A 57,671-nucleotide genomic window follows, 5' to 3' on the forward strand; every position below is an offset into this window, starting at 1 on the left:
CAAGTTCCACTTTTTCCAAAAAAACATCCTCTTTAAGAATCAGGTGATCTGCCGGCAATACGATCATAGTTGCATCCGGATTGATCTCGGCAATTTTGTTCGCCATATACAGATTACAGGCTGCTGTATTCTTCATAAGCGGCTCACCCACAATATTCTCTTCAGGAATTTCCGGAAGCTGCTGATGGGAAAGAGGAACGTACTCTTTATTGGTAATCACGAATATCTTTTCTTTAGGAATTACCTTACTGATTCTGTCGTACGTCTGCTGAATCATTGTACGGCCTGTTCCTAAAATATCCTGAAACTGTTTTGGAAATTTCTGCGTGCTTATAGGCCAGAATCGACTCCCAATTCCTCCCGCCATTATAACGCAGTATCTATCTGATTTTAGCATTCTTAGACACATTTTTCTACCCTCGCCAATGGTTTGAAAGAATACTTCCTGCCAGTAGCCAGATTCTTACAAAGATAGTTTTTTTTAACCAGACCTTCCAATAAATACTTTTCGTTGCGGTATATAAAGAATTCGCCTTTCTTAAGTTCTTCAATAAAACAAAGACTATCATCCTGCTTTTCAGTATGAAAATATCTTACTAAATCCGGACTGGCCATAAAATTTGCTTTTGGTGATTTCGAAAATTTTATGATGATAGGTTTTAGTTCATCATCATAAATTTCGAGGCTTTCAAGGAGCATATTTCTGAACGTTTCTTTCCATTCGTTACCGTGAGGAGAGATTCTGCGTCCGTATTTTTCGAATGCAATCAGATGTGCCAGTTCATGGGTCAGCACAAAGAAAAAAAGCTGTGGGGTAAGGGTAGAGTTTACCGTGATTTCATGAGAATGATCCGGAAGTTTTCTGTAATCTCCCAGTTTTGAATTTCTGTTTCTTGTAACTTTTATATGTATATAGTAATCTGAAAACCAGATTCTTAAATATTTAAGTGTATTTTGAGGTAAATATTTTTCTAGAGATTGGATAGACATTTTACAAACTTAATGGAATTCCCGCATAGAAATTCAATAGTTTAAGACTAAAAAGATAATTATATTTTGCCTGCGCTACTGATCCCTGTGCATTTGCATAATTGTTTCTGGCCACATTGACATCATAGATAGTTGTTCTTCCTGCAGCATAACTTTTGTCAGCAAAATCAAGAGCCAGCTTGGAGCTTTTCTCTGCTTCTACAGCGGCCAGATAATTTTCATAATTGGCATCTGCATCAAACTGAGCTTTCTGAACATTCTGCCTTACCGACTGTTTCTGCTGTTCTAATGTATTTTTGGCTAGACTTTCGTTTATTTTAGATTGTTCTACCTGAAGCTTTGTGATTCCTTTATTGAAAATAGGAATATTTACAGAGATACCGGCCTGCTGACCAAAGTTATCTTTATACTGTTGAAAAAAACCTTTTTCTTTCACATATACAAACTCATTCCCTATATTATCCGTATTCAAAAGGTTGTTATAGAAGGTTCCGATTCCTGCACTTGCCGTTACAGTAGGCCAAAAAGCGGTCTTGGAAACCTCTGTCTGAGCTTCTGCTGAATTGATTCTGCTTACTGCTGCTTTTATCTGAGGTTGACCTTCATAAGCGATCGATAAAACCTCATCTACCGATCTGAGCTCAGGAGCCAGCTGATCCGGAACAGTAACATCTTCAACATCAAAATCCTTATAATCAGGCAACTGTAAAAGTTGCACTAATGCAAAAAGGCTTCGCCCTACATTGACTTCTGCTGTTTTCAGATTCTGTTTTTCTCTGGCTAAAGCGGCTTCTGCTTCTGCTAAAACAGTTTGTGCTGTTGTTCCAACACTTGTTGTTATTTTTGCCCTGTCAAATTGTTTTTGAGCATTGCTGACAGCACTTTCAGAAATTTTTACGATTTCTTTATTCAACAATGTCGTTAAATACTGTTGAGCTATTTGTAACGAGATATCATTTTTAATGGTTTCAATATCATACAGGCTTGCCTCAACATCAAACTGGCTTTTTCTAACCGTTTTTTCAAGTCTGCCATTGTTGTACACCAAAATATCCGCTCCAAGACTGGCATTATTACTAAATCTGTCGTTTCTCAAACTTCCCGTACCAAAAGATGTCTGTCCAAAACTTACTGTATTTCCAAAACTTCCGGAAACAGATGGCAGATATCCTTTTTTTGCAATTTTAAGATTGGCGTCCTGTGACTGTTTGTTATACTGATTTTGGATAACCTGAAGATTATGCTCCACTGCATAGCTTACACATTCTTTTAAGGACCATTTTTTCTGAGCGCTCAACCCCAGATAACCTAATCCAAAAACGATGATCCAAATTTTTTTCATATTGTATATGTTTATTTGTTTTTTAATGGTCATATGCAATCGTGTCAGCTTCATTGGTATTCTAACTTATAAACCACAACGATTTCATATTAAGATTTTTCAATATTAGACGAATTAAATATAAAAAAGTTACAGATTGAAAAATTATATTTTATTTTAAAAAAACTTTTGAGAATTTTGCATCATGACAAACGAACAATACCAGGAAGCTATCGACTGGCTTTTTGTACAGATGCCCAACTATCAAATTGATGGACAGAAGGCTTATAAACCCGGATTAGACAATATTACAAAGCTCTGTGCTTTCTTTGGAAATCCTCAGGATAAGATCAGATGTATCCATATTGGGGGCACCAACGGAAAAGGATCTTCCAGCAATATGCTGGCTTCCGTTCTTCAGGAAGCAGGTTATAAAACAGGACTATACAACTCTCCGCACCTTATAGACTTTACTGAGCGTATTAAGGTGAACGGGAAAAACTGTGATAAGAAATTTGTCTTTGATTTTATTCAAAAACTAAAAACAATTCCGGAAGATATCCGGCCTTCTTTTTTTGAATTCACCACCATTATGGCTTTTGAATACTTTTATCAGCAGAAGGTAGATTTTGCCATTATTGAAGTAGGATTAGGAGGAAGACTGGATTCAACCAATATTATTAAACCATTGATTTCTGCTATTACTAACGTCCAGCTGGATCATCAGAATATACTTGGTGATACCATCGAAGAAATCGCGATAGAGAAAGCAGGGATTATTAAAAGCAATATCCCTGTTATTTCCGGTGACGAAAATGAATCAGTTAAAAAAATCATCAGAGATAAAGCAATCAAAGAAAACGCTCCATTTACAGATGCTACTCTGATCAATACAAGTCTGGAATCTGATTTGAAAGGAAATTATCAGAAAAAGAATATCCGGGTCGTAGTGGTGGCAGTGGAAGAATTAAGAAAAGTGGGTATTTCTATTTCTGACCAGGCTCTTGAAAAAGGACTTCTCCATGTTCATCAGAATACAGGATTCATTGGCCGCTGGTTTGAGTTTTCTAAAGATCCGCTTACCATTTGCGATACGGGACACAATCAGGCAGGTTTGGAGTATGTTTTTTCACAGTTAAATTCAATTGACCGTCACAAGCATGTCATTTTGGGGTTTGTGAATGACAAAAAAATAGATGATGTGATGAAATTACTTCCTGAAAATTCTGAGTTCTATTTCGCAAAACCATCGGTCAACAGAGGAAGGCATCCGGAAGATTATGAAAATCTGCTTCAGGAGGCGAAAATTTTTTATAAAATTTTTGATTCTGTACAGGAAGCGTATCTATCTGCAAAAGAACGATGTACAAACGAAGAAATGATTTTTATTGGCGGAAGCAACTTTGTAGTGGGAGATTTTTTAGAAAAAAATTTGGAGATTAAGGAATAAGTCGTATATTTGCACCACTCTAAACAAGAGAACAAGTCTAGAGGGTTCTTAGCTCAGTTGGTTCAGAGCATCTGGTTTACACCCAGAGGGTCGGGGGTTCGAATCCCTCAGGACCCACAGAAAAGGAAACGAAACCTTTCAAAAAAATTCGGGTTCTTAGCTCAGTTGGTTCAGAGCATCTGGTTTACACCCAGAGGGTCGGGGGTTCGAATCCCTCAGGACCCACAAAAAATCTCTCAGATTTCTGGGAGATTTTTTATTTATCCCTAAGCAATTTGGAAGTCCCCTCTCTACTTTCCTTATATTTATTTACCTTTGTCTGCATCGAATTGGCCAGACGTGCAGGAACTTCATATTATATCATTCAATTATCCCTACCCTCCTTCTTATGGCGGAATCATTGATGTATATTATAAGATCAAGGCATTATCTGACTTGAGAATCAGAATCCATCTTCACTGTTTTATTGATCAGATTCCCGAAACAGTTGATCCGGAAGTTAAAGAGATTACGGAAACTATATTTTTTTACAAAAAGAAAAGGAATCCTCTTCTCTATTTTTCAGGAATCCCATTCGCGGCAGCCATAAGAGATTCTGACCTTCTTCTTAAAAATCTGGAAAAAATCAAAGCTCCTATATTATTTGAAGGATTGCAGACCACTTATATTGCAAAATTCCTGAAGGATAAAGAGTATCAGCTCTATCTTCGCTACCATAACAACGAATCTGAGTATTATAAAGGTCTTTCATTGTCTGAAAAAAACATCTTTAAAAAGATCATTTATAAAATTGAGTCGTTAAAGTATTCCGGATATCAGAAAAAACTTTTAAAGAAATTTGAAGCCGTATTCTGCCTGTCTGAAAAAGAATATCATGAAGTTGAATCCTATTCGGCAAATGCCCATCTGATTCACATCTTTCATGGTAATGAGTCGGTAAAGATATTGGATACAAAAGGAAAGTATTTTCTTTTTCATGGAGACCTTACCACCGCTGATAATAAAAGAGCATTGAATGAAACTATTGATTTATTTAAAACACTTCCGCAATATCACCTGGTTGTCGCCTCAGATCGCGCCAGTGAAGACATTAAAAGAAAGATTTCGACAGTTGAAAACATCAGCCTTGCTCCCATTCAAACCAACGAAAACCTACACCGCCTTCTGAAAGATGCGCAGGCTAATATTCTGATCTCTTACCAGAACTCAGGAACTAAGGTAAAGCTTTTTAATACGCTTTATAACAGCCGTTTTGTGATTATCAATGGAAATATTACAGATGATTCTGTTTTGATGAATCTGTGCCTGTATGGAGCTGACATGAACGAAATCCGCCAGCAGATTATCACCTCAGCTGAAAAAGAGTATCATGATACCGAAAAGAGAAAGGAAATCTTAGATAAAACCCACTCCGATAAAGCGAAAGCCAAAGAAATGGTAAAGATTATTTTTAAAAATTAACCCGATCCACCACCTTCTGGATATTAAACTCTTCAAGACAGGCCCAATCTCCTCTGTAACATTCTTTATCCCCAAAAACAGAACAAGGTCTGCAGGTAAGATCTTCGACCTGAACAACATCATCTTCACTTTGCCCGAATCCTAAAAATCCCGCATAAGGATGAGTGGCTCCCCATATAGAAACGCATCTTGTTCCTACAAGACTTGCAAGGTGCATGTTCGCTGAATCCATGGAAATCATGAGCTCCAACTGAGAGATCTGATTGAGTTCTTCGGTAAGATTCAATTTTCCGGAAAGATTTTTTGTATTGGGAATTTCGCTTTCCCATTTTTCAAGCGTTTCTGTTTCTTTTTTACCTCCCCCAAAGAAATACACCTTATGTTTTCTGGCCAGAATTCTTGCCAGCTCGTATGATTTTTCCAAAGGAAGCATCTTTCCTGTATGCTGGGCAAAAGGAGCAAGACCAATTCCTGATTTATGATCTGAGACCGGCCTCAGTTGATGTGAAAGTTCTACTTTAAACCCCATATTACGAAAAACATCCGCATAGCGTTCCACTGTTTTTTTCAGCTGTACTTTTTCCAGGTTCCAGACATCGGTAAGACGCTCTTTCTCTTCTTTGCCTTTATCAATTTTGAAAACCTTAAATCCTTTCCTTCTGTATATTCTATCTAAAATTTTGGTGCGGATTACATCATGGAGATTGGCAATACAGTCCGGGTGAAACTCACGGATCAGTTCATTGCTCAGTTTTCTCAGTCCAAACAAACCTTTATAATCATCCAGATCAATCCCTTTAAAGGTTACATTGGGAATTCCTGCAAACAGTGCCTCAAAATTTTTTCTGGAAACCATAATTATTTCCACGCCGGGATTCTGCTCCAGAAACTCTCTGAAAACAGGTACAGTCATCGCAACATCTCCAAATGCGGAAAAACGATATGCTAAAATTCTGGTCACCGTTATGATTTCAGTTGGTAAGCAACTGCATAAAACTTAATCTGCTTCGTCATCGCCATCAATCCGTTGGCTCTGGAAGGAGAAAGAAATTCCTGTAGTCCTATTTCTGAAATAAACTCAAAATCAGAATCCAGGATTTCCTGAGTGGAATGGCCACTGTAAATACTTACTAAAAGAGAAACGATACCTTTTGGTAAAATACCATCAGAATCTGCATTAAAGAACAGCTTCCCATCTTTGAATTCAGCATCAATCCAAACTTTACTCTGACAGCCTTTAATCAGATTTTCTTCCGTTTTTCTGTCTTCCGGCAAGCCTTTCAGTTCTTTTCCAAGATCAATGATGTACTCATACTTTTGCTCCCAGTCTTCAAGAAAAGCGAATTCGTCGATTATTTCCTGCTGTTTTTCTTTAATGGTCATTTTAAATCAATTTCTTTTGCAAAGATAACCAATTTTGTAAAATTTATTGACGGGATGCTTTTTCAAAAAGCTGCAGGATTTTCGTTTCTTCATTTTCCCAGCAAAATACATCTGCAGCCTTATTCAATTCGTCCTGATAATACAGTCTCCCTTTTTCGAGCACCCTATTGATTGCCTTCTCGATTGTTTCCGGCTGATGATCAGAGACAATTTCTCCTACATCAAACTGATTCTTTATCCTTTGCATCTCCGGGAAATTAATCATGACAAGAGGTACTCTTGACTGGATATAATCACAAACCTTATTAGGAAGTGAGTAATAGTAACTCACGCCGTTATTTTCCTCAAGGCTAAATCCCACATCAGCGGTTTTGGTTATCTCCCTGAGATTTTCCGGTTTCAGTTTACCCAGAAAAAATACTTTATCCTGCAACCCCTCCTGAGCGACAAGCGTTTCATATTCTTTCTTTTTAGGACCATCACCGGCAATTTTCAATACAGCATCTTTAATGTGATGCATCGCCACAATCATTTTTTCTATTCCTCTGGATTGATTAATCGCTCCCTGATATAAAATAATTTTAGGATGATTTTCCTGAATTTCGGGTGCCGAAAGGATTTTTCTCGGAATATTTCTTACCACTACAGGGTTGACACCATATTGTTTATGAAACCATTCGGCATAGCTTTCACTTTCTGTCATCATCAGTTCCATATGAGGAACCAGTCTTCTTTCAAGGACTCTCCAGAATTTCTGTGAAAACCTGTTCTGGACCGATGGCATTTCCGTGAAAATTTCATGACTGTCGAAGACCAAAGGAATGTTCAGTTTTCTGGAAATGAGATAATTTGGCAGAAGAGCATCAATGTCATTGGCATGAAGAATAGTATCTTTGTCCGCTTTTTTCTGCAGCTCTTTATATAATTTCCAGTTGAATTCAAAATAAGCAGTCTTCAGGCTTTTAGATTTCAATGATATTCTCGAAAAAGGGTAAGGACGCTCCATTTTTTCATTCCCCTGCCAGTCATTCCCGATCAGATTGATGGAATATCCGTTATCAAAAAGGGTTTTGCAAACCTTTTCGATCCTCTGGTCAGTATACAGATTACTAAAAGCTGAAGTAATTATTTTTTTCCTCATTAACTCTTTTTACCTAGTATTAAATGATAGATCTGAATGAAGCAGATTAACCCATTTGGAATGATAACCGGCCAAAGCGGACCGCTGAAGAAGCCATAAATGACAAAACAAAAGCAGCCAATCATATTGACAATTCTGATTTTTCTTACATCTTTCAGTATGAAACTCAATACAATAAAAAGAGAAGCAGAATAGCCGATGTAGGTGGTTATTTCAGGATTCATGGGAAAAAATTAAGGATAACAAACTTAATCATTTTCAATAAGATAATAAAATTTTTTCTGCCATAAAGTCATTAATTGATTTTTGGTAAAATATTTGTAATTTAGATAATGAATAAAAGGTAATGTTGCCTTTGTTCTAATGAGATATATTATGGATTATAAGTTTTCACAAGGTTTGAGCCAGGTGTTCAAACAAAGCAAAAGCGAAGCTAAAAGGCTGAAAAGTGAATTTCTTAATACAGAACATCTACTTTTAGGTATTATAAAAACGGAAAACTCTGCAAAAGAAATCCTTCAAAACCTTAATGCGGATTTAACACAAATCAGAAGAAAAATTGAAACTTTAAATACAGCAAGTCTTAATCCTATTTCTGAAGAGGTTACCAATATTTCTTTCACCAAGATGGCAGATCATGCCATTAAGCGTGCAGAGTTAGAATGCCGACAATATAAAAGCAATGAAATTAATACCGTTCACCTGCTTTTAGGTATTCTTTATAAATATGAGGATCCTACTTCAAATATTCTGGGAGCTTATGACATCGATTATGAGGGAGTTTCAAGAGAGTATCAGACTATGCTTAAAAATTCAGGACAGACACCGCAGATGAGTGCTTATGATGATGATGATGAGAGAGAAGAATTTGAGCAAATGAGAAAGCCTACAGGAAATTTAGGCTCTGCAAAAAGTAAAACGCCTACACTGGATAACTTTGGTAGAGACCTTACTTCTTTGGCAAGAGACGGAAAGCTGGACCCAGTGATCGGGCGTGAAAAAGAAATTGAGCGAGTTTCTCAGATCTTATCACGAAGAAAGAAAAACAACCCTCTTCTTATCGGAGAGCCGGGAGTTGGTAAATCTGCCATCGCTGAAGGTTTAGCGTTAAGAATTCAACAGAAAAAAGTGTCAAGAGTTCTTTACGGAAAACGGGTGATCACCCTGGATCTGGCCAGTTTGGTTGCCGGAACTAAGTACCGTGGCCAGTTTGAGGAAAGAATGAAGGCCATCATGACGGAACTGGAAAAAAACAGAGATGTCATCTTATTTATTGACGAGCTTCATACGATTGTAGGAGCGGGAAGTTCTACCGGAAGTTTAGATGCTTCCAATATGTTCAAGCCGGCTTTGGCAAGAGGTGAAATCCAATGCATCGGAGCAACCACTCTTGATGAATACCGTCAGTATATTGAAAAAGACGGGGCTTTAGAAAGAAGATTCCAGAAAGTAATGGTGGAACCTACTTCTATTGATGAAACGATTCAGATTCTGAACCAGATCAAAGATAAGTATGAAGAACACCACAATGTAATTTATACTCCTGAAGCTATTGCGGCATGTGTCAATCTGACATCAAGATATATTACAGACCGTTTCTTACCGGACAAAGCTATCGATGCAATGGACGAGGCAGGTTCACGGGTGTATATCAAAAATATGAAAGTTCCTACTGAAATCATTGATTTTGAAAAGAAAATCGAAGATATCAAAGAATTGAAACAGAAAGCAGTAAAAGCTCAGGATTATCTTGAAGCAAGAAAGCTTAAAGATGAAGAGGAACGCCTTCAGATGGAACTGAATGCAGCCCAGGAAAAATGGGATAAGGATGTAAAAGAGAAAAAAGAAACCGTAACGGAAGAGAATGTAGCAGAAGTGGTTTCGATGATGAGTGGAGTTCCTGTAACGAAAGTGGGCAAGAACGAGCTTGATAAACTTGCCGGAATGGATGGAAATCTAAATGGAAAGGTAATCGGCCAGGAAGATGCTGTGAAAAAGGTTGTTAAGGCAATTCAAAGAAACAGAGCCGGTCTTAAAGACCCGAACCGTCCAATCGGTACATTCATTTTCTTAGGAACAACAGGGGTTGGGAAAACCGAGTTGGCAAAAGTAATGGCAAGAGAGCTTTTCGAATCTGATGAATCTTTGATCAGAATCGATATGAGTGAATACATGGAAAAATTCGCAGTTTCAAGATTAGTTGGTGCGCCTCCGGGATACGTTGGATACGAAGAAGGAGGTCAATTAACAGAAGCCGTAAGAAGAAAACCTTATGCTGTGGTTCTTTTGGATGAGATTGAAAAAGCGCATCCTGATGTATTCAATATCTTGCTACAGATTTTGGATGAAGGCCATGTTACGGACAGTTTGGGAAGAAAAATAGACTTTAGAAATACCATTATTATCCTTACGTCAAACATTGGTACAAGAGATCTTAAAGATTTCGGAGACGGTGTAGGATTCGGAACTTCTGCGAAGAAAACATCTTCGGATTCAAGAGCAAGAAGTACCATTGAAAATGCACTTAAAAAAGCATTCTCTCCTGAATTCCTGAATAGAATTGATGATATTGTGATCTTCAACTCTCTTGAAAAAGATGACATCAAGAAAATCATTGATCTTGAACTGAACAAACTGTACAGCAGACTTGAAAAATTAGGATATAAAGTTGAATTGACTGAAGAAGCAAAAGACTTTATCTCTGAGAAAGGCTGGGATAAGGATTTTGGAGCAAGACCATTAAAACGAGCTATTCAGAAATATATTGAAGATTTATTGGCAGAAATGCTGGTAAACAAACAGTTATCTGAAGGCGAGACCGTAGTTCTTGATCTGAATGAAGCAAAAGACGGATTGATCGGAAAAACGCAGAAAGCGAAAAAATCGACAGAAAAGTCTTCTCAGTCTTAATTAAGTAAATAATTTAATTTTCAAATAGAAAAGCACCGGCAAAAATCCCGGTGCTTTTGTTTTTTCAGATTGATTGATGGCGTTATTCAATCATTTCAGAGAGTTTTTTATCTTTCATTTTTAAAAGGCGGCTTAAAGAAATAAAATGAGTAAACCCTGAAAGAGGAACGCCAAATAAGGGTATCAAAATCAGAGGCAACTGAATAATCGGAGCCATTTCATTATTTCCTGTGATGGTAAGAAAAACGCCTGTTCCTACAGCAATAATAAAATCAAGCAAACCAATGATATTAAAAATATAATAATTTAGCTTGGTACGCCCGAAAACAAAGACCGATGCGGCAAGACTTCCTGAAATAATATCACCATAAGCAGCATTATGGATAAATGTTTCAGATAATTTTCCGGTATAAGAAATAAAAATCCAGCCTGCAAAAATCCTCCAAACATGGAAAAGGGTAATCCCTTTTAAAGGAATTGAATCGGAAAAAGCCTTAAAAGACGGTTTTGTCTGATAAATAAAAATCAATCCCAAAAGAATCAGGGCGATCAAAACTCCAAAAAGTGGACGCGGAATAAGACTAAAAATATTAAAAAAACCTAATAAAAAACTCCCCGCTCCCCAAAAGATCATTATAATCCCAATACGCTTTTCCAAGCCAATCTGTTGAATATTTTCTGTTTGCATAATGTATAAATTTATTATGCAAAATTCAGCTTCATAAATTGTAAAAACTTTGCCAATTGGCAATTTTTCAGGTTGTTTTTCTCAATCTGCTTAAAGAAGTATTTGTAATTCCAAGATAAGATGCAATAAATTTTAGCGGAACATGCCTGAAGATATCCGGAGATTCTGAAAGTAAGTCTTCATATCTTTTTTCTGACTTTTCTTTAATCATAGAAATTGTCCGTTTTTTCAACTCTGTAAATCCTCTTACCAAAATAGCCCTACCAAACTCTCTGAACTCCGGCAATGTATGAAAGAGTCGTTGGCACTTTTCGTATTTTCCGATCCAGACCACACAGCTTGTAATGGCTTCTATATTTTCCTTTGATGGTTTCCGTTGAAAATATGATTCCACTTCAAAAACCATTTCATCAGGCTTGAAAATATTTGTAGTTACCTCATTGCCATCAATATCCAGCACATAAGAACGCATATATCCCTTTTCGAGAAAAATATAATCAGAATTAATACTCCCTTCTCTTAAAGTAAGCTGATACTTTGATAAAATTACAGGTTCGAAATTGTCAGCGATAAAATTTGCGGTAAAATCAGATACAGGATACGTTTTTTTGATGAAGCTTACTAAACCATTATTTGAAAGATTTTTGACATCCATATTGCTCATAGTATTTTAGCAAATTTACTCCATGATACGATCAAAACATCTCAATAAAATTACAATCCCACCACGAAACCAATATTCGGCACCAAACCACTGGAAAAAATACTCGAATTTTCTTTCCAAAGCACATTATACATAACCCCTATCTGCATAAAGGAATGATTTCCGATCCGCTGCATATATCCTCCTCCAAGATACAATGCATTTTCCTCCGTATTGTATTTATAATCGTAGTATTTATCCCTGTAATCGATAAAATAATGTTGATAATTGGCTCCTAAATAAAATGACCGGGCAAAATAATAATTGACAAAAGGTCCTACTCCGAACATTGTGGATTTATAAGAATTGGAGGTCTGCCAGGATACAGTTCCTACTACCCCACCTTCAAGATCATCAGTAAGCCTGTAACCCACTCTGGGCGAAGCGGACAGATTGAAAGAGCTGTTACTCCCGAATCCTAATCCGATACCTCCTCCGAAAGTCCACCTGTTGTTTTCCTGTGCCTGGGTACTCACCGAAACCTGGGAAAAAGCTGATCCTGAGCAGATCAGCATCATAGAAATAATAAACTTTTTCATATCTAGAGCTATTTTGTTTTGATGATATTTATCCATTCCTCCACTTGTTTATCCATGCAGGAAAATGGTGACAACGATTACCATCGTTTTTATCAATGTTTAAAATTATGGTTTTTTTGCGAATTTTTTAGTTGTATTTTTGCCGCATCAAACTAAGAACTCCCGTTAAGAGTTTCGTAAAATTGAAATACAATGAAAATAGTAGTAGGCCTCTCCGGAGGTGTAGATTCTAGTGTTACAGCATATCTGCTGCAGCAGCAAGGCCATGAGGTCGTGGCTTTATTCATGAGAAACTGGAACGATGCTTCCGTAACATTAGAAGATGAATGTCCCTGGATTGAGGACAGTAATGATGCCCTTATGGTGGCACAAAAGCTTGGAATTCCTTTCCAGGTGATAGACATGAGTGAACTTTACAAAGAACGTATCGTTGATTACATGTTTGCCGAATACGAAAAAGGCAGAACTCCCAACCCTGATGTACTGTGTAACAGAGAAGTAAAATTCGATGTATTTATGAAGACCGCAATGTCTTTAGGCGCAGATAAGGTCGCTACCGGACATTATGCAAGGGTAACCTCCACTTTTGATGAAAACGGTAAAGAAATTTTCCATCTTCTGGCTGGAAAAGACAACAATAAGGATCAGTCTTATTTCCTTTGTCAGCTAAGTCAGGATCAGCTTTCTAAAGCATTATTCCCTATCGGAGAACTTACAAAACCTCAGGTAAGAGAAATTGCAAAAGAAATCGGGCTGGTAACAGCTGATAAGAAAGATTCCCAGGGGCTGTGTTTTATCGGAAAAGTGAGCCTGCCCCAGTTTTTACAGCAGCAATTAAAACCTAATGAGGGGGAAATCGTGGAAATTTTCAAAGATTCACCTCTGTTTTTGGAAGAAAAACCTGAGTTTTCGTCTAAAGAAGAAGAGCTTGAGTATCTATCCAGAAAAATCCATTATAAAAAATCTGACGGAAAAGCAATCGGGAAACATCAGGGAGCCCAGTTTTTCACGATCGGACAAAGCAAAGGCCTTGGAATAGGCGGACACAAAGAAAGCTGTTTTATCATCTCCAGAGACATGGAAAACAACATCCTTTTTGTAGGAGAAGGAAGTCATTTCCCGGGACTTCACAAAAAGGCCCTGAAAATTGATAATTCTGAACTGCACTGGGTACGTGAGGATATGAGACTTCAGAATGGAGGATCTATGGAAGTAATGGCCAGATTCAGATACAGACAGCCTTTGCAGAAAGCAACACTGTACCAGTTTGAAAATGCATTTTATATTGAATTTGATGAACTGCAGTCTGCTATTGCTGAAGGTCAGTTTGCTTCATGGTATATTGATGAAGAGCTTATCGGCAGTGGCGTGATTTCATAGGAATTTTTGAGTTTCGGGATCCGGGGAGTCAGATTGAGATCGTTTTTTAAGAAATAAATTTTACAATTTTTCTGTAACGTTTTTTAAGTTGTCTTACTTACTGAGTAAACAATAAAAATACGACTATGAAAACATTTTCAAAAAACCAGTATGCGTATGCAAACAATATTCTGATTACCATTGTATCTGCTATTTTTGGCTATAATCTTTATCAGTTCATTGTACATCCGGAAAATTCGAATATCGCGATCAGCCTCATATTAGTGGTACTGACTTCGGTTATGGTTAGAAGGTATGGCTACAAACCTGCGAATGAAAAGAATAAAGATATTTGAGATCAACAGCTTATTATAAAGCCCGGAACATTTTTGTTTCGGGTTTATTTTTTAATAATCTCTCTATTTCATGTTTTTGTTGACCTGAGCAGGCATAAGAGCCACTGCAACAATACATTCTGCAATTAAAATCATAACCAGAAATCCAATGGGTTTCCCCAATGTAATTCCCCGGACCAGCTTTATCATTCCCAGCAGAAAAATAAATCCAGCGAAATAAAATGTTTCTTTCGAAATTTTTTCTCTCAAGGAATTGATTATAAAAACCGAAGCATAGAAACCAAGAACCAGAATAATATAGAACGTAAGAAAATCAGGTCCTTTAAGTGTAACGGGGTTCAATGTATGACAGGTTACCCAAAGCCACACAAGGCTTATTATAACTGAAGCTGAATGAATGACGATCTTTTTCATTATAATTAGTTTTTTATCCGCCGCACCCCCCACATCCACCGCAACCGCCTCCACATCCGCCTCCTCCGCTGCAGCCTGATCCGCCACAACTGCTTCCGTCATTGCTTTGCTTATCTTTTCTGTTAGGATCAGAGACTTCCTGATCTCGGGTTATGGATACAATCGCTCCCAGAATAAAAATTACCACAAATACCCCACCTGTGATGAATAATCCGGCGAAACCATTTCCTTCCGTACATGAGAACAGCATCAGCAAAAGAAAAATCCAGACAAAAGAAGCCATTTTTCTTATCCACGACTGTCCTTCAGATTTTTTTCCAAGATCTTTCCAGATTTCTTCAGGAGCTTCCTGTTGAAATACAGTCTGATAGCCTGTAAGGGTTTCTTCAAACCAGTTCTGATGTTTTTCTTTTTCTGCGATCCCTCCTTTCGATGGATGATGATGAAGCGGTTTTTTCAGAATATTCGGGCAGAATTCTTCCCAATAGTTCTGGGTATAGATCAGGTGCATGTGCCATACTTTATCCACTATTTTGCTTGGAGAAGCACCGTTGGGAAGGACACAGCAGAGATAAACAAACTTTTTATATTCTTCTATTGCCTTTCTTGCAAAATCAAGGCTCCAGCTTTCTTCTTTTGCCAGTTTTTTTGAGAAAGGAAATTCAGCACCGGGAGCATCCAGAGAAAACTCCTGTATTCTGGTCCAAAGGAATGCATCTTTTAATACCATTTTTGTTTCCATTGTTTTACATTTTATTTTCTATTCAAATATCAATGGATCCTATAATATAAAAGTCTTTAAAAAATCTTTTCAGGTTTGATAAAAGCCTTAAATTAGTCTTATAAAATCAATCCATGAAAAAAGAAGATATTCTGCACCTTGAAAAGCTTATGAATTTCTTAAGCCGCCACTTTTTAAAGAAAAACCACTGGGAGGATGTTACTAAAACCGAATGGTCCTATATAAGTGCCGAGCTGAATGAAATGATTATCAATGACCAGTCAGAGAAAACGATAAGAAAGGAACCGGATCTACTGGGAACGAATTATCTGTATGAGCATCTGATCATCAATAAGCTGAAGAAATACAGGCAGAATGAAAATGCTGTACTGAGCAGGCCTAATCTTGCCAAGCTAAGTCTAATTGTCAGAGTTCTGGGGTATTCGAATTACATAGACTTCATTAATTCCAATACGGAAACCTTCAATTTTAATGACCTGAGGATTGATATGAATAATGTTAATCTGAATACGGCTCTTCTGGACCGTTTGGTGGGCTGCTGGTATTCTTATAACAGAAATCTGCCAGACAATCCTTTAATGGCAAAAGAAGACCGTATATGGCGTTCTGCTATGGAGATTTATAAATCTGAAACAACCGGAGAATATTTTATTGAAAGGAGCGGTGGTGACCACCATAAATATTTTGGAAAAGTAACAGCCTATTCAGATTATGTATTCATCATCATGAACAGCAACACTTTTATCCGGCAGAGACATTTTATTTCAAGGATAAAAGATATTAAAGAAAAACTTAAGAACCCAGACTATAAGCTCCACGAAATCCACTTTATAAGCACCTGTATCAGTTTTAACCAGGAGCCGATTGCCCTGTTTGAAATCTTTAGAAAAGCAGACCGAAAAAATTTCATTTCGGATTCTATCAGTTTTCCGATTGACAGTGATGAAATCCCGGAATCTATTGTGAAACAACTTGAAGACACAGAGTCCAACAGAATTGATTACAGATAGTTAAGATATAAAAAAAGCCGTCAGAAACGTGGACACCAAAGGATGTATTCTATTTCTCTTATGCCTGGAATACATTTAATCATTCAAAACCAATAGATTACAGCAATAATTCTTTAACTTAATAGTTTTAATTATGAACCCATCAATGACCTCGTTATGGAATATTGTGAACTGCATGAAGTTTTGAAGAGTCATTTTGATTCCGGAAAAGACAGGATTGAAATAAAAGAGCTGAATGTAACCATTGAGGCAATTCCTTTTGAGTCCAAAGTTTCTGACCTGCTCTATGGTTCGGAGCACCAGCATTGCAGTAAACATCAGCAAGCTCTGGAAATCAACGAAAAAGGATACCTTTTTTATAATCACCCTACAATAGACCTCAAAGATTTTGATATTGAATGCAATAAAAAGTTTGAATATTATATTCTGAAGAGAGCCGATATTGAAACGGCAGATGGATGCATATTCTTTTTTCACGGGCTGAACGAGAAGAAATGGGACAAATACCTGCCATGGGCTTATGAACTGGCCCAAAGGACCAAAAAAGCCATTATATTGTTCCCGATCGCTTTTCATATGAACCGTGCAGAGCCTATCTGGAGTGACCGTCATCACATGATGGAAGTCGTTAGTTTCAGGAAGAAAAAGTATCCTGAAAACATGAATTATTCCTATGTAAATGCTGCTATTAGCTCCCGGCTGGAAGCCCACCCTCAAAGGATGTTCTGGTCCGGGCTTCAAACCTATTCTGACGTTACTGAAGTTGTGAAAAACATTAAATCCGGTACAATTAAAAGCATTGCCGCAGAGGCAAGCCTGAATCTGTTCGGATATTCTATAGGGTCCTTTCTTTCCATGATCATTAAAATGGCTGATCCCAATGATTATTTTACTCAGGCAAAAGTATTCTGTTTTTGCGGAGGAATGACCATCGACAGGATGTTTCCGATATCAAAATACATTATGGATACTCAGGCAACGGTCAAGATGCAGTCTGTCTTTACAGAACTTCTGAGTTCAGATTTTAAATCAGATTCCCGCTTGAAACACTATCAGACCGATGCATTACATTCACAGGAAAGCTGGTTCAAAAAGATGCTGCGGTATAATTTCTTTCAAAAAGAACGGGAAGAAAGAATTCGGGAGATCCAATCTCAGATCAAAGCTTATGTCTTGGAGAAGGACAGTGTTGCTCCTCCTATGGAAGCTTTAAATACACTGCAGGGAGGCTACAGGAATATCGATGTTGATATTGAAATCAAGGATTTTCCGTACGAATATTCTCATATGGTTCCTTTTCCTCTTACCCATAAGCATAAGAAAGACGTCACGGAAGCCTTTCACCATTTTATAAAATCTGCCAGCGATTTTTATGGCAGTTGATCATTCTCCTTTTTTAGGGATAAAAGATGGAAAGGAATAGTTTGAAAAATAATAATATAAGATCCATGGTTTTTGTTTTTAGCTTTTATTTATCAACTGACTAGCCAGTCTTTGAAATCTTTCACCCGGTCTCTGCTTACCGTAATTTCCTCTTCAGGCTGAAAATCCAGATCCACTTTGTAATACGGTGAAGTATGAATGTTTCTGATATAATCTGAACTGATAATAAACTGCCTGTTGACCCTGAAAAACTTTTTGCCATCGAGAACATCTTCGAGCTCATCAAGCGTAAAATCTGATGGGTAAGTGCGGTCTTCCGTCTGAAGATAGACGATTTTATTTTCACTGAAAAAACAGCTTATTTCATGAGTCTGTATAATTTTAAGGTTATATCCTATTTTAACAAGAACTCTGGAAAGGGTAGATTTTTCTTTTCTGATCAGCTGTTTGATATCCTGAGAAGCATTGGTATCATTTGCCGGAATGAACGATTTGAACTTTTCTATTGCCCCTTCGAGATCTTCATCAAGGATGGGTTTTAAGAGATAATCAATACTGTTCAGTTTGAATGCTTTCAGTGTATATTGGTCAAAAGCTGTTGTATAGATAATGAAACCTTTGGTAGGTACTTTTTCAAAAATATCGAAAGAGAGACCATCACCCAAAACAATATCGGAGAAGATCAACTGAGGATGTTCGTTTTCAGAAAACCAGGCAACCCCCTCTTCTACTGATTCTATTTTAGCAACGACATCTATTTCAGGAAAACGACCCAGCATTCTTTCCAATTTCCTTGAAGCAGGTTTTTCATCTTCTATAATGACAGTTTTGATCATTGAGCTTTAATTTTGGTTTTCAGATTTTAGGAAATAAAGGTAGAGAAAAGCAGACAACTTTTAATAATCTATTGGCTTTTTCTCTTTTCTCATTTCTTTTTCAATCATATGTCTTTCCCACTCAGAATCAAAAAGAAACAGTTTTATCGCTTTTACAAGAAGGATAAGTCCCCATATTCCAAGTATGGCATATCTGTCAAATAATTGGATTCTGATTATCTTTTCATCAAATATATCATCAGGAGCAATAAGCACAGCAACGACTGTAAATATGAAAATACTTCTGTAGAATTTTTTGATGTTTTGAGTTCTTGTGTAAGCAGTTTGGTAATCCATGATTGTATAATTTTTAAGTTATTAGGGTTAAAATGTTTTTATTTTTGGTTTTTCTTCTTTATCCATCAGTTCCTTTATTTTTCTTTCCTCCCATTCTTTACCGATTCCATAGACATTAACAGCATGAAATGCAAGTCCGATCCCCCAGCCCAGTGCAGGCCATAAGAACCATAAATAACCCGGTGCAGTAAGAATATTCAATATGGCTAAAAAAGGAATTACAAGACAGTAAGAAGTAAGATTTCCATAAAACTCTTTCAGTTCTTTTACTCTTCTTGAGGCTTTTCTGTAAGCTATCGTTTCTTTGTTGGGTAAAATTTCCATAATGTTTTGTTTTAAAGGTTAATTTGTTTTTCTTGACTCAAAGATACTTCAAGGAAGAGCTCAAATCAATTTTATATTACCGAAGGGTAGAAAATGATATCCGAATGGTAAAAACTTGTGATTAATGGAATATTCGTGTGAAATCTCTAAATTTCCTTGTTATAAAAAGCCTGGAATCAGTAGATAAAAGGGATCAGTTTCTTTGTACTTTTCCTGTACTCAATGTATTCATCCCCGAACTGTTCTACTAAAGCCTGTTCTTCAATTTTAATTCTATAGCTAAAAGCTAAAAAAGGAGGTATAAAAGCGAAGATTAATGACAGCCAGTTGTTTAAATACAGTCCAAGTCCAAGTGAAGTCAGCAGCGAAAAAGCGTAGGAAGGATGCCTCAGGTATTTATAAAATCCTTCTTTTTTGATTTTATGGTCCTGTCTGATGGTAACATCCACCGTAAAGTATTTTCCCAGAGACCTGATAATAATGTACCTGAAAATAATCCCGGCAAGAATGAAAAACTCACCAAGGTAAAGAATCCAGTGATCTTTATTGATTGAAAAACGGGTATTATAGGATATGATTACTGAACTCATGATGGAAAAAGGAATGGCTAGCCATAAGATATTCAGAGTAGATCTGTCTTTGTCTTTTTTATCTTCTTTGCCGGATTTCAGCATGTTTTTATACAATATCTCTGTAAGAAACCAGACAACCATTGAGATGTAAAACAGAATGGATAAAGTGTTCATTTTCTACGGGTTTAAGGTTATGTTTAGATGAAATGACAGATCACTAACCTGCAGAATATCACAATGCAATTTTGATGTTTTATTTTCTAATGATCTTTCTTCTTGTCTATGATTTCACGGATTTTATCTTCCTCCCATTTTTTTACAGCTCCTATTTTGGGTAAGAAAACCGCCGCCGCATGAGCCAGAAGCCCAATTCCCCAAAAAGTGGCAGTAAAGAAATTTTTAAACTGAAAATAGCTTTCTCCGGGTTCCAGATGTGAAATATTATAAAAAACAATAATAATGTTTACTGCCACATAAACGAATACATGTCCATAAAACCCGGTCAGTTGCTCTACCTGTTTTTTAGCCTGCTGATATTGAATATCATCTTCATCGAATTTTTCCATTGTTTCTGTTTTTTTGTTGATTCATAATTTCCCTTATCTTCTTTTCCTGCCATGATTCCCCGATTCCGAAAATTTTGAAAGCCCTGAAAGCCAAAACCATTCCCCATGCTAATGCCGGATACCAAAACCAATATTCTCCCTTACTGGTAAAAAGATTGACAAAGAATAAAAAGGGAATAATAATACTGAACGTAATCAGGCTGGAATAAAACTTTTTCATTTCCCTAACCCTCTTTTGAGCCCTTTTATAAGCAGCAGCTTCTTCTTCAGGTTCTTCATTGGAAACTTGAGGCTTAACCAAAAGCATCGGAAGCTTTACTTTAAAATGGTCCTCGGACTTTTCTATGAAGACATTCCGTTCTGTAAGCAGAGAATAGCGTTGTACAATATTGGCAAGACCAATCCCGGAACTTTCTTTGATCTGCTCTCTTACCTGCAGATTGTTTTCAATGCAGAGGGTATTTCCATCTGAAAAAATTCTGATAGTAAGTGGTTTTGATGATGTCGCAAAATTATGTTTGATACAGTTTTCCAACAGCAGCTGTAGAGAAAGCGGAACCACATATTTCTGATAATCTTCCCTGGGAACATCAAAACTAAAATCCACACTGTCTTCAAACCTTGTTTTTAGAAGGTCACAATACGTTTTAGCAAATTCTATCTCATCTTCCACCGTCACCATCTCTTTATCTTTCTGTTCAAGTACATACCGGTAAATCTTTGACATTGAAGCGGTAAACTTCTGGGCCTGCCGGGGATTTTCATCAATCAGAGAGCTTAACACATTCAATGAATTAAAAAGGAAATGAGGGTCCAGCTGGTTTTTTAAACTCTCAAACTGAGCATTGGCAGATTTGGCAATAAGCTTCTGTTCCACCACCTCTTTTCTGGAAGTCTTCTTCAGTTCTTCCATAAAGCTTTTCGCATGGAGAAAAGCAGATATGAGCAGGGCAATATTGATCATAAACCAATTGGTAACTCCATATTTTGATGAAAAAAACTCTTCTGCAGTAGCTGTTTTCTGAATAACAACATAGTTCATATAATTGCAGAAATAAACCAGAATGAAATTCCCGATAACAATCGAAATGATGCTTAAAACGGCCCTTGTACGGGTAGCTTCTGACCAGGGAAATTTTTTATTCAGAAATTCATTGATAAACCCGTTCCCAAATCCCAATACAAATGAGTACATCGTAGAAAGAAGCAGTGTGATCATAAAAGTCCGGAAAGTCTTTTCATCATTGAAAAACAAAAAGAAAAACAATGTGGTTCCCAATGATGTCCAAAGTAATGTTGTAAGGTATTTACGCTTCATGATCTGTTTTCTTGACTCAAAATTAGCTTTTATTAAAGGTATCAAAAATTAATTCTTACCGAAGGGCTTATTTTCCTCTCTGAATGGTATAAAAAAACCTTCACGGATGAAGGTTATATGAAAAGGGAAAACTATTTTACTTTTTCTGCCGGAAGACTTAGAAAATAATCAGCTTCTGCTTTTCCCCAGCTTGGATCCAATGCAGTTTTTGGCTTGTAGGCTTTAAATTTTGCCTGAGCATCTTTAAACATTTCCAAGCCTTTGGTTTTACTCCCTCCGTATTGTTCAGGGGTAAAATAAGTGTCTTCTGCTTTGATAAGAGCAATCCTTGGATTTGAAGGATCCAGCTTTTCTGCAGTACTAAGTTCCTCAGAAGCTCTTGCTCCGTCTGTCATGTAACGTTGCGGAGGATTCACCATCATTCTCAAAGAATAAGACATTTTTCTCAACAGGTGAATTTCTGCATTATCTGCTCCTGCCAGGTTCTGAGCCATTGAAAGATGTTTTTCAGCCTGATCTGCGATAACATCCAATTCCTGCATTTTTCCTTCTCTCATCAGGGTTCTCCCTTTCTGAATTAAAGAAAATGCAGCATAGTATGCCGGAAGCCACTTTGTACTTTCTTTACTTCCTATTCTCTGGAAATCGTTGGACAGCGCCTGGAAATCTTCCGGTGTTTTACAGGTTTCTATCTTTGCTATTTTGTCAGACATTATTTTGTCATAATCTGCCTGTGCAAAAGCCGTCAGGCTCATACAAACTAAAGCAAAGCTTAAAAGGTATTTTTTCATGAGATCTAATTTTAAAAGTTAGTGATGTTTGTTGGTCCTAAGTTATGTTTTTATAAATTATTATTGATGGCATCATCTGATTTATCCACACCAAAGCTTATAAATGCACCTATAAATACAAAAGTATTGACTGGTGGAACAGTGGCAGAACTTCTGGATCCGTCTGCAGAGAAATTATATCCATATACATTCTTTGATCCTAAAATATTGGTAATACTCAATACAAATACAGGAAAAGCCTTCGCATCTTTTTTACCGATGTTGGGAAGATAATTGAGACTGAAATTCAAGGCATTATAATCTTTCAATCTGCCTTCTGTTCTGGTATAATTAACCTCTTTGCCATTCTCAAATGCAGAAGCAATATCATAATAAGGGCGTCCCTTTGCATAAGTGTATGACAAGTTTACCCCAAGTTTCCATTCTGGAATAAATCTTTTGGCTACTGCCGAAAGTGTATGTTCTGCCGCAAAGCTTGGCTGCAGGCTCACAGGATAATTAAGGAAGTCTCTTTTTGAATCCAGGTACGAGTAACTGATCCAGTAATCAATATTTTTAAATGTTTTTTTATTGTCTCTCCAGAAGAACTCCAATCCTTTTGCATATCCATATCCATTATTGTTTAAAGCAGTCTGGATCTGCTGGTTCTGTTCTTTATCAGGGGTAACATTAAATGTTTTGATCAGCTGGTCATACTTCTTATAAAATGCCTCGAAACGTAATGTTCTGCCTTCTGAAGCCCTCTGAATCTGAAAAATATAATGCTGCGATTTCTGAAATCCAAGATCTGCAGGAGCATTGATGTATTTACTTTCAGGATTCTGATAAAAGATTCCATAGGCTAGAGAAGTGGTCCAGTCTTTTGCCAGACGATAAGCAATAGCAAAACGAGGAGCAATATTATTCTTTCCTAAAAACGAAGAATGTTCTGCCCTTACCCCTACTTTCGCTGATAAGGCATTACTGAAACCCAGATCTGTTTCTACAAAAGCTGATGAGATCAAATCTTTGTAATGTTTTTCTACAGATTCAAAATTCAGATTTTCATCGGTATTATTCAGTTCAAAGCCTCCTCTTACCGCACTGATTCTATTGATTTTCCTTTCAAGAACAGCTTTGAAATTAAGATAATTTCCATCTGTGAGAAGCTGGCTCCTGTTGGCTTCCATATTATTTGTTTCAGTAGAGAAATGAAGGTCAGATCTGTTATAAGAATAAGAACCTCCAACATTCAACAGGTATTTCCCGAATTTCTGTCTGAAAGAAAGATTATGATAGGTATTTTTCCCATTAAGCTTTACCAGGCTGAAGTCATATCCGGGCTCAAGACTTTCTGACCTTACTCCCATTTTGTTTGAGTTGTACATGCCATAATATTTGAAAAACCCTCCTGATTTTGTTTTAAATCTGAAATTCAGATCTCCGTTCAGTCCTTGGGGAGCCTCAAAAAAATCTGTATTAAAATTGAAGACTTTCTGCATCAGGCTTAAAAGAGAATAGCCGGCAGTAGCCCCGTATGAATAAGTTTTATCATCTGATAATTTCTGAAATCCAGCATTCAGGAAAATAGGTGAAATCCCGAAATTATAGGACGTCTCATCCGGAAGATCTACACTTTCCAACATCAATGCTCCTGAAAGCGCCTGACCGTACAATGCAGAATAACCACCACTTGAAAAAATATTTCCTTTAAAAAGAGAGGTATTGAACTGGTCTCTTCCCGCAATTCCTGGAACAGAATTGGAAAAGTAGTTGTTAATAAGACTTCCATCCATAAAAATTTTCGACTCAGTACCTGTTCCGCCCCTTACAAACAGTCCTTCAGTTCCTCCCACCTTCTGTACTCCCGGAAGATAAGTCAGCGCTGAAGAAATCTGTCCGTCTGCCCCTGCTGTTGTATAAATATCAATCGGGCTGAGCAGTGCGGTCGCTCTTTTTTTGTCACTTGCTTCAATAGAACCCGCGGAAACTACCACAGCATCAATTTCACTGATCTGTTCTTTAAGGTCAACATTCAAAGAAATATCCTGGTTTTCAATAGCAACTGTTTTTTCTACATTTTCATATTTCGGGTGGGTAAAAGTTATGATATGCGTGCCTTTTTCTGATGTTTCAAATGTAAAGTTACCCTGAGCATCGGTGGTAGTTCCGTCATATGTATCTTTCAGAGTCACATTAACCTCGGCCATCCCCTTGTTTTTAAAAGATACTTTCCCCGAGATTTTAATCTGAGAATATCCCATTGCAGAAATGATCAGTAAAATCAGAACCAAAATGTTTTGTCCTTGTGTTTTCATTTTTATTGTTTTCTGGGATCAAAAATAGCGTCAGAAAACCATCCTTGAAAAAAATTGTTACCGAAAGGCATTCTTTTCCTTCCGAATGGTAATTAATAAACCGGAATACAAAAATCCACAATCATTTTTCCTTCCGGATGTTCTTTAAAGTTAGTATAATAAATCTCATAAGGAAAGGTCCTCCTGAACTTGTAATTATGCTCATTCATCCATAAAAACAAAGAGACCCAGCATTTCTCAAAATCGTCGAGGGTAACTTCGCCACTTCCTACAATATATTTTCCGGCTTCTAACGTTTCAGCAAATACCTCACCTTCCTGCGTATTAAGCTGTTTATCCAAAAGCATACAGGCATGTATTCTGACCTTGTCCAGAGGTGTTATCCTGCAGCTGTCATGATATACAGAGATCATTTTCACCTTATCTTTTGGAAAAAGCCCCTTCTTTGTTGCCCAATCTATTAATACATTGAAAGAAGATTCTACGTTGGCAATTCCAAGGCTCATTACGGATGCCAGATTCATTTCCGGCATTTTTTTTACTTCGATTTTTAAATTCATTTTCGTCCAGTTTAACAGGTTTTCGATGCTGCAAATGTATTGGCTGAAAATGGTATTAACTTGTCCGTTCTTGCTCTGTTGCTGCAAAATTCTGTGAAATTTTTCCGGAGCCGATCTGCGGAACTCCGTAGGTGCCAGACCATAATGCTTTTTAAATGTTTTACAGAAAACAGAGTGGCTGGAGAATCCGAGATCCCAATAGATATCTTTGATGTCCATATTTTTATGCAAAGCCAGATGAAGAGCACTCTTTTCTATTTTCTTCCTGATAATATAGTTCTGAAGGGTTTCTCCTGTCACCAGCTTAAATATCCTATGGAAATGAAACGGAGAATAAGCACTTACCTCTGAAACTTTCTCCAGAGATAAATCTGCATCAAAATGACGATCAATATATTGTATTGTTTTTACAATCCTTTTTTTATATTCTTCCAATTCAAGGGTATGAGTTAACAAAGATATTTTCTCTGGACGGAATTTATTTGTTCAATATTGCTATGATCAGAAAGTCTTTTCATTTTTATATCCAATCATCCTTTTCAAAAGATTTAATAAAAGGCACCGCTGATTTAATTTTCTGATCTGAAGAGGCCATATAGCCCTGATAATCCTCGTGAATAAAAATCTTTTTGGTAAAGAATTTTTTATCTTCAATATAACATTCGTCATTGATCACCTCAAAAGAATCCAGTGGAAGCATCATACCTGCACCATGAGCTTTTATGACAGCCTCTTTTCTCGTCCAGTAAGTAAAAAAAGCTTTCATCTTATCTTCAGATCCCCGGATTTCCAATAGCTCCCCTTCTGTCATCTGAAAGGTAAAATCCTGATAATGCACCTTAGGATCATTAAATTCTACATCTATTCCCAAAGGATATTCTGCAATAGCACACGTCACGAGGTCTTTAGAATGCGATATATTAAAATGAAGGGAATTCCCTTTCAGATAAGGTTTTTTATTGGAGAGAATACCTGTTTCTGCATCATGGATATTATAATAGGTCCTTAATCCATACCGCAGCAAAACTTTCCCAAGTAAAGAAAGCTGTGCATCCTGCCATCTCCTGTATTTTAGAATATCCCTTTTGGTGTCATCAGGAAATACGTTGAGATATCTGTCTAAAAGAGGCTGGTGTTTTTCTTCACTGATAAAAGTATATAGGATAATCATTTTTCTAATTTTCTTTTGATGACAGAGCAATTACTTTTCACGTTAAAAATAAGCTTTTTTCCTGCCTTTTTAATTAAGTTATAAACCTTCGGGATATTCTTTATAATATAACAATTAAAACTGCCATAAACGGTGGTTTCTCAAAAAAAGACCGGAATCATAAAGTGCTTTGGAAAATCTTTTTTAATTTTATAGATAAAATCACTTTAAATCATTTAAAAATGAAAGTACAAACATTAGCATTATTGGCAGGGTGTGCGTTTTTAGCAGCTTCATGCGGAACAACAAAAACGTACTCTGTAAATGCCAAAAGCGGAACACAGACAGGAGGAACAGCAAAGTTTACTCAAAACGGAAATGAAGTAACCATGAAACTGGATATTACCAACCTTACCCCCGGGATTCATGCGGTACATATTCATGAAAAAGGAGACTGTTCTGCTGCGGATGGGACATCTACCGGCGGACACTGGAATCCTTCCAAGAATGATCACGGTAAATGGGGTGCTGAGCATTTTCATATGGGAGATATAGGAAATCTGGTTGCTGACCAGAGTGGTACCGCAACATTGACTTTCAAGACAGACAAATGGTGCCTGGGATGTACAGATGAGTCTAAGAACATTATCGGAAAAGGCCTTATTGTACATGCTGCAGCAGATGATTTTCACACTCAGCCTACCGGAAATGCAGGAGGAAGAGTGGGATGTGTAGAAATCAAGTAACCCTATTACTCAATAAAAAAACCGCTGATATTTTGATCAGCGGTTTTTTTGTATTTATGATTTAGTACCCATATCTGCTACAATATTCATTGCTTCCTGCAGGTAAAGATCTTTTTTCAGATTTTTGATCCACATTTCAGATTTTTTCTTGAAAGCTTCGTCTTTTTTCTCTCTTTCGATTTCACTTGGATACATGATAAACTGAAGTCCATTCTCGAATTTAGTTAAAGCTTTAAACTTTTCGATCTGAGATTTTCTGTTTTTCATCAGCTCATTGAACTTCGTTATATTCAGGGTAATTGTTTCTTCTTTATCCAGCTTCTCTCTCCACTGAGCAGACTCCAATAACAATTGGTAGTTGTTGTTTTTAGCCATTCTGTCCGCACTTGCTTTCTCCAGTGCCTGAATATTGAAGTAATTCAGCTTCTGGAATTTTGTAGGAGAAATCTTATCCCATGCCAATGCATAATCATCATATCTCTCTCCTACCTCTGCATACGTAAAGAAGTCCTTCATCTGAATATCAGAAACAATTCCTTTTCTCTGGGTAGATTCTCCGGTGATTCTATAGAATTTCTGGATAGTAAGCTTTAAAGATCCGAAATCATCTTCTGTGTTCAGGAATCTGTTCAGATCTACAAAGGTCTGAACGGTTCCTTTTCCGAAAGACTGCGGAGATCCGATAATCATTGCTCTTCCATAGTCCTGCATCACTCCTGCAAGGATTTCTGAAGCGGAAGCTGAAAGCTCATTCTGCATGATTACCAATGGACCTGTCCAGATAGGCGTTTCATTTTTATTCTTAAGCGTCTGTATTTTTCCGTTTCCGTCTTTTACCTGAACATAAGGTCCGGCTTCCATGAAAAGCCCCATAATATCTCCTACTTCAGTTAAAGATCCTCCTCCGTTATTTCTGAGATCAAGAATAATCCCTTCAACATTCTGAGCTTTAAGCTTAACAATCTCATTTTTAATATCATCAGAAGCATTTCTTCCTTTGGCATTTTCAAAATCTGCATTAAAACTTGGAAGATTGATGAAGCCATATTTCTTACCGTTTGGAGCATTTACAACAATACTTCTTGCAAAAGTATCCTCAATGGCTACTTCCTCACGGATCATTGTTACATCCTTGATCGTCCCGTCTTTCTTCTGAACAGTCAATGTTACTGGAGTTCCTTTTTCCCCTCTGATCAATCTTACCGCTTCGTCAGAAAGCATTCCTACAACATTTACCGCATCTTCTTTCGGTTTGGATTTTACTTTCAGGATCTTGTCCCCTTCTGAAAGCTGCTTAGACTTCCAAGCTGGTGCACCGATGGTAAGGGCTCCAAGATAAAGGTTTCCTTTTTTCTCCTGAATAAGCGCACCGATCCCGATTACTTTTCCGGTAAACTGAGTATCAAAATCCTCTTTATCTTTTGGAGAATAATAATTGGTGTGCGGATCAAATACTTCTGTATAGGCATTCATATAAACCGTAAACCAATCCATCTTTTTTCTCTTTTTGAATCTGGTAAAGGTATCTTTTACAAGATCTTTTACTTCATCAGTTGCTTTTTTGATCTTTTCGTCCTGGGTAAGAACTTTCAGTTTGATCGTATCTTTAAGTTTATACTTCTGAACAGAATCTTTCTTTTCTTTCTGCGCTTCTTCTTTACTGTTCATCGACTCAACTTCCTGAAGAATATTGTATTTGATGAATTTTTTCCACTCATTATACTGCTCCTGTTTGTTGGCAGGTACTTTTTTAAGCTTTGGCTCAAGAGTAAGGGTTTCATCTTCCTGAAGATTGATCGGCTTACTGAAAATATCCTGAGTGATTTTATCAATTTCATCCACTCTCTGGTATAATCTGTCAATCGTAAGTTTATAGAATGTGAGATCACCCTGTCCGATATAATCATCAAGCTTTGTTTCATGCTTGCTGAACTCATCCATATCAGATTGGAGGAAATATCTTTTGGCTGGATCTACCAATTCGAAATAATGCTTATAAACGTCTTTCGAATAGGCATCATTGATCGTCTTCGGGCTATAATGCAGATAAGAAAGTGTGTTTTTTACGCTCACCATAATCGTCTGCATCTTTTCATCGTCATTCTTTGGCGAGTTGAAACAAAACATTAGACTGGTTAATGGAATAAGAAGTAAAAATTTATTCAGTTTGAAATTTTTCCACATAAACTGTCTTTATTTATTAATTTTTTTAAAATAAGTATAATAATTAGTAGCAGTAAGTTTAGTACTGTTACAAATGATCAAATTTAAGACCTTATTTACAAATACCGAACAATTTTACTTATTTTTATTGAAAGTAATGTGCAAATAATAAAGAGATTGTCAGTGAGCTCCTATTATCAGGCAGTTTATCCTTCAACGAAGCGAACATCTTCTTTTTTATTGAATCTTTCTAAGTATATTTTTCATTAAAAGTAAAAAAAACACATACCACAAAAATCAATTTCCAGTCATAAAGGCACAAAATATGATAGTATTCTTATATACAAATTCAAAATATTAAGTTATGAAAAGTTTACTATGGTTAGTGGCAGTTATCTGCATCGTCGTTTGGCTTTTAGGAATGTTAGGAATAGTTCCGGGTATGAGTACTGGCTATTTAATTCATGTCTTACTGGTTATTGCCATTGTTGTTATTCTTTATAACATCATTTCCGGCAGAAAACCGCTTGATTAATTCTTTTTTAAAGCACTCAACAACAAATCCCAGACTTTGCAGGTGTTTTTCCAGCAGAATTATACAGATTCCTCGTGAAAAGACACCTGTAAAGTCATAAAAACACCAATAGATGAACATGGCTATTTAAGAATTCAAATATTCAACCCCATGTTAATTTTGCTTCACTTATATTCCGTATTTCTGAGCTCACCAATCTCCTTTCTCTCGGTTTCCATCTGCTTTTATGGTAAAATATGGCAGTCTTCATTCTGAAAACTTAGCAATTAATAAAAAATCAGCTGTTTTATCGCTTCTTATTTTTACCTACATTTGATGTGTTGAAATCTATTTGTTCTGTTCTCAAATGAGCAAATTCACTCTGTTTAAATAAAAAATTAAATATAATTTATGGAAAGACCGCTTATTCTGGTTACTAATGATGATGGAATTACAGCTCCTGGTATCAGAAATCTAGTAAGTTTTATGAACGAAATCGGAGAAGTTGTTGTTGTCGCACCAAACTCTCCTCAAAGTGGAAAAGGCCACGCCATTACCATTAATTCTACCCTAAGCTACGAAGAAGTTACCCTTGACGGTCCGCAAACAGATTTTTCCTGCAGTGGAACGCCCGTAGACTGTGTCAAAATGGCTCTTGACAAAATTCTTAAAAGAAGACCGGATATTGTAGTCTCAGGAATCAATCACGGCGCCAATTCTTCCATTAATGTGATCTATTCGGGTACTATGTCTGCTGCTGTAGAAGCCGGTGTAGAAGGTATTCCTGCTATTGGTTTCTCATTGCTGGATTTCAGCTGGGAAGCTGATTTTACCCAGGCGAAGGAATTTATTCAGAATATTGTAAGAAAAACTTTGGAAAACCCGATGCCGAAAGGAATCGTTCTGAATGTAAACATTCCTAAACTTCCTGCTGAAGAAATAAAAGGAGTAAAAGTATGTAAACAGGCTCATGCAAAATGGGAAGAAAGCTTTGATGAGAGAATAAATCCACATGGTAAAAAATATTACTGGCTGACAGGGTATTTCAATAATATGGATGATTCTGAAGATGCTGATGAAACGGCATTGGCTAACGGATATATTTCCATTGTTCCTGTGAAATTCGACCTTACAGCATATGAATATATGAAAACGCTGGAAGAAGTAATGACTTTTGAAAATGTAAAAGAGACAAAATAAGAGCCTGTAAAAATAATAAAAGCGTGAAATCAGATTTCACGCTTTATTTTTGATATTGTTTAAAATAACACTTTATCTTCTTTCCTGAGCTCTTCCAGATAAGCCTTTTTTTCATCTCTGTAAAAAAGATTCATTGTTTCAAAAGGTATGAGCTTCAGGTCTTTATTGACAATATGCACACAGGATTTTTTCACTGCCCTTACATCAAAATCATGTGCATCCATAAAGTTCATAATTATTATTCTGAAAAGGTTATCATAGTCAAGATCCGGAGCGCATACTTCCGGAAGACAGCAGAGTAATTGATTAACTTTAGGTTTTACCTTATCTACAGAGATTCCGGTACTGAAAATATCCAGCAGCTGCATGTGAAGTCCTTTATCCTGCTCGTAAACGATGGTATTTCTAGATTCATTATTCAGAAGATCGGCAGGGTTAATGTATCTCGTTAAAGGAATAATTTCTTCCTGAAGTTTTAAAATATATCCCATCGCCAAAGCATCCGGATTACATGGAACAGGAATAATATCATCGGCGTTCAGAAGTGGAAATTGGTTCAGAATCTCCTGTCTTACTTCTGTTAATGTAATTTTTTCATGTGCCGAATCATCTCTGTTTCTTCCGGCAATTTCTACCGGTTGAAAAGTGATTCCTCTTACGCATTTCTGCTTCAGGGCAAATTCAATGATTTTCCCGATCTCATCAATATTTTTCCCTTTCTGAAGGACAATTACCAGCGTCGTAGAAAGGTTAAGCTCATTAAGTTTTTCCAGCGCTTTCATTCTGACCGCGGTAAGATCCTTCCCTCTGAAATCTTCCAGGACTTCCGGTTTAAAAGAATCAAACTGAAGGTATATTTCAAATTCAGGGGCATAAGCCGCCAGTCTTTCAGCAAAACCGGGATCATTGGCTATTCTTATCCCATTGGTATTCAGCATCAGATGCTTTATGGGTTTTGATTTGGCAATATCCATGATCTTAAAGAATTCCGGGTGGATTGTCGGTTCTCCCCCACTGATCTGTACAACATCCGGCTCTCCTTCATTTCTGACAATAGTGTCAAGCATGGCTTCAATTTCTTCAAGACTTCTATGGCTGCCATAATGTGGCGATGACATGGCATAACAGGTAGGACAGGTAAGGTTACACCTGTCGGTAACTTCCACGATTGAAAGACAGCTGTGCTGTTCATGATCTACACATAGTCCGCAATCATAAGGACATCCATATTCCACATCAGTCCCAAAGTGAAGGGGCATTTCCGAAGCTTTGTTATAGTTTCTTATATTTTTATAGTAGAGTACGTCTGAAGCGATTTTGGTTTTAAAAAAACCATGATCAGGACATCTCTTGGTCATAAAAACAGCTTCATCCTCTATGATAATCTTTGCTCCTACCCTTTTCAGGCACTCCGGGCAAAGACTGATGGTATAATCGTAATAAGTATAGTTTCTTACTGGCATAGTTATTATTTAAAATGCTTATCCACAGATATATCCGCTTATTAAGCCACAGACCAATAAACAAATAACAAAAGTCTGTATAAACTGCTTTTTGCTGAATTTCCTGTTGTCACTACTTTCATAAATCAGTTTTACAATAAATGTAACAATAACAGACAAGAATGCAGCGCCTACAATCATTACACCAATGATTATGATGACCAGACCGGTCATATCTCCAACCTCCAAAAGTGTTAATAAATTCATCTTGAATATTTTAAAGTGGTTTGAGTATTTTTAATAGTATAAATGTAGTAAATAATTACACAAATACATACAAGTTGAATCGTTCCCAGATTTCCTGCAATTTCAACCCTTGGTTTAATAAAGTCTAATAAGAATCTGAATGTAAAATAGCTCAGCATAAAGATCTGAAATAGAAAACCTGAGGTATATTTCTTCTGTTTCTGAATATATTTAAGAACACCCCAAAGGCTAATAAGGAAAACTATTTCGTACAGGGCAACAGGATGTCTCAGGTATTCATCCCCCAAATGCATTCCAAAAACAGAATCTGTAGGAATACCGTAAGTTTCCTCATAAACTCCCGTAAGAAAGCAGCCAATCCTCCCAATTATCATCGCCAACATTAAGGGAAAAACCACCAGGTCGCCTGTGCTTTCTTTATGACTGACTATTTTTTTTGCCAATTCAACCCCTAATAATCCAAAGGCCAGGCCTCCTACAATTGTATTGCTGGACCAAAGCTTCTGAAAACTGAAATTATCAAATATTGTATAAGGATTTTCCAGATTTCCTATAAATTTTGAGCCCAGTAATGCCCCTGCGGTTGCTCCAATCAAAACTGCAGCAGAAGTATTGAATGACAATTTCTCAGAAGATTTTCTTTTGAGGTAAAAATAATATCTCATCCCCAGAAACATTCCGGCAGCCTCAAAAAGCGGATGCGCAAGAATTGTTTTACCGAAAATATGAAAAGCTACGGGAAAATCCATAGCATCAAAAATAATCCATTTCAGATAATTTACTACCTTTATTCTGACAAATAATTACAAAATGCGTATAGAATATGACATAAAACTGGGGTTCAAGGATGTAATGTTCCGCCCTAAGCGTTCCACTTTGAAATCCCGTTCAGAAGTTAATCTCCAGAGAGAATTTACCTTTAAGCATACCAAGAAAAAATGGACGGGTATTCCTGTAATCGCTGCCAATATGGATACAGTAGGGACTTTTGAAATGGCAGTAGAGCTGGCCAAAGAAAAAATTATTACAGCAGTTCACAAACATTATACCCCCGAAGAATGGAGCCAGTTTCTCAACAGCCAGCCTGAAAGTATTCACCAGTATATTGCTTTAAGTACGGGAACGGGAAAAGCAGATGAGGAAAAAATAAGACAGATTCTCGAAAAGCATCCTAAAATCGAATTTCTCTGCATAGATGTAGCCAATGGATACTCTGAACATTTTGTTGAATTTGTGAAGAAAGCAAGGGCTAATTTTCCTGATAAAATTATTATAGCCGGAAATGTCGTTACCGGAGAAATGGTGGAAGAACTTCTGCTGGTAGGTGCAGATATTATTAAAGTAGGTATTGGCCCAGGGTCAGTATGTACTACCAGAGTAAAGACAGGCGTGGGATATCCGCAGCTTTCGGCTATTATTGAATGTTCTGATGCTGCTCACGGACTGGGCGGCCATATCATCGCAGATGGCGGATGTAAAGTACCTGGTGATGTAGCAAAAGCCTTCGGTGGTGGTGCAGATTTTGTGATGCTGGGCGGAATGTTTGCCGGGCATGATGAAAGCGGTGGAGAAATGATTGAAGAAAATGGCAAAAAATACCGTCTTTTCTATGGGATGAGTTCTAAAACAGCCATGGATAAACATTCCGGAGGTGTGGCAGAATACCGTGCTTCTGAAGGAAAAACAGTGAAAGTGGCGTATAAAGGCCCAGTTTCAGAAACGGTAAAGGATATTTTAGGGGGTGTCCGATCTACTTGTACCTATGTAGGAGCTTCAAAGCTTAAAGAACTCTCTAAAAGAACCACTTTTATCAGGGTTCAGGAGCAGGAAAATCAGATTTTCAGTGAGCACTGATTCTAAAAAGAATAAAAAAACTGGCTGCACTATTTGTGCAGCCAGTTGTATTTTAAGTTAACATCCCACCGTCAACGTTTAACGTCTGCCCGGTAATGTATGCTGACATTTCGCTTCCTAAGAATACACATGCATTGGCAATATCCACAGGCTGTCCTCCTCTCTTCATAGGAATTTCTTCTCTCCATCCCTGAACTGTTTTTTCATCCAGAACGGCAGTCATTTCTGTTTCAATAAATCCTGGTGCAATCGCATTACATCTGATATTTCTTGATCCTAACTCCAGCGCCACAGATTTTGTAAATCCGATTACTCCTGCTTTAGAGGCTGCATAGTTGGCTTGCCCGGCATTTCCTTTCACTCCAACTACAGAAGTCATATTGATGATAGATCCTGATCTTGCCTTCATCATCGGCTTGATCACCGCTTTGGTAAGGTTAAAAACCGAATCTAAATTTACTTTGATTACTTTATCCCAATCTTCTTTGGACATTCTCAACAGCAGGTTATCTTTTGTAATTCCTGCGTTATTTACCAAAATATCAATCTGCCCGAACTCTGCCATCACTTCCTCCACCAATTGCTGAGCAGCATCATAATCTGATGCATCAGACTGATATCCCTTAATTTGGGTTACAGAACTTAAAGCTGCTTCTAATTCTTTTGCTTTGTCTACAGAACCGGCGTAAGTAAATGCTACCTTTGCTCCCTGCTGGGCAAACATTTCAGCGATACCTTTCCCGATTCCTCTTGTAGCTCCGGTAATTAGTGCTACTTTTCCTTCTAATATTTTCATATCTATTGACAATTATTTTCTTTTATAACTCATTCAGCTACTGATAGCTGACTTTCATAACTTCTCCAATTCCTTTCCGGAATTAAACGGTCTGCAAAGATATTATAAATTGTTATTCAACCCATTTAAATTGTCAAAATACTGATTTTTTTTAATGCTTAATCTGATTTTTCACTAAAGCGGCACAGAATTATTTTTAAATCTGGAGAAATAAATAAAGTCCGTTTTTTTATTTTTATCAAGCTTCAGTACTTCTTTCTGCCAAAAATATTTATCATAAATAATTTCCTTCAGGGGCTCATTCTGAAAATTGGAAACACCGAATTTTCCTCCTCTTTTAACCACGATTTCGTTTTCAGCATTCCCGAACGTTATAATATCTTCGTAAACAAAGGGTACAATTTCTGTTCCTTTCCCATCCAGAATACCATAAAAATTATCTGTATTTCTGCACACCAGAGGTTTTGAGTACTGATTAAGAGGATTAAAGTATTCAAAATCCTCATTCTTTATCCCGCTGATATTTTTTAACTCTGTCGACGACTGGTCCGTCACTGAAAATATATAATATTTACCTTCCTTTCCAATGATAAGGTTATCAGGATAGAAACCAAAAATCTGAACTCCATCACCTACAATATTCTTAAGATCCTTATCAAGAAATTTCTCTTCACTTCCTTTTTTAAGGAATATAAAATCTTTCCCGGAAATGGTGAAACTTCGGATAAAATCATATTCCTGAGGATAAATAATATTCCCTTCCAGGTCTATAATCCCGGATTTCTTTACCTTATCATTATAGACACTGAAATATTTATCCAATAAAGGATTTACATATTTAAAAGTCTGGGCGTACAGCTTTCTGCTTTTCTTACTGAAAACTGTAGTTTTTCCGTTTTTTGTAAGATAGATATACTCCTTTTTACCAAAATATTCCGGAGTAATATCGTTATAGATTTCTTCAGCAATCGTATTTTCATCTGTATCAATCAAGCCATATTTTCCTGTAGCTTTATTTTGAGTAATCAGATAAGGATAGGCATTAATATCTACCACTTGCTTTGAAAACTTGTGCAGAGTCTGGCCATTATTTCCAATGATTTCTTTTTCATTGTCTTCATTGATAATCAGCGCTCTACCCTGTTCAAAGCTATAATCTTCCTTAAATTCACGATTACTGAGCTGCTTTCCTTTAAGGTCATACAGAAACCATTTTTTATCTTTTAAAACAAAAAGTCTGTTCTTTCCTGAAAAACGGATCTTTTCTGAATATGGAATAATTTCCTTTCCGTTAAAATCATATACAGCCTCAGCATTCTGTTTTGATGAGATTATACAATCTTTACTCCACCATGGTGTATTAAATTCCTGATCATTTAAAGGGATAATTTCATTTCCTTTTTCGTCAATAACTGCTGATTTTTTACCATTTCCTTCCTCAGAATAAAGAATAAACCGGTTTTTGAAAACATGCAGAATACCTCCTTTGCCTGAAGACTGAAATGTAATCATTCCTAAAGAATCTACAATGCCCTGTTTCTTATCACCAGTATCATAAAATGTTCCATAACCTTCGGAATAAGAACTGATCTCTTTACCTGTTTTTTTCGAAAGGATAACCTTCATGTATTGATTAGTCTGTGCTGTACAGACTACAGAACATAATACAAAAACTAAATTTTTCAAGGAAAATTAAATAGAATTATTGACAATAAGAACAATCTCTCCTTTTAAAGTTTTACTTTTGGAAAATTCAATTAATTCATTGATTGTTCCCCGTTTGGTTTCTTCAAATTTCTTGGAAATCTCACGGCTTAAGCTTACTTTGGTTTCTTCCCCAAAGAACTCCCTGATCTGCTCCAGCGTTGTATTGATCTTATGAGGACTTTCGTAAAGCACGATCGTCTTTTTTTCTTCAGCAAGCTGCTTCAGTTTGGTTTGTCTTCCTTTTTTCTGCGGCAGAAATCCTGCGAACAGGAATTCATTATTAGGAAGCCCTGAAACCACAAGTGCCGGAATAAGCGCTGTTGCTCCGGGAAGGCAGATCATATCAATATTGCTGTCTGCACCCGCTTTTGCCAGCAAATAACCGGGATCTGAAATACCAGGTGTTCCCGCATCGGTAATAATAGCGATGTTCTGGCCGTTTTTAAGGTCTGTAATCACTTTCTCCGTTGCCTGGTGCTCATTGTGTAAATGATAGGACTTTAAAGGCTTGGAGATCTCAAAATGTTTTAAAAGTACACCGGAAGTTCTGGTGTCTTCACATAAAATATAATCTACTTCTTTCAGAATATTTACTGCCCTGAAAGTCATATCTTCAAGGTTCCCGACGGGTGTGGGAACAAAATATAGGATTCCGCTCAAAATTATAAGAATTTATTTTCCACCAATATCCAAAGTCTCTGTGCATATTCATCCACCTTATTCCATTTTCTTTCGTAATACAGATCGCTGAGATATTCTTTGGCTTCTTCCAGTGTTTTGAATTGATTCAGCTGATATACCGTATCGTTAAGATCAGACTGGCTTCCTTCAAAAAGCATTTTAGAGAATGCAATTCTGTCATTCAGATCCAGCTTAAATTCCGGCTTCTGCTTTTCTGCTTCCATAAAATGAGTAGGAATGTTGGATTTCAGAATACTTCCGGTATCTTCCTTCACAATAACAGGTTCTTTTTCCAGAGGAATATCTCTTTCCAGAGGGTCATCATCAAAAAGTGACTGAACAGCTTTCAATCCTTTGATATTGGCTAATTTTATTTTTTTCTCCTGATGATATTCGTCTAAGTTTTCAAAGCTTTCATCAGAACGGTGCTTTTCAGTATCTTCAGGAACAGGTTTATCAATTTCCACAATTTTTCTTCGGTCGTAGACTTCTGCAAGAATACTTTCTTCTTTTGTGTCTTCTTCTGAATGGTCATTTTTTATCTCGCTCAGAATATTTTCCACATTGGAAGTTTCTGTAGCCAACTCTCCCTGTTCTATTGAGACGTTCGAAACAATGAACTGTTCTTCATTTTCTTCAATCAGTATTTCATCTTCCAGGGTTTCGGCGTCAAAAATACTTGGAATGGTTTCTGTCACCTGTGTTTTGGTGTCATTTACCACGGCAAAATCAGTTTCTTTTTTAGCTTCGGGTTCAGGGATTTCCTCTTCCTCTATTTCGGTAAGCTGATTGCTGAAAACCGTTTCTTCTTCAGTTACTTCATGATAAAACAGGTCCTCATTAAGATCTTCATCCGAATCCGGTGTAGATTCAGCAAGAATTTTATCTTCATCTACAAAATTCAGAACAGCCTTCTCCTGTGCAGTAATTTCCGTTTCATCAATTTCATTGAGTTGGTTGTTAAAAGCAGCTTCTTCTTCCAGTGATTCCTGATCAGAAGTTTGTTTCTGAAGAATCTCAGGCGTTTTTTCAGTATAGCTTTCTTCTACAAAACTTACGATATTTTCATGGAATTCATTTTCAACAATTTCATTGAGCTGATTATTAAAAACAGCTTCTTCTTCAGATCTGTCCGAAAAAATTTCATTTTCATCTATTTCGTTCAGTTCATTATTGAAAATAGCTTCCTCTTCCGTTACTTCATTGGTATCATGATGTTCCGTTTCTCCTGTTGCAAAGGAGTCATATTTGTTCTCCTGATTCTGCTCCGGATTATCTGCTACAAAGTATTCAATATTTTTTTCCAGCAGTTTCAAAAAAGAAATCCTGTTAGCAAGCTCATCCACAAGATCTTGCTTAGAAAGTAATTCGTCTATATGACTTATTTTGTCCAGATTATCAATGATATTCATGGATTCAAAAAAAATCTTTTCCTTTAAATCTTGGATATTCTGCATAATAAGATTCTTATTAAAATTGCTTACTTTTGATGTTAAAAATATACGGCTAATTTAACAAATGTTTTTAGAAAATACAATTAATCATTCCAAACAAAGCGGTTGGATGGAAGTGATTTGCGGCTCTATGTTTTCCGGTAAAACAGAGGAACTTATCCGCAGATTGCGAAGAGCAGAAATGGCAGGACAGAATGTGGAAATTTTTAAACCCAAACTGGATGTACGGTATTCTGAAGAGGACGTGGTTTCTCATAATCAGAATAAAATACGCAGTACTGCAGTAGAAAATCCGAATGAAATTCTTCTGCTGGCTTCTAATTGTGATGTGGTAGGAATTGATGAAGCTCAGTTTTTCGATGAAAGTATTGTTGATATTGCCAATCAGTTGGCCAACAGTGGTATCAGAGTGGTAATTGCAGGATTGGATATGGACTTTCTGGGCCGTCCGTTCGGGCCAATGCCTAATCTGATGGCTACAGCCGAATATGTTACAAAAGTGCATGCTATTTGTAAGAGAACGGGTAATCTTGCCAACTATTCCATGAGAATTTCCCAGGGGGATAATCTGGTGGAATTGGGAGAAACTGAAAGCTATGAAGCAGTAAGCCGCCGTGTTTTTATTGATGAAGTACTTTCAAAAAGAAAATAAACGGGAGACAAGCAAGTAAAATTACTGTTTGCATCAAACCATAAAAATATATTCACTTAATTTAAAATGAAAAGCGGAAAAGCTCTGTAAAATATTTAAAAAGGAAACACCAGATGATGTTATAAATCTTAGCCCTTTTACTATTTTACCTTTTTGCGGTTTCGCTCAAAATAAAGCAGAAAGGGTACCAATGAACTATACAGTACAACACATTGCAGAGATCACCAATGCACAGGTTATTGGAGACGGAAATTTACTGATTAAAAATATAGCGTATGACAGCAGGATTATTTATGCTATCAAAAATACAGCCTTTATCGCGATCAACACCCATAAAAATTCCGGTGAAAAATTTATTGAATCTGCAATAGACAGAGGTATCAAAGTCATTATTTCCGAACACCATTATCCTGAGTTTGAGAATATAACCTGGATCATTGTTGAAAATTCAGTAGCGTTTCTCCAAAAATTAGCAAAATATCATTTCGAAAATTCTCATTTACAGTCTGTCGGAATCACCGGAAGTAATGGTAAAACGATTTTGAAAGAATGGTTATACCAATGTCTGTGGAATGAATTCCCTACTGTAAAAAGTCCAAAAAGTTTCAATTCTCAGATTGGATTGCCCTTGTCTCTTCTTCAGATCAACAATTCCCATCAGCTGGGAATCTTTGAAGTGGGAATTTCGAAACCGCATGAAATGGAAAAGCTTGAAAATATTTTCCACCCTCAGATCGGATTACTGACTCACATAGGAACAGCCCATGCCGCCAACTTTTCATCTGAAGAAGAATTGATTGATGAAAAAATCAGACTTTTTAAAAATTCTGAAGTAATCATTTATAATGGAGACCATACTCTGGTTGATCAGAAAATTAAAAAATCCTATTCTGATAAAAAATTAATTGCTTATGGTTTCAAAAAAGAGAACCAGGTTTTCATCAGCAGCAATATTTCCAGAGATGAAAATATAGTTGTTGATTATTTTGGCGAAGAAATCAGTTTTCCGGCCCATCAGAGAGACGAAGCGACGTTAACCAACGCTATGGCGCTTATCACAGTCCTCAAGGAACTGAATATCGAAAATAAAAAGATCGTCGAAAAAATCAATCTTTTAAAGGCCGTTGAAATGAGGCTTGAAGCAATCGAAGGAATTAAAGGAAATATTATCATCAACGATTCTTTTAATCTTGACCTCGATTCTTTAAGAACTGCCCTGCAGTTTTTGAATGAGTATAATAAATCTAAAAAATCGCTGGTCTTAACTGACATTGTAGGAGTGAGCACCAACGCTAAAGAATTATACGAAGAAGTTTCTGAGCTGGTGAACGAGCAGAATTTCGATTCGCTATTTCTGATCGGTGATGAAATTTCAAAATATAGTGAATTATTTAAATCTAAAACATATACTTTCATTGACACCAAAGAGCTTATTGAAAGTAAATACCTTACTGAATTAGAAAATCAGATCATTTTACTGAAAGGGGCCAGAAAGTTTGAGATCGAAAAGCTTAAAGATATTCTTGAACTTAGAAAACATGATACAGTACTGGAAGTTAACCTCAATGCAATTCTTCATAATATTAACTATCATAAATCTCTCCTGAAACCGGGAACTAAAATGATGGCGATGGTAAAAGCCAATGCTTACGGACTGGGAAGTTTTGAAGTTTCTGAATTTCTGCAGCACCATCATATCGATTATCTTGGCGTGGCTTATGCAGACGAAGGAGTAGAACTGAGAAAAAAAGGAATCACTACCCCGATTATTGTGATGAATCCTGAACAGCACAGCTATCAAACCATTATTGAATATAATCTGGAACCTGAAATTTACAGCTTCAGGGTATTGGATCTTTTCTATGAGGCAGTTCAGAAATCCGGATATGATAAGAAATATCCTATTCATATCAAACTGGAAACAGGAATGCACCGACTTGGTTTTAAAGATTTTGAACTGGATCAGTTAAGCGAAACTTTAAGCCATATCAATGTAAAAGTACAAAGTATATTCAGTCATCTCTCTTCATCTGATATGCCTGAAGAAAAAGAATTCACTTTGAAACAGCTGAATTTTTTCGAAAAAAATTCCAGTTACCTTATCGAGAAATTAGGTTACACCCCTATCCGTCATATCCTGAATTCTTCCGGAATAACGAGTTACACAGATCACCAGTATGATATGGTAAGAATTGGTATAGGAATGCTTGGAGAATCGGCCGATCCTGAAATTCAGAAGCAACTACGTTCCGTGGTAAGCTTTAAAACCGTAATTTCACAGATATCAACGGTAGAAGACGGTGAATCTGTAGGCTACAGCAGAAGATACAAGGCAGATCATCCCACAAGAATTGCAACCATTCCGGTAGGATATGCAGACGGAATTCCGAGACTGATAGGAAACCAGGTAGGAAACGTCGGAGTAAACAAAACACTGGCACCTATCGTTGGAAATATCTGTATGGATATGATGATGATCAATATTGATCATATCCCAAATGTAAAGGAAGGCGATACAGTAACTGTTTTCAACGCTCACCCTAGTTTAAAAGAATTCGCAGGATACTGCAAAACGATAACTTATGAAGTTTTAACCTCCATTTCGCCCCGGGTGAAGAGGATTTATATAAAAGATTAACGATGAAAAAACTCCTGATTCTACTTTTCATATTCCCACTGTTATTGATCCATTCTCAGGTAAAAAAAGATCTGGTGATTCCGAAAAACGCAAAGATAGGTCTGTCGCTTGCCGGCGGTGGAGCTAAAGGTTTTTCACATGTCGGAGTTCTTAAAGTATTGGATTCATTGGGAGTGAAAGTAGATTATATTTCAGGAACCAGTATGGGAGCCATCGTTGGCGGACTGTATGCTGCCGGTTATTCAGGAAAAGAAATAGAAAAAATAGTCATGGATACAGACTTCTATTCACTGATTATGGATCCAAAGTCACGTCAGGAAGCAAGTTTTTTCAACAAGTCCGTAGACAAATATCTTTTATCCATTCCACTAAAAAACGGTAAAATCAACCTGCCCTCTTCTATAAGCACCGGCCAGAGAAATGTTTATCTGCTAAAAGAGCTTTTTAAAAATGTTTCCAATATAGAAGATTTTTCCAAAATGCCTATTCCCTTTTTATGTGTTGCTACCAATCTTGAAAGTGGCAATATGCAGATTTTTGAAAAGGGAGATCTCGTACAGTCAATCATGGCGAGTTCTGCTTTTCCTTCTTTAATGGATCCGGTAAAAATTGGTGACAGTATTTATATTGATGGGGCTATGACGGTAAACTATCCTTCAAAGCCATTAAAAGACAAAGGAATCGATATCGTCATCGGAGTGGACCTTAACCAGGATCTTTCAAAAAGAGAGGATTTAAACAATATTATAGCCATCCTGAACCAGGTTATTGATTTTGGAATAAAAAGAGATACCAGAAGGCAGTATAAATATACAGACATCAATATCAAACCCAATCTTAAAGGAATGTCTGCTACAAGCTATGATGATAAAAAGAAAATTCTGGACAGTGGCTACGTGGAAGGCCTGAAATACTCTCAGATACTGGATCAGCTGCCAAAGCGACCTTTTGAACGTCTCAGACAACAAATAAACCCGATATACTCCAATGTATATAAGATAGACAGCATTTCTATTGAAGGAAGCAAAATCTACGGTAAGAACTATACACTGGGAAAAATGGGGCTGCGTCTCCCCTCTCTGCAGACTTATGGAAGCATCAATAAAATGATCGATAAGCTGGTTGCTACGAATAACTACCGTTTTATTAACTATGATATCGTTCAGCAGAATGATGCCAACTATCTGAAGCTTTATGTCACTGAAGATGATGCGCGACATTTTCTAAAATTCGGGTTGCATTATGATGAAGTTTTCAAAACCGGGCTTCTTTTAAATTATTCTGCCAAACGACTTTTATTCAAAAATTCAAATCTCTCCCTGGATGTTGTTGTTGGAGACCGCCTGAGATATTATCTGAATTATTTTATCGATAACGGCTATATCCCGGGATTTGGTATTTATTCATCAGGAATGAGCTTTGATTTGAAGAATGTAGATAATTATGTAGTTGACCGATGGGAATGGTTAAGAAATGAAGCCTATATACAGTCCATATGGAAGGATAAATTCGCTATTGGAGGTGGTATCAGCCACGATTATTTTAAAGCAGAAAACACCAATGGAGACAACAGACGTTACAGCCGTTTTCTGAACCCTTACATCTTTATTAAAACCGATACACAAGATGATAAAGAATTTCCGACAAAAGGGGTATATTTTGCTGCAGAAGGAAAAGTAATAGACCTTTTAAAATCTGAAGTAGATAAAAGGATTGTTCAGATAAAAGCAGATCTAAAGGTCAATATACCGCTTGGTAAACAATTTACTTACCGTCTTAATATTTTTGGAGGAGTTACAATTGGTGAAAACCTTCCACCCTACTACCAATATCGATTAGGCGGAATTTTTGAACAGAACCTTATTAATTTCAAAAGCTTCGGGGGATTCTATTTTGCCCAGCTCTATACCAATAATGTAATACTGGCATCCAACGATATCCAGTTTAAATTCAATAAAAACTATTTTATCAGTGGAAACTTCAGCTTTGCCAACCTGTCAAACGATATCAAGTTTGAAGATGCAGTTAAAGTAAATTATAGTTCACTGGGAATAACGGCAGGTTACAAATCTCCTTTCGGGCAGATAAAAGTAAACTTCAGCCACTCACTTAAAAATAACCAAAAAGGTATATTCAGTGTTATTTTAGGACACTGGTTTTAAAAAAATGATACAGTTCTTTTATGAAAACTTGCCAGAATCGGTAAGTACAGATTACAAAAAATGGCTGGAAGATCTTATTCTTTCAGAAGGAAAAAAACTAGGAGAAATCAATTACATTTTCTGTGATGACGAATATCTTCTTAAGATCAATCAGGATTATTTGCAGCATGATTATTATACAGATATCATCACTTTTGATTATGTAAAAGGAAAGACAATAAGCGCTGAGATTTTCGTATCTTTGCAGCGCATTTCTGATAACGCCTCTACCCTTTCCCGAGATTATGAAGAAGAATTGAGAAGGGTTTTAGCCCACGGAATTTTACATCTCGCAGGCTATAAAGACAAGACGGAAGAGGAAGAAAAAGAGATGCGGAGAATGGAAGATCTGTACCTGGATAAATACAGAGATTTAAAGTTTTAAAATTGAACAATCACTTAAAGTCCCATATCTAAAGTACTCAATTCTAGCAATAATATACATTTATCTAGAGTGTATTCTCCAAAAATGTTTCACGTGAAACATTGGTTATAAAGATAAGGTTTAAAGCTTAAAACAAGCGATATAAAATGATTTCAGAAATATATGATGTGATCGTAGTAGGTGCAGGACATGCAGGTTGTGAAGCGGCGGCAGCGGCGGCCAACCTCGGTTCAAAAACATTACTGATCACAATGAATATGCAGACCATCGGACAGATGAGCTGCAACCCGGCAATGGGCGGAATCGCAAAAGGACAGATCGTAAGAGAGATTGACGCAATGGGAGGATACTCCGGAATTGTAGCAGACAAATCTGCTATCCAATTCAAAATGCTCAATCTTTCAAAAGGTCCTGCGATGTGGTCTCCGAGAACCCAAAATGACAGAATGCTTTTTGCTGAAGAATGGCGATTGGCATTAGAGAATACCCCCAATCTTGATTTCTTTCAGGATATGGTGAAACAGCTGATTGTTGAAAATAATAAAGTAACCGGCGTTGTTACTTCTTTAGGAATTGAGATCAAAGGAAGATCTGTAGTTCTTACTAACGGAACTTTCCTTAATGGATTAATTCACGTTGGAGATAAACAATTAGGCGGAGGAAGAATGGGTGAACCGAGAGCATTTGGAATTACAGAACAATTGGTCACTTTAGGTTTCGAAGCAGGAAGAATGAAAACCGGTACTCCACCAAGAGTAGATGGAAGAAGTTTGGATTATTCAAAAATGGAAGAACAGAAAGGAGATGAAAATCCACAAAAGTTCAGCTATCTTGATACACCAAAACTTACAAAACAATTAAGCTGTCATATCGTATATACCAATGAAACGGTACACGATATTTTAAGAGAGGGCTTTGACAGAAGCCCTATGTTCAATGGTACAATTCAAAGCTTAGGTCCAAGATACTGTCCAAGTATTGAAGATAAGATCAATCGTTTTGCTGAAAGAAACAGACATCAGCTTTTCGTAGAACCGGAAGGATGGAAAACTGTTGAAATCTATGTAAACGGGTTCAGTTCTTCTCTGCCAGAGGATGTACAGATTAAAGCAATGAAACATATACCGGGATTTGAAAACGTAAAAGTATTCCGTCCGGGCTATGCCATCGAATATGATTACTTCCCCCCTACCCAATTAAAGCATACACTTGAAACAAAAATAATTGATAATTTATATTTCGCCGGCCAGATCAATGGAACAACGGGATATGAAGAAGCAGCAGGACAAGGGTTAATTGCAGGGATCAATGCCCACAATAAAGTACACGAAAAAGGAGAATTCATTCTAAACAGAGATGAAGCCTATATCGGAGTATTAATTGATGACTTGATTACCAAAGGGACTGAAGAGCCTTACAGAATGTTTACTTCCCGAGCAGAATACAGACTTCTTCTAAGACAGGACAATGCAGATATCCGACTGACAGAAAAAGCCTTCCAATTAGGATTAGCAAAAGAAGACAGATTAAGACGAGTAGAAACAAAAGTATCTGAAAGCCAATCACTTGAAGAATTTCTTCGGGAAACTTCTTTAAAACCAGGCATTATCAACCCAATCCTTGAATCTATTGAAAGCAGTCCGGTAGATCAGGCATACAGAGCAGCACAGATTCTTACCAGACCTAATATGACATTAGAAAAACTGGATGAGATTGATTTTATTAAAGAAGTCTCTACCCAATATAATGATGAAGTAAGAGAACAGGCAGAGATTAATATCAAATATAAAGGATATATCGAAAAAGAAAAAGAGAACGTAGCCAAGCTAAACCGTCTGGAAAACATCAAAATTCCGGAAGATTTCGATTATACAAAACTTTCCAGCCTTTCGGCAGAAGCAAAGCAGAAGATGTCTAATGTACGTCCTAAAACTATTGCCCAAGCAGGAAGAATAAGTGGGGTTTCACCTGCCGATATCAACGTTTTATTAGTATATCTGGGACGTTAAAAAGAATGTTTCACGTGGAACATTAAAAATAAAAGTAAAAAATTAAGGTATTTATAAGCTAGTTTAGAATACCTTAATTTTTATATTAAAAAGATATTTACTTCAATGAAAATAAAAGATCATTTTCTTTCACAGGAAATATTTGAAATTCAGGAAACGGAAACTAAAGGAGTTTTCAAGACCTCCCCTATCCCATCTGATATTTCCAGATATTATGAAAGCGAAGATTACATTTCTCATCATCAGGATTCAGGAAGTCTGAAAGAAAAACTGTATAAATTCCTTCAGTCTTTCAATCTGCAATACAAAAAAAATATACTGGTAGACAGAATCAAAAAGGGATCAAAAGTACTTGATTATGGATGCGGTGCCGGAGAGTTTGTAAAATATATAGAGAATGATTTTGAAACTTTCGGCTTTGAACCGGATGCAGATGCAAGAAAAGCAGCACTGGGGAAAATAACAAAAGCTTCAATTATAGATGACATTCATAAGATTGAAGAACACAGCCTGGATGCCATTACACTTTGGCATGTATTTGAGCATATTGAAAATCAGGATGAGATGCTGAAGATCTTCCATACAAAATTAAAAGAAAAAGGATTGCTTGTTATTGCCGTTCCCAATCCTACTTCATATGATGCAAAACATTATAAAGAATATTGGGCGGCTTATGATGTACCAAGGCACATCTATCACTTTTCAAAAAATGGTATGGAAAATTTAATTTCTAAAAACCGGGACTGGAAAATGAGAAAGATCAAACCATTGGTCCTTGACTCATACTACATTTCTATGTTGAGCGAAAAATACAAAAAATCACCTTTATTTTGGCTAAAAGCTGTTGTTTACGGAACGATTTCTAACGTAAAAGCTTTATTTTCGGCTGAATTTTCAAGTTTGATATATATTATCGAAAAAAGATAGAAAGTCGATTTTAGAGCCATTTCTGAAGGTCGATTTTTAACACTTTCATAGAAAAAAATAAGTTGATCAGAAACTATATAGATATTCAAATCAAAAAAATTTAAATGGTCAGTTTACTTCTAAATAATTTCACAGAAACTAAGTGAATGAAAAAAATTAAGACTCCCCTACTCCATCTTTACCTATTTATAAAAAATTTGAAATGCCCTCAAATTATAATTCTCAAAATAATTTTTATCAAGTTTTTAAATACAAAAGAATTTGACAGCAAATGAAAATTGACGAAGTAAAAAAGATTCAAATATTGATCTAAAAATATAGCACTTAGAAAACAAAAAAAATTTAATCATCAAATCAATTCTAAGTTTAAACGGAAAATATATAAAAATTTATCTAAAAATTCATAACTTATTCATTCAATGGTATTTAATGAGTAAAACAAACAAAAATAAAAAAACAAAAAATTAGCTTATTTATTGATATTCAACAAAATACATCGTATTCATACATATATGAAATAAAATAAAACCTTTAAGCCGAATTTTAAAAAAGAAAAATAGCCATAAAATCTCTCCTGAAAGATAAAATTTCAGAAACAAAAAATAGAAACATAAAATTTAAGATTATGCTTAAAAAAATAGAAATCAGGGAAAAATACTTCGATTTATATAGAATATTTTGTATGAATTAATTCAAATATAAACCCAGATTTTCTATAAAACATACTCCAAAATTATCTGGAAAAGATCACCAGAACTTACAATAAATTCAAAATCTCAGCACTGAAAAAAGAATCAATTCTATCAAAAATTCAGAATAAAAAGCTAAAATAAAATCTTAAATAACGTACAAATTTAAGGGCAGATTCTAAATAGAGATTTTTGAAAAACTTAAGTAACTGAAAGAGAATTCAACACGAAAACACATAACTATAAGTTATATCTAAATTTCTTTGAGGATGCAGATCAATACAGAATATTCTAGTAAATTCAAAAAGAAAAAAAGCCTGCTAATTATATTAGCAGGCTTTAAAATATTACTTATTTTTCTCTTAATTGTTGATCGCAGCTACCCCTGGCAACTCAAGTCCTTCAAGACTTTCAAGCATTGCTCCACCTCCGGTAGAAACATAACTTACCTGATCAGCATATCCGAATTGCTTAACAAAAGCAACACTGTCACCACCCCCAACTAAAGAGAAGGCACCAAGTCTTGTTGCTTCTGCGATACTATCGCCTAACGCTACAGTACCACCGGCAAAGTTTGACATTTCAAAAACTCCAATCGGACCATTCCAAAGAATAGTTCTTGAATTTAACAATACATCGTTGAACTGATCTCTCGACTTATGACCGGCATCAAGTCCCATCCATCCTTCAGGGATAGCATAGATATCAGCTTCTTTTCTTTCCGCATCATTACTGAAGCTTTCTGCAATGATAGTATCAGAAGGAAGGTAAACTTTCACCTTATGCTCTTTAGCTTTTCCTAAAATTTCAAGAGCTAAAGGAAGCTTATCCTCCTCAACAAGAGAATTACCGATTTTTCCACCAAGAGCCTTAATAAAGGTAAATGCCATACCTCCTCCAATAATCAGATTGTCAACTGCAGGAAGAATATTTTCTATAATGGTAATTTTAGTTGAAACTTTAGACCCTCCCAGAATAGCGGTAACAGGTCTCTCACCACTTTTTAACACTTTATCAATAGCCTCAAGTTCTTTAGCCATTAACAAACCGAAATATTTAGTTGATTGGAAATATTGAGCAATGACTGCCGTAGAAGCATGAGCTCTGTGTGCCGTTCCAAATGCATCATTCACATAAGCATCTCCAAGCTTGGAAAGCTTTTCTGCAAACGCAGCATCTCCTTTCTCTTCTTCATTATGAAAACGTACATTTTCCAATAATAAGATCTCACCAGGTTTTAATTCAGCAGCAGCCTGCTCTGCTTTCTCTCCTATACATTCATCAACAAACTTTACCTCCTGTCCTAAAACATGAGAAACTTCGCCAACAATATGTTTAAGTGAAAATTCATCTTTAACCTCCCCCTTAGGCCTTCCAAGGTGTGTGATCAAAATGACAGAACCGCCATCATTAAGGATTTTCTCTACTGTAGGTTTCACAGCAACAATTCTTGTATTGTCTGTCACCTTCAGCTGGTCGTCCTGAGGAACATTGAAGTCCACTCTTACCAGTGCCTTCTTATCTTTAAAATTAAAATCATTGATTGTTTTCATAAATAGATTTATTTTTTCTAAGTCCTGTGAAACCGCCATACCCAATCTGTTTTCATTTTCAGCAAATCCGGCAGGAACAATTTCATAAATTTCATTCAATTTTTGTTTCACAAATGTAAGGTTTTAAACTTTTTCAACAGATTGATTAAAATAAAAGTTTTCAAAAACTTTCCCCGAACCCAATCATCCACTAATCAACAATTTCTTCTTTCTTAAAAAAAATAATAATGTAGTTGTTGTTATGTATTGTTAGTTTCGGGGATAAGTTTTAAGGTAAAAATTGATAACATTCAACTTTTATTGAATTCATATTTAATTCACAATATAAATCCTTGTAAACCCGCTATTTCACACACTTATTAACAAATGTTGATAACTTTGAATAGAACAGATTATTAGTTATTTTGTTATGGAAAAATCTGGGGATAGCTGAAGAAAACATCTGGAAAGTTGTGGTAAAAAATTGCTGAAAGCTTTTCCATTACGAAATAAATTGATCTTTAAAAATAGAAAGTTGAGAAAAGTTTTCCACAGTTATTCACATTGCTTTTCACAATTAACTCCCGCTTTACTAACACGAATTGTTATTATTCTTACCTTTGTCATGAAATAGAATCTAATAAAGCTTAATAAGAGTATTATGAAAAGAAAAATTGCTATCGCAGCGGACCATGCAGGCTATGAATATAAGGAGATTGTTAAAAACTATCTTTCAGAAAGGTTTGAAGTTCAGGATTTTGGCACGTTTTCCACAGAGAGTGTGGATTATCCGGACTTTGTACACCCTGCTGCAGCTTCTGTGGAAAACGGAGAAAATGAGCTGGGAATTTTGTTCTGTGGAAGCGGAAACGGAGTTCAGATCACGGCCAACAAACATCAGAAAATAAGATGTGCATTGTGCTGGATGCCGGAGATTGCAACACTGGCAAGACAGCATAATGATGCCAACATGATTTCAATACCGGCAAGATTTATATCAAAAGAACTGGCGATTGAAATAGCAGATAAATTTCTTTCAACCGATTTCGAAGGAGGAAGACACCAGAACAGAGTTGACAAAATCGCAGTTTGCTAAAATAGAATAAGGCTTGTAAATCTCATTACAAGCCTTATTTATTTTTTATTCGTACATTTGCAGTGTCCAATAGAAATTATACTCTATTATTCTCCAAAGCCTTTCTTATATTTGAAACATATTTAATAAAAGGTTTTTCTCTTTTCTTCTCCAGAATTGTATTAAATTTATACAAAACTAAAGCTCCCGTTGTAAGCAAACTGAAAGATGACTTCTGAGTTGATACGGAATGAATCTATTGATGAAATTGAATAACCTTATAAAGGAATGGATAAGGAAGATTTAGAAAAAGGTTTTACTTGTATTAAGACCAAAACAATTAAAAAAGAAAATTAACATGCCAAAAAAAAGAAAATATATAAGTCATAAAAATGATTTAAAACTGATGGAGATCGGAAGACTGATCCTTCGTTTTATGAATGCTAATTCATCAAAAATTTATAATTATAAGCAGATCGCTGACGGAATAGATTACAAAAATCCAAGACAAAGGGAACTTGTAATTCAGGCGTTACATAAGCTTCAGGCTTCTGAAAAAATCAAAGAAGTGGAGCGTGGAAAATATATTGTCAACCTGAAAATAGCAGGAACATTAACCGGAGTAATCGACTTTAACCAAAGCGGAAATGCTTACGTAAGTGTGGAAGGAATGGAAGACGATATCTTCATTCATGCCAAAAATGTAAAGGATGCACTGCAAGGTGATAAGGTTCTTATTATAACTTATCATTATAAAGGAAAGAAACTGGAAGGCTCAGTTCTTGAAGTTCTGGAACGCACCAGAACAGAATTTGTAGGGACCTTTCAGAAGGTAGCTCATAAAGATTTTGGATTCGTTGTTTGTGATAAAAAATCTATCAATACAGATATCTTTATTCCAAAGACAAAATTCAATAATGCTGAAGATGGAGATAAGGTCGTTGTGAAAATGACAGAATGGAAACCAGGGGATAAAAATCCGGAAGGTGAGATCATCCAGGTGCTGGGAGCGCCTGGTGAACATGAAACCGAGATCCACTCTATTCTTGCAGAATATGGTTTGCCTTATGAATTTCCACAGGAGGTAGAAGCAGATGCTGATAAAATTGACAGAAGTATTACGGATGAAGAAGTTGCCAAGCGATGGGATATGCGTAATATATGCACATTTACGATTGACCCTAAGGATGCGAAGGATTTTGATGATGCATTATCGATAAGAAAATTAGAAAACGGAAACTGGGAAATCGGGGTTCACATCGCAGATGTTTCTCACTATGTCGTTCCGGGAACTATCCTAGATGATGAAGCGTATCAGCGGGCTACTTCCGTATACCTTGTAGACAGGGTTGTTCCGATGCTGCCTGAGGTGTTGAGTAATGATGTATGTTCCCTTCGTCCCAACGAAGACAAATATACTTTTTCAGCTGTTTTTGAACTGAATGATCAGGCGGAAATCCAGAAACAGTGGTTTGGAAGAACAGTGATCCACTCAGACAGAAGATTTACCTATGAAGAGGCTCAGGAACGTATAGAAACCGGAAAGGGAGATCTGGCGGAAGAGATCAATACGCTTGATAAGCTGGCAAAAATCATGCGTAATGAACGTATCAGAAAAGGGGCTATTACTTTCGACAGAAGTGAAGTAAGATTTAACCTGGATGAAAATAATGAACCGGTTGGGGTTTATTTTAAAATAAGTAAAGATTCCAATCACCTGATCGAAGAATTCATGCTTTTAGCTAACAAAAAAGTTTCGGAATTCGTATCGCTGACAAGGAAAGGTGAAATCACCAATAATACATTTATTTACAGGGTTCACGACGATCCGGATCCTGCAAAACTGGAATCTCTGAGAGACTTTGTAGCTACTTTCGGATATAAAATGAATCTTGCCAATACCAAAAAAGTGGCTGAATCTCTGAATAAGCTTCTTCATGATGTAAAAGGTAAAGGTGAAGAAAATATGATCGAAACGCTGGCCATGAGAAGTATGAGTAAAGCGGTATACTCTACAGAACCTATCGGGCACTACGGATTAGGATTTGAATACTACAGCCACTTCACCTCTCCTATCCGTCGTTATCCGGATTTATTGGCCCATCGTCTTCTTCAGCATTATCTGGATGGTGGAAAATCTCCAAACAGAGGTGAGCTTGAAGAAAAGGCAAAACACTGCAGTGCCATGGAAAGACTGGCCGCAGATGCGGAAAGGGATTCTATCAAATACATGCAGGTAAAATTCATGGAAAAACATTTGGGAGAAACTTTCAAAGGTGTGATTTCCGGTGTGGCAGAATTCGGATTCTGGGTTGAAATCCCGGAAAACGGAGCGGAAGGTCTGATCAAACTGAGAGATCTTGTTGATGATTCGTACATGTTTGACGCCAAAACACATGCTGTATATGGAGTGAGACATGGTAATAAATACCAGTTGGGAGACGAAGTTCAGATTAAAGTGGTGAAAGCCAATCTGATTCAGAAGCAGCTGGATTTCCAGATTGTGAAGTAAATGATGTTTTCAAAGTCTATAAATAAAAAGGCTGATTGTTCAATAACGATCAGCCTTTTGTTTTTTCAGATTTAGAGTTTTCTAATATGCCTCCCTCTCCTATTTCTTGAAATTTTTACATTAAAGTCTGATTAAAATCCACTTGATAAATCACAAGTTTATTGAATAATTAAATCATAAAGTATAACTTTGTATTAAACGAAATGAATTTTTTTCATTTTAAAATACCACTTAATGTTTGAACTTGTACTATCTGCCATCATATTAGGATTTATGCTGAGCCTGGTTTTTATAGGACCTATATTTTTCCTGTTAATTGAAACCAGCTTTTCCAGAGGCCCCAGACATGCCCTATCACTGGACCTAGGTGTTATCACAGCAGATTTATTATGCATTGTGGCAGCATATTATGCCAGTACAGACATTGTAACATTAATAGATAAGCATCCCGGTTTTTACAGAATCACTTCCATTCTTATTTTTATCTATGGGATCGTGATGTTGGTTACCAAGACCAAGATGCATATGCCTGGAGAGGAAAAGATCATTGGCCAAAATTATATCAAGACATTTTTCAATGGTTTTTTCTTTAATCTTCTCAATGTTGGGGTCATCCTTTTCTGGCTGGTAACGGTAATTTCCGTAAGGAATCAATATCCGGACACCAGCAGTTTTATTTTATACATTGGGATCGTTCTGGCCACTTACCTTTCTATAGATCTTGCCAAGATATTCCTTGCCAAGCAGTTTCATGATAAATTGACACAAAAACTGGCTAATCAGATCAGAAGAGTGGTTGGCTGTATTCTTATCATCTTCAGCTTCTTTATTTTCCTGCAGAGTTTCAAAAAGTTCAATCAGTTTGACAGACAGCTGGAGGAAGCCGAAAAAAAAGAAGTAAAATATCAAAAAACAAAATGAAAAAAATGATCTTTCCGAAGTCTCTTAAAAAGGGAGACAAAATAGCTGTTATTTCCCCTGCCGGAGCGGTAGATACCTCTCAATTGGAAAAGGGAATAGAAATGATTAAAAGCAGAGGTTTTGAACCCGTTCCGGGGGAACATCTTTACACTAAATTTTCAAACGGATACAATTATGCCGGAACAGAAAAGGAAAGAATTAAAGATATTAACTGGGCTTTAAATGATAAAGAAATAAAAGCCGTGTGGGCCTCCAGAGGAGGCTATGGATGCCAGCACCTGATACAGCATCTGAAAATGAAGGACTTTACAGAAAATCCGAAATGGTATATCGGGTATTCTGATAACACCGTTATACAAAGTTATCTGCTGAAAAAAGGTTTTGTTTCTATACATGGGCAGACCATCAAAACATCTAGTTTTGGAGTCACAGGTGAAAGTTATGATCTGATTTTTGACATCCTGAAGGGAAAAATGCCAAAATACAGCTTAAAATCCCATCCGTTGAATAAAGAAGGGTATATTAAAGGAGAACTGATCGGAGGTAATTTAGCCCTTATTTATGCCCTTTTGGGAACCCAATATTCTTTCGACTTTAAGGACAAAATTCTTTTCATCGAAGATATCGGAGAAAACTTCTATGCCCTGGATCGGATGATCATGAGCCTGGAGCTGGCGGGAGTTTTCAAGAAAATCAAAGGACTCATTGTAGGAGGTATGACCAATATGGGAGATGAAAAAGAAAACAAAAACTACGAAGAAAGCTTTGATGAGTTTGCTTACAAGCTGATTTCTGACAGAATCTCAAGATATAAATTTCCTGTGGTATTTGCTTTCCCGAACGGACACATTAAAGACAACCGCCCATTGATTATCGGAAGTGAAGTTAAAGTAAAGATTGATACTAAAGTAAAGGTAGAGTTTTAAAATAATCATACTACTACCCTATTTCTTAATTTCTAAATACTAATATGGCTGACCATAACGATTTTGGAAAAATAGCAGAAAATCTTGCTGCTGACCATCTTAAGAAATATGGCTATAAAATTCTGGTCAGAAATTTCCGTTTTCAGAAAGCAGAGATTGATATCATTGCTGAAAAAGATGATCTGATTATCATTGTGGAAGTGAAAGCAAGATCTACAGATGCATTTATGCTTCCTCACGAAGCTGTGACCAAAACAAAAATAAAATCAATTGTTTCTGCAGCCAATCACTATTTGGAAGAATTTAATAGGGATAATGAAGTAAGATTTGATATTATTTCCGTTCTTCCTGATAAAAACAAAAACTTGGCAATTGATCATATAATGGATGCATTTCAGGCATTTGATGCCAATTGAAATACTAATTGATTAAATACACGATGTAATAATATAAGAGTGAATGACACACCGGTTATATTTTGATACATCGTTAGATTAAAAATAAACTTATGAAGACAATATTCATTACCGGAGCAACTTCAGGTATAGGAAAAGCCACTGCGGAACTTCTTGCAAAACAAGGAAACAGAATTATTATCTGTGGAAGAAGAAGTGAGGTACTCGAGACAGTGAAGACAGAACTTTCTCAGTATACCGAAATATTTAGTTTGAAGTTTGATGTCAGCAATCTTGAAGAAGTGGAAACAGCCATCAATTCTCTTCCTGAGAACTGGAAAGAGATTGATGTTCTGATCAATAATGCTGGGAATGCACATGGATTAGATCCTCTTTCGGCAGGAAAAACAGATGACTGGAATTCTATGATCGACGGAAATGTAAAGGGATTACTCTATGTTTCGAAAATGATTATTCCAACTATGAAAACTAAAAATTTAGGTCATATTGTAAATATCAGTTCTGTTGCGGCAAGACAGACTTACGCAAATGGAGTAGTGTACTGTGCAACGAAGAAAGCAGTAGATGTTATTTCTGAGGGGATGAGATTAGAGCTTACAGAATTTGGAATCAAAGTAACCAACATTCAGCCGGGAGCTGTAGAAACAGATTTCTCTTTAGTAAGATTCAAAGGGGACAGCGAGAAGGCTTCTACCGTGTATGCAGGGTATGAAGCTCTGAAAGCTGAAGACATCGCTGATGCTATTGCCTATTGTGTAAATGCACCAAAGCACGTTACCGTTTCAGATATGACTATCTATCCAAGTGCTCAGGCGGAACCAAGAACGATTTATAGAAAATAGTCCAAAATAATGGAGTAAATTTGCAGAATATTAAAATCAATTTTGTCTTTTGCAATATTGCGTTTACCTTAAAATCAAAAAATGAAAATTCTATATCTGGAAACATCTTCAAAGAACTGTTCAGTAGCAGTATCGGACAATGAGAAGCTGCTGTGTCTGTGCGAAGAAGTTTCTGAAAATTACAAACAGTCTGAAAGTCTCCATACTTATGTAGAATGGGCAATGGAGGGAGCGGAAATTTCTCTGAAGGATATTGAAGCCATTTCTTTAGGAAAAGGTCCAGGATCATATACGGGGTTAAGAATAGGCGCGGCTTCTGCAAAAGGCTTCTGCTATGGGCTCAGAGTTCCGCTGATCGCAGTAAATTCTCTTGAAAGCATGATAGAGCCTTTTTTAGGAGATAACTATGACCTGGTAATACCTTTAGTTGATGCGAGGAGAATGGAAGTTTATACGGCCGTTTATGATGGGAAAACAGGCCAGGAATTATCAGAGACCGAAGCCAAAATTCTGGATGAAGCT

General features: G+C 36.5%; 55 protein-coding genes and 2 tRNA genes (2 of these 57 cut by a window edge). 26 read left to right on the forward strand and 31 right to left on the reverse strand.

Going from position 1 to position 57,671, the window contains the following annotated elements; translation table 11 throughout:
* The 3 genes in view from CRS_RS08020 to CRS_RS08030 are tightly spaced (at most 2 nt apart) and all read right to left on the reverse strand, a layout consistent with a single transcriptional unit that may run on beyond the window.
* Positions 1-397, reverse strand: partial view of a mannose-1-phosphate guanylyltransferase gene (locus CRS_RS08020; protein WP_228451208.1) — the start only. Its footprint begins 686 nt before the window's first position; 397 of the gene's 1,083 nt are visible here — the first part of the coding sequence; it begins with the start codon at positions 395-397; the stop codon falls past the left edge of the window.
* A gap of 2 nt (positions 398-399) precedes the next feature.
* Positions 400-990 carry a SprT-like domain-containing protein gene (locus CRS_RS08025; RefSeq protein ID WP_142723540.1) on the reverse strand — a complete coding sequence of 197 codons (591 nt, stop codon included), beginning with the start codon at positions 988-990 and terminating at the stop codon, positions 400-402.
* A gap of 1 nt (position 991) precedes the next feature.
* On the reverse strand, positions 992-2,332 hold the full coding sequence (locus CRS_RS08030; RefSeq protein ID WP_142723541.1) for a TolC family protein: 1,341 nt from the start codon (positions 2,330-2,332) through the stop codon (positions 992-994).
* Positions 2,333-2,516: 184 nt separating this feature from the next.
* Between CRS_RS08030 and CRS_RS08035 the strand changes: the two genes are divergently transcribed.
* From CRS_RS08035 to CRS_RS08050, 4 genes are all read left to right on the forward strand, one after another.
* Positions 2,517-3,761, forward strand: coding sequence for a folylpolyglutamate synthase/dihydrofolate synthase family protein (locus tag CRS_RS08035; RefSeq protein WP_142723542.1), 1,245 nt, complete (start codon positions 2,517-2,519; stop codon positions 3,759-3,761).
* 42 nt (positions 3,762-3,803) lie between these two features.
* Positions 3,804-3,878: transfer RNA gene (locus CRS_RS08040), tRNA-Val, on the forward strand.
* 33 nt (positions 3,879-3,911) lie between these two features.
* Positions 3,912-3,986 (forward strand) — tRNA-Val (locus CRS_RS08045).
* 90 nt (positions 3,987-4,076) lie between these two features.
* Positions 4,077-5,222: a glycosyltransferase gene (locus CRS_RS08050; RefSeq protein WP_142723543.1), complete on the forward strand. Its 1,146-nt coding sequence runs from the start codon at positions 4,077-4,079 to the stop codon at positions 5,220-5,222.
* Here CRS_RS08050 and CRS_RS08055 read toward each other — a convergent pair.
* From CRS_RS08055 to CRS_RS08070, 4 genes are read right to left on the reverse strand one after another with little or no spacing between them, the layout of a single operon-like run.
* A complete protein-coding gene (locus CRS_RS08055) occupies positions 5,212-6,135 on the reverse strand; it encodes a glycosyltransferase family 9 protein (protein WP_142723704.1) in 924 nt (307 codons plus the stop codon). The two genes, CRS_RS08050 and CRS_RS08055, sit on opposite strands and share 11 nt — an antisense overlap.
* Before the next feature lie 50 nt (positions 6,136-6,185).
* Positions 6,186-6,605, reverse strand: a complete 420-nt coding sequence (locus CRS_RS08060) for a SufE family protein (RefSeq protein ID WP_142723544.1) — start codon at positions 6,603-6,605, stop codon at positions 6,186-6,188.
* A gap of 43 nt (positions 6,606-6,648) precedes the next feature.
* Complete coding sequence (locus CRS_RS08065) at positions 6,649-7,746, reverse strand: glycosyltransferase (RefSeq protein WP_142723545.1); 1,098 nt, start codon at positions 7,744-7,746, stop codon at positions 6,649-6,651.
* A complete protein-coding gene (locus tag CRS_RS08070; protein ID WP_142723546.1) occupies positions 7,746-7,970 on the reverse strand; it encodes a uroporphyrinogen decarboxylase in 225 nt (74 codons plus the stop codon). The genes CRS_RS08065 and CRS_RS08070 overlap by 1 nt, the downstream gene beginning before the upstream one ends.
* Before the next feature lie 151 nt (positions 7,971-8,121).
* On the opposite strand from CRS_RS08070, the gene CRS_RS08075 reads away from it, so the two are divergent.
* A complete protein-coding gene (locus tag CRS_RS08075) occupies positions 8,122-10,656 on the forward strand; it encodes an ATP-dependent Clp protease ATP-binding subunit (RefSeq protein ID WP_142723547.1) in 2,535 nt (844 codons plus the stop codon).
* A gap of 82 nt (positions 10,657-10,738) precedes the next feature.
* On the opposite strand, the gene CRS_RS08080 is transcribed toward CRS_RS08075, so the two are convergent.
* The 3 genes from CRS_RS08080 to CRS_RS08090 form a co-directional block, all read right to left on the reverse strand.
* Positions 10,739-11,344 (reverse strand): hypothetical protein, encoded by a 606-nt coding sequence (locus CRS_RS08080; protein WP_142723548.1) that lies wholly within the window; start codon positions 11,342-11,344, stop codon positions 10,739-10,741.
* Positions 11,345-11,411: 67 nt separating this feature from the next.
* Positions 11,412-12,008 carry a Crp/Fnr family transcriptional regulator gene (locus CRS_RS08085; RefSeq protein ID WP_142723549.1) on the reverse strand — a complete coding sequence of 199 codons (597 nt, stop codon included), beginning with the start codon at positions 12,006-12,008 and terminating at the stop codon, positions 11,412-11,414.
* A gap of 50 nt (positions 12,009-12,058) precedes the next feature.
* Complete coding sequence (locus tag CRS_RS08090) at positions 12,059-12,586, reverse strand: hypothetical protein (protein WP_142723550.1); 528 nt, start codon at positions 12,584-12,586, stop codon at positions 12,059-12,061.
* Between the two features lie 192 nt (positions 12,587-12,778).
* Between CRS_RS08090 and mnmA the strand changes: the two genes are divergently transcribed.
* Complete coding sequence (gene mnmA, locus CRS_RS08095; protein WP_142723551.1) at positions 12,779-13,966, forward strand: tRNA 2-thiouridine(34) synthase MnmA; 1,188 nt, start codon at positions 12,779-12,781, stop codon at positions 13,964-13,966.
* A 125-nt stretch (positions 13,967-14,091) separates the two neighbouring features.
* Positions 14,092-14,301 (forward strand): hypothetical protein, encoded by a 210-nt coding sequence (locus tag CRS_RS08100; RefSeq protein ID WP_142723552.1) that lies wholly within the window; start codon positions 14,092-14,094, stop codon positions 14,299-14,301.
* Positions 14,302-14,364: 63 nt separating this feature from the next.
* Here the strand turns inward: CRS_RS08100 and CRS_RS08105 are convergent, their stop codons facing one another.
* The gene (locus tag CRS_RS08105; protein WP_228451210.1) at positions 14,365-14,715 is read right to left on the reverse strand and encodes a hypothetical protein; all 351 of its coding nucleotides are present in this window, start codon (positions 14,713-14,715) and stop codon (positions 14,365-14,367) included.
* A 13-nt stretch (positions 14,716-14,728) separates the two neighbouring features.
* Positions 14,729-15,457, reverse strand: a complete 729-nt coding sequence (locus CRS_RS08110) for a hypothetical protein (RefSeq protein ID WP_142723553.1) — start codon at positions 15,455-15,457, stop codon at positions 14,729-14,731.
* Positions 15,458-15,570: 113 nt separating this feature from the next.
* Between CRS_RS08110 and CRS_RS08115 the strand changes: the two genes are divergently transcribed.
* Together CRS_RS08115 and CRS_RS08120 are read left to right on the forward strand one after the other, a co-directional pair.
* On the forward strand, positions 15,571-16,467 hold the full coding sequence (locus tag CRS_RS08115; RefSeq protein ID WP_142723554.1) for a hypothetical protein: 897 nt from the start codon (positions 15,571-15,573) through the stop codon (positions 16,465-16,467).
* A gap of 156 nt (positions 16,468-16,623) precedes the next feature.
* Positions 16,624-17,850, forward strand: a complete 1,227-nt coding sequence (locus CRS_RS08120) for a DUF6051 family protein (protein ID WP_142723555.1) — start codon at positions 16,624-16,626, stop codon at positions 17,848-17,850.
* A 92-nt stretch (positions 17,851-17,942) separates the two neighbouring features.
* On the opposite strand, the gene CRS_RS08125 is transcribed toward CRS_RS08120, so the two are convergent.
* From CRS_RS08125 to CRS_RS08170, 10 genes are all read right to left on the reverse strand, one after another.
* Complete coding sequence (locus CRS_RS08125) at positions 17,943-18,686, reverse strand: LytTR family DNA-binding domain-containing protein (RefSeq protein WP_142723556.1); 744 nt, start codon at positions 18,684-18,686, stop codon at positions 17,943-17,945.
* Between the two features lie 60 nt (positions 18,687-18,746).
* The gene (locus tag CRS_RS08130) at positions 18,747-19,022 is read right to left on the reverse strand and encodes a 2TM domain-containing protein (RefSeq protein WP_142723557.1); all 276 of its coding nucleotides are present in this window, start codon (positions 19,020-19,022) and stop codon (positions 18,747-18,749) included.
* A gap of 27 nt (positions 19,023-19,049) precedes the next feature.
* Positions 19,050-19,346, reverse strand: a complete 297-nt coding sequence (locus CRS_RS08135; RefSeq protein WP_142723558.1) for a 2TM domain-containing protein — start codon at positions 19,344-19,346, stop codon at positions 19,050-19,052.
* 176 nt (positions 19,347-19,522) lie between these two features.
* Complete coding sequence (locus tag CRS_RS08140; RefSeq protein WP_142723559.1) at positions 19,523-20,092, reverse strand: isoprenylcysteine carboxylmethyltransferase family protein; 570 nt, start codon at positions 20,090-20,092, stop codon at positions 19,523-19,525.
* Positions 20,093-20,178: 86 nt separating this feature from the next.
* Positions 20,179-20,484: a 2TM domain-containing protein gene (locus CRS_RS08145; protein WP_142723560.1), complete on the reverse strand. Its 306-nt coding sequence runs from the start codon at positions 20,482-20,484 to the stop codon at positions 20,179-20,181.
* Positions 20,468-21,802, reverse strand: a complete 1,335-nt coding sequence (locus CRS_RS08150; protein ID WP_142723561.1) for a histidine kinase — start codon at positions 21,800-21,802, stop codon at positions 20,468-20,470. The genes CRS_RS08145 and CRS_RS08150 overlap by 17 nt, the downstream gene beginning before the upstream one ends.
* A 131-nt stretch (positions 21,803-21,933) precedes the next feature.
* Positions 21,934-22,593: a hypothetical protein gene (locus tag CRS_RS08155; protein WP_142723562.1), complete on the reverse strand. Its 660-nt coding sequence runs from the start codon at positions 22,591-22,593 to the stop codon at positions 21,934-21,936.
* 50 nt (positions 22,594-22,643) lie between these two features.
* Positions 22,644-24,890: a TonB-dependent receptor gene (locus CRS_RS08160; protein WP_142723563.1), complete on the reverse strand. Its 2,247-nt coding sequence runs from the start codon at positions 24,888-24,890 to the stop codon at positions 22,644-22,646.
* A 92-nt stretch (positions 24,891-24,982) separates the two neighbouring features.
* Positions 24,983-25,906 carry a GyrI-like domain-containing protein gene (locus CRS_RS08165; protein ID WP_142723564.1) on the reverse strand — a complete coding sequence of 308 codons (924 nt, stop codon included), beginning with the start codon at positions 25,904-25,906 and terminating at the stop codon, positions 24,983-24,985.
* Positions 25,907-25,970: 64 nt separating this feature from the next.
* Positions 25,971-26,621 carry a 4'-phosphopantetheinyl transferase superfamily protein gene (locus tag CRS_RS08170; RefSeq protein WP_142723565.1) on the reverse strand — a complete coding sequence of 217 codons (651 nt, stop codon included), beginning with the start codon at positions 26,619-26,621 and terminating at the stop codon, positions 25,971-25,973.
* Between the two features lie 221 nt (positions 26,622-26,842).
* On the opposite strand from CRS_RS08170, the gene CRS_RS08175 reads away from it, so the two are divergent.
* The gene (locus tag CRS_RS08175; RefSeq protein ID WP_142723566.1) at positions 26,843-27,346 is read left to right on the forward strand and encodes a superoxide dismutase family protein; all 504 of its coding nucleotides are present in this window, start codon (positions 26,843-26,845) and stop codon (positions 27,344-27,346) included.
* A gap of 54 nt (positions 27,347-27,400) precedes the next feature.
* On the opposite strand, the gene CRS_RS08180 is transcribed toward CRS_RS08175, so the two are convergent.
* The gene (locus CRS_RS08180) at positions 27,401-29,530 is read right to left on the reverse strand and encodes a carboxy terminal-processing peptidase (protein ID WP_142723567.1); all 2,130 of its coding nucleotides are present in this window, start codon (positions 29,528-29,530) and stop codon (positions 27,401-27,403) included.
* Between the two features lie 343 nt (positions 29,531-29,873).
* Between CRS_RS08180 and CRS_RS08185 the strand changes: the two genes are divergently transcribed.
* Both CRS_RS08185 and surE read left to right on the forward strand, forming a co-directional pair.
* Entirely contained in the window at positions 29,874-30,044 is a 171-nt protein-coding gene (locus tag CRS_RS08185) for a lmo0937 family membrane protein (protein ID WP_041461998.1), read from the forward strand.
* Positions 30,045-30,434: 390 nt separating this feature from the next.
* Complete coding sequence (gene surE / locus CRS_RS08190) at positions 30,435-31,223, forward strand: 5'/3'-nucleotidase SurE (RefSeq protein WP_142723568.1); 789 nt, start codon at positions 30,435-30,437, stop codon at positions 31,221-31,223.
* A gap of 59 nt (positions 31,224-31,282) precedes the next feature.
* Here the strand turns inward: surE and CRS_RS08195 are convergent, their stop codons facing one another.
* The 3 genes from CRS_RS08195 to CRS_RS08205 are packed head-to-tail and all read right to left on the reverse strand — an operon-like array spanning position 31,283 to position 33,681.
* On the reverse strand, positions 31,283-32,686 hold the full coding sequence (locus tag CRS_RS08195) for a radical SAM protein (RefSeq protein WP_142723569.1): 1,404 nt from the start codon (positions 32,684-32,686) through the stop codon (positions 31,283-31,285).
* An 18-nt stretch (positions 32,687-32,704) separates the two neighbouring features.
* The gene (locus CRS_RS08200) at positions 32,705-32,932 is read right to left on the reverse strand and encodes a hypothetical protein (RefSeq protein ID WP_142723570.1); all 228 of its coding nucleotides are present in this window, start codon (positions 32,930-32,932) and stop codon (positions 32,705-32,707) included.
* A complete protein-coding gene (locus CRS_RS08205) occupies positions 32,929-33,681 on the reverse strand; it encodes a prolipoprotein diacylglyceryl transferase (RefSeq protein WP_142723571.1) in 753 nt (250 codons plus the stop codon). The genes CRS_RS08200 and CRS_RS08205 overlap by 4 nt, the downstream gene beginning before the upstream one ends.
* Before the next feature lie 61 nt (positions 33,682-33,742).
* Here CRS_RS08205 and CRS_RS08210 point away from each other — a divergent pair, with 61 nt between their 5' ends.
* Positions 33,743-34,786 (forward strand): GMP reductase, encoded by a 1,044-nt coding sequence (locus tag CRS_RS08210; RefSeq protein ID WP_142723572.1) that lies wholly within the window; start codon positions 33,743-33,745, stop codon positions 34,784-34,786.
* 52 nt (positions 34,787-34,838) lie between these two features.
* Here the strand turns inward: CRS_RS08210 and fabG are convergent, their stop codons facing one another.
* The 4 genes from fabG to CRS_RS08230 form a co-directional block, all read right to left on the reverse strand.
* Positions 34,839-35,582, reverse strand: coding sequence for a 3-oxoacyl-[acyl-carrier-protein] reductase (gene fabG / locus CRS_RS08215; protein WP_142723573.1), 744 nt, complete (start codon positions 35,580-35,582; stop codon positions 34,839-34,841).
* A gap of 174 nt (positions 35,583-35,756) precedes the next feature.
* Entirely contained in the window at positions 35,757-37,268 is a 1,512-nt protein-coding gene (locus CRS_RS08220; RefSeq protein WP_142723574.1) for a WG repeat-containing protein, read from the reverse strand.
* A gap of 6 nt (positions 37,269-37,274) precedes the next feature.
* On the reverse strand, positions 37,275-37,949 hold the full coding sequence (gene rsmI / locus CRS_RS08225; protein ID WP_142723575.1) for a 16S rRNA (cytidine(1402)-2'-O)-methyltransferase: 675 nt from the start codon (positions 37,947-37,949) through the stop codon (positions 37,275-37,277).
* Between the two features lie 2 nt (positions 37,950-37,951).
* Positions 37,952-39,427, reverse strand: a complete 1,476-nt coding sequence (locus CRS_RS08230; protein ID WP_142723576.1) for a hypothetical protein — start codon at positions 39,425-39,427, stop codon at positions 37,952-37,954.
* A gap of 61 nt (positions 39,428-39,488) precedes the next feature.
* Here CRS_RS08230 and CRS_RS08235 point away from each other — a divergent pair, with 61 nt between their 5' ends.
* The 6 genes from CRS_RS08235 (at position 39,489) to CRS_RS08260 (ending at position 48,236) form a co-directional block, all read left to right on the forward strand.
* A complete protein-coding gene (locus tag CRS_RS08235; RefSeq protein WP_002982051.1) occupies positions 39,489-40,076 on the forward strand; it encodes a thymidine kinase in 588 nt (195 codons plus the stop codon).
* 190 nt (positions 40,077-40,266) lie between these two features.
* Complete coding sequence (locus CRS_RS08240) at positions 40,267-42,714, forward strand: bifunctional UDP-N-acetylmuramoyl-tripeptide:D-alanyl-D-alanine ligase/alanine racemase (protein WP_142723577.1); 2,448 nt, start codon at positions 40,267-40,269, stop codon at positions 42,712-42,714.
* 2 nt (positions 42,715-42,716) lie between these two features.
* Positions 42,717-44,876 carry a patatin-like phospholipase family protein gene (locus CRS_RS08245; RefSeq protein WP_142723578.1) on the forward strand — a complete coding sequence of 720 codons (2,160 nt, stop codon included), beginning with the start codon at positions 42,717-42,719 and terminating at the stop codon, positions 44,874-44,876.
* Positions 44,877-44,880: 4 nt separating this feature from the next.
* Positions 44,881-45,300 (forward strand): rRNA maturation RNase YbeY, encoded by a 420-nt coding sequence (ybeY, locus tag CRS_RS08250; protein ID WP_034694045.1) that lies wholly within the window; start codon positions 44,881-44,883, stop codon positions 45,298-45,300.
* 146 nt (positions 45,301-45,446) lie between these two features.
* Entirely contained in the window at positions 45,447-47,309 is a 1,863-nt protein-coding gene (mnmG, locus tag CRS_RS08255) for a tRNA uridine-5-carboxymethylaminomethyl(34) synthesis enzyme MnmG (protein ID WP_142723579.1), read from the forward strand.
* 105 nt (positions 47,310-47,414) lie between these two features.
* Positions 47,415-48,236 (forward strand): class I SAM-dependent methyltransferase, encoded by an 822-nt coding sequence (locus tag CRS_RS08260; RefSeq protein ID WP_142723580.1) that lies wholly within the window; start codon positions 47,415-47,417, stop codon positions 48,234-48,236.
* Between the two features lie 1,051 nt (positions 48,237-49,287).
* Here the strand turns inward: CRS_RS08260 and pgk are convergent.
* A complete protein-coding gene (pgk, locus tag CRS_RS08265) occupies positions 49,288-50,478 on the reverse strand; it encodes a phosphoglycerate kinase (protein WP_142723706.1) in 1,191 nt (396 codons plus the stop codon).
* 640 nt (positions 50,479-51,118) lie between these two features.
* On the opposite strand from pgk, the gene rpiB reads away from it, so the two are divergent.
* The 7 genes from rpiB to tsaB all read left to right on the forward strand — a co-directional run.
* A complete protein-coding gene (rpiB, locus tag CRS_RS08270; RefSeq protein WP_142723581.1) occupies positions 51,119-51,553 on the forward strand; it encodes a ribose 5-phosphate isomerase B in 435 nt (144 codons plus the stop codon).
* 337 nt (positions 51,554-51,890) lie between these two features.
* Positions 51,891-54,044 carry a ribonuclease R gene (gene rnr, locus CRS_RS08275; protein ID WP_142723582.1) on the forward strand — a complete coding sequence of 718 codons (2,154 nt, stop codon included), beginning with the start codon at positions 51,891-51,893 and terminating at the stop codon, positions 54,042-54,044.
* A 234-nt stretch (positions 54,045-54,278) separates the two neighbouring features.
* Positions 54,279-54,965, forward strand: coding sequence for a LysE family translocator (locus CRS_RS08280; protein WP_142723583.1), 687 nt, complete (start codon positions 54,279-54,281; stop codon positions 54,963-54,965).
* Positions 54,962-55,891 carry an LD-carboxypeptidase gene (locus CRS_RS08285; RefSeq protein ID WP_142723584.1) on the forward strand — a complete coding sequence of 310 codons (930 nt, stop codon included), beginning with the start codon at positions 54,962-54,964 and terminating at the stop codon, positions 55,889-55,891. Before CRS_RS08280 ends, CRS_RS08285 begins: the two co-directional genes overlap by 4 nt.
* A gap of 44 nt (positions 55,892-55,935) precedes the next feature.
* Entirely contained in the window at positions 55,936-56,307 is a 372-nt protein-coding gene (locus CRS_RS08290; protein WP_142723585.1) for a YraN family protein, read from the forward strand.
* Between the two features lie 92 nt (positions 56,308-56,399).
* Positions 56,400-57,149, forward strand: coding sequence for an SDR family NAD(P)-dependent oxidoreductase (locus CRS_RS08295; RefSeq protein ID WP_142723586.1), 750 nt, complete (start codon positions 56,400-56,402; stop codon positions 57,147-57,149).
* 81 nt (positions 57,150-57,230) lie between these two features.
* Positions 57,231-57,671, forward strand: the 5' portion of a protein-coding gene (gene tsaB, locus CRS_RS08300) for a tRNA (adenosine(37)-N6)-threonylcarbamoyltransferase complex dimerization subunit type 1 TsaB (RefSeq protein WP_142723587.1). Its footprint extends 234 nt past the window's final position; only the first 441 of its 675 coding nucleotides appear in the window; its start codon is at positions 57,231-57,233; the stop codon falls past the right edge of the window.

Source organism: Chryseobacterium sp. ON_d1 (assembly GCF_006829085.1).
Classification (GTDB): Bacteria; Bacteroidota; Bacteroidia; order Flavobacteriales; family Weeksellaceae; genus Chryseobacterium.

What these genes read in the sequence shown, in the direction of transcription:
- rpiB (WP_142723581.1), top strand. Translation starts at nt 51,119, where the DNA reads ATGAAAAGAAAAATTGCTATCGCAGCGGACCATGCAGGCTATGAATAT.
- CRS_RS08120 (WP_142723555.1), top strand. Translation starts at nt 16,624, where the DNA reads ATGGAATATTGTGAACTGCATGAAGTTTTGAAGAGTCATTTTGATTCC.
- CRS_RS08025 (WP_142723540.1), bottom strand. Translation starts at nt 990, where the DNA reads ATGTCTATCCAATCTCTAGAAAAATATTTACCTCAAAATACACTTAAA.
- CRS_RS08060 (WP_142723544.1), bottom strand. Translation starts at nt 6,605, where the DNA reads ATGACCATTAAAGAAAAACAGCAGGAAATAATCGACGAATTCGCTTTT.
- ybeY (WP_034694045.1), top strand. Translation starts at nt 44,881, where the DNA reads ATGATACAGTTCTTTTATGAAAACTTGCCAGAATCGGTAAGTACAGAT.
- CRS_RS08160 (WP_142723563.1), bottom strand. Translation starts at nt 24,890, where the DNA reads ATGAAAACACAAGGACAAAACATTTTGGTTCTGATTTTACTGATCATT.
- CRS_RS08035 (WP_142723542.1), top strand. Translation starts at nt 2,517, where the DNA reads ATGACAAACGAACAATACCAGGAAGCTATCGACTGGCTTTTTGTACAG.
- CRS_RS08290 (WP_142723585.1), top strand. Translation starts at nt 55,936, where the DNA reads ATGGCTGACCATAACGATTTTGGAAAAATAGCAGAAAATCTTGCTGCT.
- CRS_RS08150 (WP_142723561.1), bottom strand. Translation starts at nt 21,802, where the DNA reads ATGAAGCGTAAATACCTTACAACATTACTTTGGACATCATTGGGAACC.
- CRS_RS08200 (WP_142723570.1), bottom strand. Translation starts at nt 32,932, where the DNA reads ATGAATTTATTAACACTTTTGGAGGTTGGAGATATGACCGGTCTGGTC.
- CRS_RS08235 (WP_002982051.1), top strand. Translation starts at nt 39,489, where the DNA reads ATGTTTTTAGAAAATACAATTAATCATTCCAAACAAAGCGGTTGGATG.
- surE (WP_142723568.1), top strand. Translation starts at nt 30,435, where the DNA reads ATGGAAAGACCGCTTATTCTGGTTACTAATGATGATGGAATTACAGCT.
- CRS_RS08175 (WP_142723566.1), top strand. Translation starts at nt 26,843, where the DNA reads ATGAAAGTACAAACATTAGCATTATTGGCAGGGTGTGCGTTTTTAGCA.
- CRS_RS08130 (WP_142723557.1), bottom strand. Translation starts at nt 19,022, where the DNA reads ATGGATTACCAAACTGCTTACACAAGAACTCAAAACATCAAAAAATTC.
- CRS_RS08135 (WP_142723558.1), bottom strand. Translation starts at nt 19,346, where the DNA reads ATGGAAATTTTACCCAACAAAGAAACGATAGCTTACAGAAAAGCCTCA.
- CRS_RS08070 (WP_142723546.1), bottom strand. Translation starts at nt 7,970, where the DNA reads ATGAATCCTGAAATAACCACCTACATCGGCTATTCTGCTTCTCTTTTT.
- CRS_RS08110 (WP_142723553.1), bottom strand. Translation starts at nt 15,457, where the DNA reads ATGGAAACAAAAATGGTATTAAAAGATGCATTCCTTTGGACCAGAATA.
- CRS_RS08145 (WP_142723560.1), bottom strand. Translation starts at nt 20,484, where the DNA reads ATGGAAAAATTCGATGAAGATGATATTCAATATCAGCAGGCTAAAAAA.
- CRS_RS08105 (WP_228451210.1), bottom strand. Translation starts at nt 14,715, where the DNA reads ATGAAAAAGATCGTCATTCATTCAGCTTCAGTTATAATAAGCCTTGTG.
- CRS_RS08065 (WP_142723545.1), bottom strand. Translation starts at nt 7,746, where the DNA reads ATGAGGAAAAAAATAATTACTTCAGCTTTTAGTAATCTGTATACTGAC.
- CRS_RS08115 (WP_142723554.1), top strand. Translation starts at nt 15,571, where the DNA reads ATGAAAAAAGAAGATATTCTGCACCTTGAAAAGCTTATGAATTTCTTA.
- CRS_RS08240 (WP_142723577.1), top strand. Translation starts at nt 40,267, where the DNA reads ATGAACTATACAGTACAACACATTGCAGAGATCACCAATGCACAGGTT.
- pgk (WP_142723706.1), bottom strand. Translation starts at nt 50,478, where the DNA reads ATGAAAACAATCAATGATTTTAATTTTAAAGATAAGAAGGCACTGGTA.
- CRS_RS08230 (WP_142723576.1), bottom strand. Translation starts at nt 39,427, where the DNA reads ATGCAGAATATCCAAGATTTAAAGGAAAAGATTTTTTTTGAATCCATG.
- CRS_RS08085 (WP_142723549.1), bottom strand. Translation starts at nt 12,008, where the DNA reads ATGAGCAATATGGATGTCAAAAATCTTTCAAATAATGGTTTAGTAAGC.
- CRS_RS08030 (WP_142723541.1), bottom strand. Translation starts at nt 2,332, where the DNA reads ATGAAAAAAATTTGGATCATCGTTTTTGGATTAGGTTATCTGGGGTTG.
- CRS_RS08245 (WP_142723578.1), top strand. Translation starts at nt 42,717, where the DNA reads ATGAAAAAACTCCTGATTCTACTTTTCATATTCCCACTGTTATTGATC.
- fabG (WP_142723573.1), bottom strand. Translation starts at nt 35,582, where the DNA reads ATGAAAATATTAGAAGGAAAAGTAGCACTAATTACCGGAGCTACAAGA.
- CRS_RS08125 (WP_142723556.1), bottom strand. Translation starts at nt 18,686, where the DNA reads ATGATCAAAACTGTCATTATAGAAGATGAAAAACCTGCTTCAAGGAAA.
- CRS_RS08170 (WP_142723565.1), bottom strand. Translation starts at nt 26,621, where the DNA reads ATGATTATCCTATATACTTTTATCAGTGAAGAAAAACACCAGCCTCTT.
- CRS_RS08155 (WP_142723562.1), bottom strand. Translation starts at nt 22,593, where the DNA reads ATGAAAAAATACCTTTTAAGCTTTGCTTTAGTTTGTATGAGCCTGACG.
- CRS_RS08075 (WP_142723547.1), top strand. Translation starts at nt 8,122, where the DNA reads ATGGATTATAAGTTTTCACAAGGTTTGAGCCAGGTGTTCAAACAAAGC.
- CRS_RS08080 (WP_142723548.1), bottom strand. Translation starts at nt 11,344, where the DNA reads ATGCAAACAGAAAATATTCAACAGATTGGCTTGGAAAAGCGTATTGGG.
- CRS_RS08090 (WP_142723550.1), bottom strand. Translation starts at nt 12,586, where the DNA reads ATGAAAAAGTTTATTATTTCTATGATGCTGATCTGCTCAGGATCAGCT.
- CRS_RS08205 (WP_142723571.1), bottom strand. Translation starts at nt 33,681, where the DNA reads ATGGATTTTCCCGTAGCTTTTCATATTTTCGGTAAAACAATTCTTGCG.
- CRS_RS08195 (WP_142723569.1), bottom strand. Translation starts at nt 32,686, where the DNA reads ATGCCAGTAAGAAACTATACTTATTACGATTATACCATCAGTCTTTGC.
- CRS_RS08285 (WP_142723584.1), top strand. Translation starts at nt 54,962, where the DNA reads ATGAAAAAAATGATCTTTCCGAAGTCTCTTAAAAAGGGAGACAAAATA.
- CRS_RS08100 (WP_142723552.1), top strand. Translation starts at nt 14,092, where the DNA reads ATGAAAACATTTTCAAAAAACCAGTATGCGTATGCAAACAATATTCTG.
- CRS_RS08210 (WP_142723572.1), top strand. Translation starts at nt 33,743, where the DNA reads ATGCGTATAGAATATGACATAAAACTGGGGTTCAAGGATGTAATGTTC.
- rnr (WP_142723582.1), top strand. Translation starts at nt 51,891, where the DNA reads ATGCCAAAAAAAAGAAAATATATAAGTCATAAAAATGATTTAAAACTG.
- mnmA (WP_142723551.1), top strand. Translation starts at nt 12,779, where the DNA reads ATGAAAATAGTAGTAGGCCTCTCCGGAGGTGTAGATTCTAGTGTTACA.
- mnmG (WP_142723579.1), top strand. Translation starts at nt 45,447, where the DNA reads ATGATTTCAGAAATATATGATGTGATCGTAGTAGGTGCAGGACATGCA.
- CRS_RS08260 (WP_142723580.1), top strand. Translation starts at nt 47,415, where the DNA reads ATGAAAATAAAAGATCATTTTCTTTCACAGGAAATATTTGAAATTCAG.
- CRS_RS08055 (WP_142723704.1), bottom strand. Translation starts at nt 6,135, where the DNA reads ATGACTGTACCTGTTTTCAGAGAGTTTCTGGAGCAGAATCCCGGCGTG.
- CRS_RS08180 (WP_142723567.1), bottom strand. Translation starts at nt 29,530, where the DNA reads ATGTGGAAAAATTTCAAACTGAATAAATTTTTACTTCTTATTCCATTA.
- CRS_RS08140 (WP_142723559.1), bottom strand. Translation starts at nt 20,092, where the DNA reads ATGAACACTTTATCCATTCTGTTTTACATCTCAATGGTTGTCTGGTTT.
- CRS_RS08295 (WP_142723586.1), top strand. Translation starts at nt 56,400, where the DNA reads ATGAAGACAATATTCATTACCGGAGCAACTTCAGGTATAGGAAAAGCC.
- CRS_RS08280 (WP_142723583.1), top strand. Translation starts at nt 54,279, where the DNA reads ATGTTTGAACTTGTACTATCTGCCATCATATTAGGATTTATGCTGAGC.
- CRS_RS08185 (WP_041461998.1), top strand. Translation starts at nt 29,874, where the DNA reads ATGAAAAGTTTACTATGGTTAGTGGCAGTTATCTGCATCGTCGTTTGG.